General features: G+C 31.8%; 55 protein-coding genes (2 of these 55 cut by a window edge). 49 read left to right on the top strand and 6 right to left on the bottom strand.

The window, feature by feature from the left end; all coding sequences use genetic code 11:
• The 40 genes from OEA66_RS04010 to OEA66_RS03815 all read left to right on the top strand — a co-directional run.
• Positions 1–1,058: the 3' portion of a polysaccharide biosynthesis C-terminal domain-containing protein gene (locus OEA66_RS04010; RefSeq protein ID WP_267280170.1), read on the top strand. It extends 61 nt beyond the left edge of the window; 1,058 of the gene's 1,119 nt are visible here — the last part of the coding sequence; its start codon lies off the left edge, out of view; its stop codon occupies positions 1,056–1,058.
• 64 nt (positions 1,059–1,122) lie between these two features.
• Positions 1,123–2,262, top strand: coding sequence for a non-hydrolyzing UDP-N-acetylglucosamine 2-epimerase (gene wecB, locus OEA66_RS04005; RefSeq protein ID WP_267280169.1), 1,140 nt, complete (start codon positions 1,123–1,125; stop codon positions 2,260–2,262).
• Between the two features lie 4 nt (positions 2,263–2,266).
• The gene (locus OEA66_RS04000) at positions 2,267–3,478 is read left to right on the top strand and encodes a glycosyltransferase (RefSeq protein WP_267280168.1); all 1,212 of its coding nucleotides are present in this window, start codon (positions 2,267–2,269) and stop codon (positions 3,476–3,478) included.
• Entirely contained in the window at positions 3,468–4,577 is a 1,110-nt protein-coding gene (locus tag OEA66_RS03995; RefSeq protein ID WP_267280167.1) for an EpsG family protein, read from the top strand. Before OEA66_RS04000 ends, OEA66_RS03995 begins: the two co-directional genes overlap by 11 nt.
• 3 nt (positions 4,578–4,580) lie before the next feature.
• Positions 4,581–5,726 (top strand): glycosyltransferase family protein, encoded by a 1,146-nt coding sequence (locus OEA66_RS03990; RefSeq protein WP_267280166.1) that lies wholly within the window; start codon positions 4,581–4,583, stop codon positions 5,724–5,726.
• 164 nt (positions 5,727–5,890) lie between these two features.
• Positions 5,891–7,432: an oligosaccharide flippase family protein gene (locus OEA66_RS03985; RefSeq protein WP_267280165.1), complete on the top strand. Its 1,542-nt coding sequence runs from the start codon at positions 5,891–5,893 to the stop codon at positions 7,430–7,432.
• Positions 7,433–7,439: 7 nt separating this feature from the next.
• A complete protein-coding gene (locus OEA66_RS03980; RefSeq protein ID WP_267280164.1) occupies positions 7,440–8,432 on the top strand; it encodes a hypothetical protein in 993 nt (330 codons plus the stop codon).
• An 80-nt stretch (positions 8,433–8,512) separates the two neighbouring features.
• Positions 8,513–9,514, top strand: coding sequence for a glycosyltransferase family 2 protein (locus OEA66_RS03975; RefSeq protein WP_267280163.1), 1,002 nt, complete (start codon positions 8,513–8,515; stop codon positions 9,512–9,514).
• 95 nt (positions 9,515–9,609) lie between these two features.
• Positions 9,610–10,608, top strand: coding sequence for a glycosyltransferase family 2 protein (locus OEA66_RS03970; protein ID WP_267280162.1), 999 nt, complete (start codon positions 9,610–9,612; stop codon positions 10,606–10,608).
• Positions 10,605–11,906: a glycosyltransferase family protein gene (locus OEA66_RS03965; RefSeq protein ID WP_267280161.1), complete on the top strand. Its 1,302-nt coding sequence runs from the start codon at positions 10,605–10,607 to the stop codon at positions 11,904–11,906. The genes OEA66_RS03970 and OEA66_RS03965 overlap by 4 nt, the downstream gene beginning before the upstream one ends.
• A gap of 24 nt (positions 11,907–11,930) precedes the next feature.
• Positions 11,931–13,091, top strand: coding sequence for a glycosyltransferase family 4 protein (locus OEA66_RS03960; RefSeq protein WP_267280160.1), 1,161 nt, complete (start codon positions 11,931–11,933; stop codon positions 13,089–13,091).
• Positions 13,084–13,695 carry a sugar transferase gene (locus tag OEA66_RS03955; protein ID WP_267280159.1) on the top strand — a complete coding sequence of 204 codons (612 nt, stop codon included), beginning with the start codon at positions 13,084–13,086 and terminating at the stop codon, positions 13,693–13,695. The genes OEA66_RS03960 and OEA66_RS03955 overlap by 8 nt, the downstream gene beginning before the upstream one ends.
• A gap of 16 nt (positions 13,696–13,711) precedes the next feature.
• A complete protein-coding gene (locus OEA66_RS03950; RefSeq protein WP_267280158.1) occupies positions 13,712–14,761 on the top strand; it encodes an ATP-grasp domain-containing protein in 1,050 nt (349 codons plus the stop codon).
• 2 nt (positions 14,762–14,763) lie between these two features.
• Positions 14,764–15,648 (top strand): NAD-dependent epimerase/dehydratase family protein, encoded by an 885-nt coding sequence (locus OEA66_RS03945; RefSeq protein WP_267280157.1) that lies wholly within the window; start codon positions 14,764–14,766, stop codon positions 15,646–15,648.
• Positions 15,645–16,304 (top strand): metallophosphoesterase family protein, encoded by a 660-nt coding sequence (locus tag OEA66_RS03940; RefSeq protein WP_267280156.1) that lies wholly within the window; start codon positions 15,645–15,647, stop codon positions 16,302–16,304. Before OEA66_RS03945 ends, OEA66_RS03940 begins: the two co-directional genes overlap by 4 nt.
• A 411-nt stretch (positions 16,305–16,715) precedes the next feature.
• Entirely contained in the window at positions 16,716–17,327 is a 612-nt protein-coding gene (locus OEA66_RS03935) for a hypothetical protein (protein ID WP_267280155.1), read from the top strand.
• A 210-nt stretch (positions 17,328–17,537) separates the two neighbouring features.
• A complete protein-coding gene (locus OEA66_RS03930) occupies positions 17,538–17,675 on the top strand; it encodes a hypothetical protein (RefSeq protein ID WP_267280154.1) in 138 nt (45 codons plus the stop codon).
• Between the two features lie 373 nt (positions 17,676–18,048).
• On the top strand, positions 18,049–19,185 hold the full coding sequence (locus OEA66_RS03925) for an aminotransferase class I/II-fold pyridoxal phosphate-dependent enzyme (protein ID WP_267280153.1): 1,137 nt from the start codon (positions 18,049–18,051) through the stop codon (positions 19,183–19,185).
• Between the two features lie 396 nt (positions 19,186–19,581).
• A complete protein-coding gene (locus OEA66_RS03920) occupies positions 19,582–20,574 on the top strand; it encodes a mannose-1-phosphate guanylyltransferase (RefSeq protein ID WP_267280152.1) in 993 nt (330 codons plus the stop codon).
• 14 nt (positions 20,575–20,588) lie between these two features.
• A complete protein-coding gene (locus tag OEA66_RS03915; RefSeq protein ID WP_375379291.1) occupies positions 20,589–21,545 on the top strand; it encodes a GDP-L-fucose synthase family protein in 957 nt (318 codons plus the stop codon).
• Positions 21,546–21,597: 52 nt separating this feature from the next.
• Positions 21,598–22,671 carry a GDP-mannose 4,6-dehydratase gene (gene gmd, locus OEA66_RS03910; protein ID WP_267280151.1) on the top strand — a complete coding sequence of 358 codons (1,074 nt, stop codon included), beginning with the start codon at positions 21,598–21,600 and terminating at the stop codon, positions 22,669–22,671.
• A gap of 149 nt (positions 22,672–22,820) precedes the next feature.
• Positions 22,821–23,435, top strand: coding sequence for a sugar transferase (locus OEA66_RS03905; protein ID WP_267280150.1), 615 nt, complete (start codon positions 22,821–22,823; stop codon positions 23,433–23,435).
• Between the two features lie 18 nt (positions 23,436–23,453).
• Positions 23,454–24,092: a DUF3575 domain-containing protein gene (locus tag OEA66_RS03900; RefSeq protein ID WP_267280149.1), complete on the top strand. Its 639-nt coding sequence runs from the start codon at positions 23,454–23,456 to the stop codon at positions 24,090–24,092.
• Positions 24,093–24,323: 231 nt separating this feature from the next.
• Positions 24,324–26,672: a GumC family protein gene (locus OEA66_RS03895; RefSeq protein ID WP_267280148.1), complete on the top strand. Its 2,349-nt coding sequence runs from the start codon at positions 24,324–24,326 to the stop codon at positions 26,670–26,672.
• Between the two features lie 58 nt (positions 26,673–26,730).
• Complete coding sequence (locus OEA66_RS03890; RefSeq protein WP_267280147.1) at positions 26,731–28,227, top strand: lipopolysaccharide biosynthesis protein; 1,497 nt, start codon at positions 26,731–26,733, stop codon at positions 28,225–28,227.
• 223 nt (positions 28,228–28,450) lie between these two features.
• Positions 28,451–28,894: a CatB-related O-acetyltransferase gene (locus tag OEA66_RS03885; RefSeq protein WP_267280146.1), complete on the top strand. Its 444-nt coding sequence runs from the start codon at positions 28,451–28,453 to the stop codon at positions 28,892–28,894.
• A 4-nt stretch (positions 28,895–28,898) separates the two neighbouring features.
• On the top strand, positions 28,899–29,495 hold the full coding sequence (locus OEA66_RS03880; protein WP_267280145.1) for an acyltransferase: 597 nt from the start codon (positions 28,899–28,901) through the stop codon (positions 29,493–29,495).
• Between the two features lie 207 nt (positions 29,496–29,702).
• Positions 29,703–30,635: a methyltransferase domain-containing protein gene (locus OEA66_RS03875; protein WP_267280144.1), complete on the top strand. Its 933-nt coding sequence runs from the start codon at positions 29,703–29,705 to the stop codon at positions 30,633–30,635.
• A complete protein-coding gene (locus OEA66_RS03870; RefSeq protein WP_267280143.1) occupies positions 30,632–31,768 on the top strand; it encodes an NAD-dependent epimerase/dehydratase family protein in 1,137 nt (378 codons plus the stop codon). Before OEA66_RS03875 ends, OEA66_RS03870 begins: the two co-directional genes overlap by 4 nt.
• Positions 31,765–32,667 (top strand): glycosyltransferase family 2 protein, encoded by a 903-nt coding sequence (locus OEA66_RS03865; protein WP_267280142.1) that lies wholly within the window; start codon positions 31,765–31,767, stop codon positions 32,665–32,667. Before OEA66_RS03870 ends, OEA66_RS03865 begins: the two co-directional genes overlap by 4 nt.
• A 96-nt stretch (positions 32,668–32,763) precedes the next feature.
• Entirely contained in the window at positions 32,764–33,987 is a 1,224-nt protein-coding gene (locus OEA66_RS03860; protein WP_267280141.1) for an EpsG family protein, read from the top strand.
• A 5-nt stretch (positions 33,988–33,992) separates the two neighbouring features.
• Positions 33,993–35,135 (top strand): glycosyltransferase family 4 protein, encoded by a 1,143-nt coding sequence (locus OEA66_RS03855; protein ID WP_267280140.1) that lies wholly within the window; start codon positions 33,993–33,995, stop codon positions 35,133–35,135.
• 23 nt (positions 35,136–35,158) lie between these two features.
• Positions 35,159–36,115, top strand: coding sequence for a glycosyltransferase family 2 protein (locus OEA66_RS03850; protein ID WP_267280139.1), 957 nt, complete (start codon positions 35,159–35,161; stop codon positions 36,113–36,115).
• A gap of 2 nt (positions 36,116–36,117) precedes the next feature.
• Positions 36,118–36,615, top strand: a complete 498-nt coding sequence (locus tag OEA66_RS03845; RefSeq protein WP_267280138.1) for an acyltransferase — start codon at positions 36,118–36,120, stop codon at positions 36,613–36,615.
• Positions 36,616–36,638: 23 nt separating this feature from the next.
• A complete protein-coding gene (locus OEA66_RS03840; protein WP_267280137.1) occupies positions 36,639–37,961 on the top strand; it encodes a GH39 family glycosyl hydrolase in 1,323 nt (440 codons plus the stop codon).
• Positions 37,962–37,971: 10 nt separating this feature from the next.
• Positions 37,972–39,093 (top strand): glycosyltransferase, encoded by a 1,122-nt coding sequence (locus tag OEA66_RS03835; RefSeq protein ID WP_267280136.1) that lies wholly within the window; start codon positions 37,972–37,974, stop codon positions 39,091–39,093.
• 204 nt (positions 39,094–39,297) lie between these two features.
• Positions 39,298–39,843 carry a dTDP-4-dehydrorhamnose 3,5-epimerase gene (rfbC, locus tag OEA66_RS03830; RefSeq protein WP_267280135.1) on the top strand — a complete coding sequence of 182 codons (546 nt, stop codon included), beginning with the start codon at positions 39,298–39,300 and terminating at the stop codon, positions 39,841–39,843.
• Between the two features lie 41 nt (positions 39,844–39,884).
• A complete protein-coding gene (locus tag OEA66_RS03825; RefSeq protein ID WP_267280134.1) occupies positions 39,885–41,273 on the top strand; it encodes an exopolysaccharide biosynthesis polyprenyl glycosylphosphotransferase in 1,389 nt (462 codons plus the stop codon).
• A 130-nt stretch (positions 41,274–41,403) separates the two neighbouring features.
• Positions 41,404–42,705, top strand: a complete 1,302-nt coding sequence (gene rimO / locus OEA66_RS03820; RefSeq protein WP_267280133.1) for a 30S ribosomal protein S12 methylthiotransferase RimO — start codon at positions 41,404–41,406, stop codon at positions 42,703–42,705.
• Between the two features lie 514 nt (positions 42,706–43,219).
• Positions 43,220–43,591 (top strand): septal ring lytic transglycosylase RlpA family protein, encoded by a 372-nt coding sequence (locus OEA66_RS03815; protein ID WP_267280132.1) that lies wholly within the window; start codon positions 43,220–43,222, stop codon positions 43,589–43,591.
• A gap of 60 nt (positions 43,592–43,651) precedes the next feature.
• On the opposite strand, the gene OEA66_RS03810 is transcribed toward OEA66_RS03815, so the two are convergent.
• Both OEA66_RS03810 and porX read right to left on the bottom strand, forming a co-directional pair.
• Positions 43,652–44,416 carry an exodeoxyribonuclease III gene (locus OEA66_RS03810; RefSeq protein ID WP_267280131.1) on the bottom strand — a complete coding sequence of 255 codons (765 nt, stop codon included), beginning with the start codon at positions 44,414–44,416 and terminating at the stop codon, positions 43,652–43,654.
• A gap of 81 nt (positions 44,417–44,497) precedes the next feature.
• Positions 44,498–46,042 carry a T9SS response regulator signal transducer PorX gene (porX, locus tag OEA66_RS03805; RefSeq protein WP_267280130.1) on the bottom strand — a complete coding sequence of 515 codons (1,545 nt, stop codon included), beginning with the start codon at positions 46,040–46,042 and terminating at the stop codon, positions 44,498–44,500.
• A 258-nt stretch (positions 46,043–46,300) separates the two neighbouring features.
• Between porX and OEA66_RS03800 the strand changes: the two genes are divergently transcribed.
• The 9 genes from OEA66_RS03800 (at position 46,301) to OEA66_RS03760 (ending at position 54,567) form a co-directional block, all read left to right on the top strand.
• The gene (locus tag OEA66_RS03800; RefSeq protein ID WP_267280129.1) at positions 46,301–47,506 is read left to right on the top strand and encodes an HD domain-containing protein; all 1,206 of its coding nucleotides are present in this window, start codon (positions 46,301–46,303) and stop codon (positions 47,504–47,506) included.
• Between the two features lie 88 nt (positions 47,507–47,594).
• Positions 47,595–48,626: a UDP-3-O-(3-hydroxymyristoyl)glucosamine N-acyltransferase gene (gene lpxD, locus OEA66_RS03795; RefSeq protein WP_267280128.1), complete on the top strand. Its 1,032-nt coding sequence runs from the start codon at positions 47,595–47,597 to the stop codon at positions 48,624–48,626.
• Positions 48,619–50,016: a bifunctional UDP-3-O-[3-hydroxymyristoyl] N-acetylglucosamine deacetylase/3-hydroxyacyl-ACP dehydratase gene (locus OEA66_RS03790; protein WP_267280127.1), complete on the top strand. Its 1,398-nt coding sequence runs from the start codon at positions 48,619–48,621 to the stop codon at positions 50,014–50,016. The genes lpxD and OEA66_RS03790 overlap by 8 nt, the downstream gene beginning before the upstream one ends.
• The gene (lpxA, locus tag OEA66_RS03785; RefSeq protein ID WP_267280126.1) at positions 50,017–50,805 is read left to right on the top strand and encodes an acyl-ACP--UDP-N-acetylglucosamine O-acyltransferase; all 789 of its coding nucleotides are present in this window, start codon (positions 50,017–50,019) and stop codon (positions 50,803–50,805) included.
• A 16-nt stretch (positions 50,806–50,821) separates the two neighbouring features.
• Positions 50,822–51,169, top strand: a complete 348-nt coding sequence (locus OEA66_RS03780) for a hypothetical protein (RefSeq protein ID WP_267280125.1) — start codon at positions 50,822–50,824, stop codon at positions 51,167–51,169.
• A gap of 23 nt (positions 51,170–51,192) precedes the next feature.
• On the top strand, positions 51,193–51,759 hold the full coding sequence (gene efp, locus OEA66_RS03775; RefSeq protein ID WP_267280124.1) for an elongation factor P: 567 nt from the start codon (positions 51,193–51,195) through the stop codon (positions 51,757–51,759).
• 278 nt (positions 51,760–52,037) lie between these two features.
• A complete protein-coding gene (locus tag OEA66_RS03770; RefSeq protein ID WP_267280123.1) occupies positions 52,038–52,940 on the top strand; it encodes a UDP-3-O-(3-hydroxymyristoyl)glucosamine N-acyltransferase in 903 nt (300 codons plus the stop codon).
• A 91-nt stretch (positions 52,941–53,031) separates the two neighbouring features.
• Positions 53,032–53,904 carry a succinate--CoA ligase subunit alpha gene (gene sucD / locus OEA66_RS03765; RefSeq protein WP_267264892.1) on the top strand — a complete coding sequence of 291 codons (873 nt, stop codon included), beginning with the start codon at positions 53,032–53,034 and terminating at the stop codon, positions 53,902–53,904.
• A gap of 18 nt (positions 53,905–53,922) precedes the next feature.
• Entirely contained in the window at positions 53,923–54,567 is a 645-nt protein-coding gene (locus OEA66_RS03760) for a porin family protein (RefSeq protein WP_267280122.1), read from the top strand.
• A 72-nt stretch (positions 54,568–54,639) separates the two neighbouring features.
• On the opposite strand, the gene OEA66_RS03755 is transcribed toward OEA66_RS03760, so the two are convergent.
• The 4 genes from OEA66_RS03755 to OEA66_RS03740 form a co-directional block, all read right to left on the bottom strand.
• Positions 54,640–55,263: a hypothetical protein gene (locus OEA66_RS03755; RefSeq protein WP_267280121.1), complete on the bottom strand. Its 624-nt coding sequence runs from the start codon at positions 55,261–55,263 to the stop codon at positions 54,640–54,642.
• 61 nt (positions 55,264–55,324) lie between these two features.
• Complete coding sequence (locus tag OEA66_RS03750; protein ID WP_267280120.1) at positions 55,325–56,635, bottom strand: ABC transporter permease; 1,311 nt, start codon at positions 56,633–56,635, stop codon at positions 55,325–55,327.
• Between the two features lie 4 nt (positions 56,636–56,639).
• Positions 56,640–57,551 carry an ABC transporter ATP-binding protein gene (locus OEA66_RS03745; protein WP_267280119.1) on the bottom strand — a complete coding sequence of 304 codons (912 nt, stop codon included), beginning with the start codon at positions 57,549–57,551 and terminating at the stop codon, positions 56,640–56,642.
• 101 nt (positions 57,552–57,652) lie between these two features.
• On the bottom strand, positions 57,653–57,671 hold the end of the coding sequence (locus tag OEA66_RS03740) for a T9SS type A sorting domain-containing protein (protein ID WP_267280118.1). It continues 332 nt past the right edge of the window; only the last 19 of its 351 coding nucleotides appear in the window; the start codon falls outside the window, past its right edge — the gene reads right to left on this strand; its stop codon occupies positions 57,653–57,655.

Here is a 57,671-nt window from a genome sequence, read left to right as displayed (position 1 = left end):
TGGGATTATCTCCCGAAGATTTTCAAAGAATTGATTTTCAGAAAGAATATTTTGAAAATGATAGCAAATTAGATGAATTTGTCGCTCAATGTGATGTTATTGTTCATCTTGCTGCAATGAATCGTCACGAAAGTGAACAATTTATTTATGAAACTAATGTAGGTTTAGCCCAAAAATTAGTTGATTCATTAAAAAGAACAGGTTCAAAAGCTCACGTTATGATTTCTTCTTCTACTCAGGAAGAAAGAGATAATTTATACGGGAAATCGAAAAGAGAAGGTAGAGAAGCTTTAGCAAACTGGGCTCAGGAAAATGATGGAAAAATTACAGGTTTAATTATTCCTAATGTTTTTGGAGCTTTCGGAAAGCCTTTCTATAATTCATTTGTTTCTACATTCTGTTATCAGTTAACGCATGGTGAAACTCCGACTATTGCAACAGATGGAGAAGTTAAACTGATTTATGTTCAGGAATTGGTTGAAATCATTATCAATGAAATTAAAGATGGTAACATCAAAGCTGAATATTTTGTTGAACCCACTGCAACTAAAAAAGTATCTGAAGTTTTAGCATTATTAAATGACTATAAAACAAAGTATTTTGACAGTGGAGAAATTCCTGCAATCAATGATTCATTTGAGCATAATTTATTCAACACGTATCGTTCATATATTGATTATAAAACGCATTATCCGGTGAAATTTACACAACATACAGATCCTCGTGGAGCTTTTGTTGAAGTAATTCGTTTGGGAGTTGGGGGACAATGTTCTTTCTCAACAACAGTTCCAGGAATTACAAGAGGAAACCATTATCACACAAGAAAAATTGAAAGATTTGCCGTGATTAAAGGAAAAGCATTGATTCAGTTAAGAAAAATCGATACCGAAGAAGTATTAGATTTTTATCTGGATGGAAATGAGCCTGCGTATGTTGATATGCCAATTTGGTACACCCACAATATCAAGAATATTGGAGAAGAAGAATTATATACGATCTTTTGGATTAATGAAGCATTTAATTCTGAAAATGCAGATACCTATTTTGTAGAAGTTTAATATTAATTTATAAATTATACTGACGGATTTAGCCAAAAGTTAAAAGCTATCAGCCAAAAGCTATATGAAAAAATTAAAAGTAATGACGGTCGTTGGAACAAGACCGGAAATTATAAGACTATCAAGAGTATTAGATGCTTTAGACTCTTCGGAAGCAGTAGAGCATATCATCGTTCATACAGGGCAAAATTACGATTACGAACTAAACCAAATCTTTTTTAAAGATTTGGGACTTCGTAAGCCGGATTATTTTCTTGAGGCAGCAGGAAAAACAGCCACTCAAACGGTAGGGAATATTTTAATAAAAATAGATCCTTTACTGGAAGAGCTTAAGCCGGATGCATTTTTAGTACTGGGAGATACCAATTCTTGTTTATGTGCAATTCCGGCAAAGAAAAGACATATTCCGATTTTCCACATGGAAGCAGGAAACAGATGTTTCGATCAAAGAGTTCCGGAAGAAACTAATCGTAAAATTGTAGATCATACCTCGGATATTAATCTTACATATTCTGATATTGCAAGAGAATATCTTCTAAGAGAAGGTCTTCCTGCTGAAAGAATCATTAAAACAGGTTCACCGATGTTTGAGGTTTTAAGTCACTATTTACCTCAAATTCATGCTTCAAACATTTTAGGAAAATTAAATTTAGAAGAAGGGAAATTTTTTGTTGTTTCTTCTCACCGTGAAGAAAATATCAATTCTGAAAAGAATTTCAGAGGATTAATGACTTCTTTAAATGCGATTGCAGAAAAATATCAGTTTCCAATTATTGTTTCAACCCATCCGCGCACTCAAAATATGATTGATAAAATGCAGATCGAAATGAGACCTGAAATCCAATTCTTAAAACCCTTAGGTTTCCATGATTATAATGCGTTGCAGAAAAGAGCGTATGCGGTACTTTCAGATTCAGGAACAATTTCCGAAGAATCATCAATACTCAATTTCAGAGCATTAAATATTCGCCAGGCGCATGAAAGACCTGAAGCAATGGAAGAAGCTAGCGTGATGTTGGTGGGCTTATCACCTGAGCGCATTTTACAGGGCTTAACACAGGTTTTGCAGCAAAAAGTCGGGACAGAAAGAAACTTCAGACCGGTTTCAGATTATTCGATGCCGAATGTTTCTGAAAAAGTGGTGAGAATTATAATTTCGTACACAGATTACGTCAAAAGGACTGTTTGGTCTGAAGAGATATAAGAAGATGAAAGTTTTAATGATTAATTCCGTTTCTGGATATGGTAGTACAGGTTCTATCTGTGTCGACATTGCTTTGGAATTGGAGCGCCAGAGACACGAATGTTATATTGCCTACGGGCAAGTTTCTAGAGGCTATGGTAAAGAATTTAAAATAGGAAATTGGTTAGAAAATCATTTGCACAATATCGGTTCCAGATTACTAGGTAAGCAAGGATATTTTACTCATCGTGGAACCAAAAAGTTAGTTCAGTTTATAGAGAATTATAATCCAGACGTTATACATCTGCACAATCTACACGGCAATTATTTAAATTTAGAAATTATTTTCAAGTATTTAAAAGAAATACAAAAACCTATCGTTTGGACCTTACATGATTGCTGGGCATTTACTGGAAACTGTGCATATTATTCTACCGTGAATTGTGAAAAATGGCAAACTGCCTGTAATAACTGTCCACAGATACATGCCTATCCACCAAGTTTATTTTTAGATCAGACAAATATCATGTTTAATGATAAAATAGAATTGTATAGATATATAAAAAATATGACTATTGTGGCAGTATCAAATTGGCTTAAAGGTGAAGTTGAAAAATCAATTTTAAAAGATAAAAAAATCATGTCGATTTATAATTGGATTGACCATGATGTTTTTAAAGAAAGTATCTTGCAAGGTAATTTATATGGAATTAATAAAAATAAGCACGTTATTTTAGGAGTTAGCGCAGGATGGAATGCATCATCTATTAAGTTTCAAGACTTTATTAAATTGTCTCAAATGTTAAGTGATGATATGCAACTTGTTTTAGTAGGAAAATTAGATAGAGGAACTTCAATACCTTCAAATATTATACATATTCCTTACGTTGAAAGTAAGAGTGAACTAGCAAAACTTTATACCATTGCTGATACTTATGTTCATTTATCTATGGAGGATACATTTGGATTAGTAATTGCAGAAGCAATGAGTTGTGGTACACCAGTTGTTGTTTATGATTCGACAGCTTGTCCAGAAATTGTAGGAGAGAATTGTGGCTATACCGCAAATCCAAGAGATGTAGAAGATGTTTATAATAAAATAAAACTTATAAAAAAAGCTGGTAAAGATTTTTATAGAAATAGTTGTAGGCAGCATGTGATCGAAAATTATGATAAAAATAGTAACATCAACTCGATTATCAATGTTTATAAAAGTGTAATGAATTATGACTATTAATTTAATTGTCATTTTAATCATATTAGTACTAGGCTTTTATTATTCTCAAAAAGATAAATGTAATTCCGCATTTAATAGAAAGAAATATATTAAAACTATCACTTTTATTCTCATCATTCACGCAGGCTTAAGAAATGTCGCAGTAGGTAGCGACACTTACGTGTATTTTCAATATTTTGAAGATGTCAAAAATGTTAGTTGGAGTACTATTTATGAGGATATTATTACATATTATCATCTAGGAATTGGAAAGGATGTTGGGTATTTACTATTTGAAAAAGCAGTCCAGATATTTACCGATGAATTTCAAGTATTTCTATTAGTTGTAGCCTTTATTTTTTTTAGCTTTCTGGGATACTTTATTTTTAAAAATTCATCTAGCTTAATCAGTATAGCACTTTCATATGTAATATACTTCGCAATGTTTTATAATGTCTTTTCAATTTCTGCTATAAGACAATCTTTAGCAACAGCAGCAGCGCTTTACGGATATGAGTTAATAAAAAAAAGGAAACTATTTCGTTTTTTAATATTGATGCTTGTAGCGTCATTAATGCATAAAACAGTTCTTATATTTTTACCATTTTACTTTATAGCACATTTGAAAAAAGAAAGGATTTTTCTTGTCATAAGTTTTCTCGCATTTCCAATAGTGTTTGTTTTTAGAAATACATTAGCAGATTACATTAAAGTTTTATCTGGATACAACGAATATGAACAGTTTGAAGGAGCTGGAACCTATTATTTTACTGCTTTTTTCATATTAATATCAATTATTGCCCTTTTAAGACGTAAAATAGTAATTCAAAATAATATGAATGCGAGAGCAAGTTATTTTGCATTTGGCCTTGTTTTAATTTTGTTGCCAATGTCTTGGATTCATCCGGCAGCTTTACGTATTACCATGTATTTTTCGATTTTTATGTTGCTCCTAATACCCCAAATCTTAAATTCTTTTAAATCATTTTCTCTGAGAAACAATTTATATGCGTATACGATTTTACTTTTTATACTTTTATTTATACAGGCAAATTGGAATAATCCAATCCCTTACGGATTCTTCTGGGAAAAAATGGCTTTAGGTGAAAATTACGATTAATATATGCAAAGAGAAATCAAATATATTGGATTCTACGAAAGCCCATTTGGCAAAAGCAAAAGGAATCAAGCTTTATCTGCAACTAACAAGATGGATTATATTGCTAGTTCATTAAATGCTTCGGGTATGGCAGTTCATTTAATATCACCTTCGTGGATGATAGATCATTCTGGAACATGTTTTTTAGAAAAAACTAAAACAGATCATTTATCTTCCTGGAAAAAAATTACTGTTGTTTCTAGTTGGAGAACCAATACCAAGATTGGCGACTATTTAAAGATTTTTTGGAGCTTAATTTGGTTGTTTTTTTTTCTAATCAAAAATGTAAAAAAAGACGAAAAGATCTTAGTCTATCATTCGCCATGGTTATCATTGCCAATAATTCTAGCAAAAAAAATTAAACGTTTTCAACTAATCTTAGAAGTTGAAGAGATTTATGGAAATGTATGGCAGATTAAAAAGATTCTCCAAAAATGTGAGCAGGTCATTATTAAAGAATCTGATTATTTTATAGCTGTTTCAGATATATTAGCTGAAATATTAGGAAGTAGGGTTAGGGCAGTTTTATATGGGAATTACTTCTTGCCGAAAGCTGAAAATATTCAAAAAGATAACAGTAAAATAAATGTTGTTTTTGCTGGGGCAATAGAAAATACAAGAGGTGGCGCATACAAAGCTCTTGAATGTGCGGCGCTACTGCCCGAAAATTATGTTGTTCACATTTTAGGTTCAGGTGATAAAAATGATGTTGATTCATTGATAAAGCATGCCGATTTGATCAACAGTCGTCTCAATAGAAAAGCTTGTTACTATCATGGAGTATTAATTGGAAAGGAGTACGATGATTTTCTATTCAAATGCCATATAGCAATTAATCCACAGAACGAGGGCGCTTACATGAATACAGCATTTCCTTCAAAAGTTATTTCTTACCTTTGTCATGATCTGAAAGTAGTAAGCACTAAAATACTAAGTATAGAAAAATCAAAACTATCCCATTTTATAACTTTCTCAAAAGATGATAGTTCTTACAACATTGTTCAAGCTATTCTTTCTATAGATAATTCTAAAATTTATGACTTCAAGTCTTCAATTGAAAAATTAAATGAAGATTTTATTTTTGAATTAAAAAACATGTTTTCCGACTAAAAAGATAAAAACAACTATGCGATAGTTTCATAAAAATGGCACTTCGAAATGGCTGATTGCCTTAACAATATTATTTACAAAGGTGATTCATATTGATAAATAATTTTAAATCATAAATGATCCATTAACATTTAAGGTAACACGATCTACTAAATAAAAATCTTTTGAAAAAAACAATTTCTTCTTCTGCGTCCCCAACAAGTAACAAGCGAATTGCTAAGAATACATTGGTGCTATATTTCAGAATGATCATTAGTATGACAATATCACTATATACTTCGAGAGTCATACTTAATACATTGGGTGTTGAAGACTTTGGAATTTATAATGTCACTGGTGGTGTAGTACTAATGTTTGGATTTTTTAATGGAGCTATGACTTCAGCTACACAGAGGTTTCTTTCCTATGAAATAGGAAAAAATAATTTTGTAGGACTAAAAAAGGTTTTTAATGCCACACAAATCATTCATATTGGAATTGCTGTCATAATCTTTGTTCTGGCTGAAACACTGGGATTTTGGTTCGTGAAAACGTATCTTGTCATTCCTGTAGAAAGATTGACTGCAGCAATTTGGGTATATCATTTTTCGGTTTTGGCATTTATCATATCAATTTTGCAGGTTCCTTATGATGCGCTAATTATCGCCCATGAAAGGATGAAGGTTTATGCGTACGTAAGTATAATAGAGGTAATCTTAAAATTGATTATAGTCTTTATCCTAACTTGGATAGCTTTTGACAAATTAAAATTATATGGAATACTTGTTTTTTGCGTCATTTTATTCATAACATGTATATATATTATTTATACACGAAAAAACTTTAAAGAATCTAAGTTTGAAGTTGTTAAAGATGATAAACTTTACAAAACGTTGATTAAGTACTCGAGCTGGAGTCTGTTTGGTAATTTAGCGTTTGTCGCTAAAGGACAGGGGATTAATATAATTCTTAATATTTTTTTCGGCCCAATGGTAAATGCAGCACAGGCAATTGCAAATCAAGTTCAGGCCACAGTTCAAGGTTTTGTAACTAATTTCCAGTTGGCAGTTAATCCGCAGATTGTAAAATCTTATGCAAGTGAGGAAAAAGATTATCTTACTACATTATTATTTCGAAGTGCCAAACTTTCTTTCTTTCTCATGTACTTATTATCTTTGCCAATTATACTCGAAATTGAACAGATATTGCGATTATGGTTAAAAATTGTTCCAGAGCAGGCTTTTATTTTTACCATCCTTACACTTGTCGTGATATTAATCACTTGCATTACCGGACCATTAACAGCTTCGATACAAGCTACTGGAAAAATAGCTGTTTATCAGTCTGTTGGTGGAACATTGCAGATGCTGATATTGCCAATATCATACATTTTGTTGAAATATTTTCTCAATCCAATTATACCTTTATGTGTTACCATTTTTATTGAAACAATCGCATTATTTATATGCGTGTTTTTTTCGAGTAAATCGGTAGGATTCTCTGTTCGTCACTTTCTAAAAGAAATTATTTTCAAGAACTTTTTAATAGTAATTTTGACTTATCCATTTCTTTTGCTAATAAGAAATATGATAGATGAAAGTTTTGTGAGATTAATGATTATCGGAATACTTTCAATTGTTTGGACCGTACCAATTATTTATATTTCAGGTCTAACAAAAAATGAAAAATTGTTTGTAGGAAATATTATAAAAAAAATAAAAAAATAAAGATAATATGGAAGCATTTGATATACCCATCGTGATTTTTTTCTTTAAAAGAACAGAAAAAACGGTTCAGATTGTGAGGGAAATCGCTAAGGTCAAACCCCAAAAAATATACCTAATCAGTGACGGTGCAAGGAATGAGGAAGAAGCGAAAATAGTAAATGAATGCAGACATTTAGTTGAGAAAGAAATTTTTTGGGATTGTGAGATTATAAAGAACTATGCCGAAACAAATCAGGGAGTATATAATAGAATTGCTGAAGGTTCATTGTGGGTTTTCTCGCAAGAAGATCTTGCTATTTTTTTAGAAGATGACAATTTGCCAGAAATAAGTTTCTTTCCTTTTTGTAAAGAATTATTAGAAAAATACAAGCATGACTCTCGTGTTTTATGGATCTGTGGCACAAATTATTTAAAGCAATATCATCCCTTAGATGGTGCTAGTTATGTTTTTACGCAACATATGTTACCATGTGGTTGGGCATCTTGGGCAGATAAATTTACTAAGTTTTATGATGGGAAACTTGAGTTGTGGAAAAATAATGACGTTAAGAAAAAAATTGATTTTTCATATTCTGACAAAAAGTTAATGAGGCAAGACATGATAAGTTGGGATATGGAATCTGAAAGAATAGAAAAATCTTTGAAACCAATTTCTTGGGATTATCAGATGAGTTTTTCAATTAGAGCTCATGGCTTATATGGCATTGTTCCAAAATATAACCAAATCAGAAACATTGGAGTTGATGCGTTTTCAACCCATGGGGGTTCGTCATTATCTTTTGAAATGACTAAAAGATTCTGTGAATTGGAAACTAAAAAAATGAAGTTTCCATTAGTACATCCAAAAGTAATACTTTGTGATCCTGAATTTGAAACAAGGACGGGTAAGATTATCTTATATCCTCTTAAAGTAAGACTTAGGCGAGATTTTTCAATTCTGATAAAGAAAATTTTTCGTTTAGATAAAAGCTTTGAACTAAAAAAAATATTTAGTAAATAATAACTCAATTTTATCTCTAGTTTAGTTATGTAGCTGAATTATTTTATTCTTACTACTTTTTAAAATTAATAACTTACATTATGAAACTCAGCATTGTTATCCCTGTTTATAATAGTTCAAGATATTTAGATGATTGTTTGAATTCATTACTGGCTCAAAATATGAACGCTGCAGAATACGAGCTTATTTGTGTCAATGATGGTTCAACTGACGATAGTTTAAAAATTCTAAATGAATATTCAAATTTGCATACTAACATAAAGGTTATAAGTCAAGAAAATAAAGGCCATTCCGCTGCACGTAACACTGGATTAAGAGCTGCCACCGGAAAATACGTATGGTTTGTCGATTCAGATGATTTTATTGAAGAAAATTCGATTTCGACAATTATAAACTGTATGGATGAGCAAGAAATTGATTTCTTAACAATCGGTTTGTGTAATGTCTCAAATGAATCTCATTTTATCCCAACTAACAAGCAAAATTCAATTGTTTTTGAAAAACAGCCTCATAATATTTCTTGTAGTGGAAATAGAATATTTTTAAGAGAAATTTTAAGTGAAAATAACATTAGTTGGAGTACCGATGTACATTCTCTTGATGATGTGCTATTCTTATTTTATGTACAGCTTCATTCAAAAAAGAGTTTTTATACTCCTTCTGTTAACTATTTTTACAGAGAAAGTCCAAATTCGATAAGCAGAACTAAAAGTAGCGAAAGCACTATAAAACATATTAATGGATTAAGAAATTTGATAAATTATTATCATGGTGAATTAGCTATTCAGAAAGAAAAGAAGGGGAATGACTCTGTAATTAAAAATATAGATGCAAGAGTAAATTTGGCAGTTAAAAGCATGTTGCTTGATGCGATTTTTGTCTATGATTTTAAAGAAAGAAAGATGTTACTTGAAGATTTAAAATCTAAAAATCAATATCCTTACAAATTGATAAGATATGATTTAAAGCCTAAGATTTCAGTAAAACGTACTATAATGGATTGGTCGATGTTACTTTTTCCAATTGAATTTTATTACCAAGTTTATGGTTTAATATTAAGGAAGTTTGTGAAATTAAAGTGATTTACCTTTTAAATTACACCTTAATAATAAAACCAAGCTTTGTTTTGAAAGAATTACAATATTCATTGTAAAAAATAAAGATAATTTACTCAAAAATGGATAAATATTATTCTATGTTATCGATTATTGTCCCAGTGTACAATGTAGAAAAATACATTGACCAATGTGTCAATAGTGTTCTACAGCAGTCCTATGAAAATTTTGAAATTATATTAGTAAATGATGGATCTCCGGATAACTGCCCAGCCATTTGCGACCAATATGCTCTAAAAGACAGCAGAATAAAAGTCATTCATAAAAAAAATGGAGGATTATCTGATGCAAGGAATTTTGGAATAAGAGAAGCAAAAGGAGCTTATATATTATTTTTAGATAGTGATGATTATTATAATGATACGGATTTTTTACTTAATGTTTCTAATGTAATCAGCAGTTTTAAAAATGTAGATGTCATAAATTTTGGTTTTTTAAAATATTATGAGCTTTCAAACCGATACGTACCGGATGGAAGAGATTATTCAATTGTTAAGAGCGAGTCTGAAAGTAATAGGGAATATATAAAAAAAATGCTCAAAAATGATCTTTTCATAGCATCAGCTTGGAATAAGTGTGTAAAAAAAGATTTTATTTTAGAGCATGATCTTTTTTTTGAAAAAGGCATTAAAAGTGAAGACATGTCCTGGTGTGGGAATATTTTATTTCTGATGCCAAGTATGACTTCACTCGACACGCAACCTTATGTGTATAGACAAGATCGGGTTGATTCAATTACGAGTACAGTAAATGGTATACATTTAAATGACATCATAAATATGCTTAAAATGGCATTAGTGAAGTCACAAAAATTAAATTTAGAAGATAAATATAAGTATTTAAGTTTTTTTGCGGTGCAATATTTAACACTTCTATATAATTTTAGTATATCAAAAGAAAAAAGCGTTAAAAAATTACACAAAGATGTTTATGAATTGAAAAGTATTTTAAAAAATGACTTAAACCCTAAAGTTAAAAAAGCAAATCTCTTTATCAAGCTGGTTGGTTTTAGACTAACGTCTTTATTGCTTCGAATGTATGTTTTAAAAACAAGAAAATGAAAATTTTAATTATATCACATGAGCTATGGTCTGAAAATAATAATGGAGGGAATGTGCTTTCCAACATTTTTTCTGATTTTGATGCTGAATTTGCCCAAATATACTGCAGTCCTGGTACTCCCAACAATAAGCTTTGTAAAAAATATTTTCAGATTACAGACAAAATGATAATTAATGGTTTGCTTAAAAAAAAGCAAATTGGAAAAGAAATAAATTTTGAAGAATTTCCGTATGAAGCAAAATTTGCTACAAAGCTAGACATAGAAACAAAGAAATGGTATTTCAATATTTTCAAGAAATATAGATTTTCTATTTTTAGCACTATCAGAGAACTGTTGTGGAAAATTTCGCCTTGGAAAACTAAAGAATTGGAACGATTTATTTTAGAATTTAATCCAGATGTTATTTTTGCGCCTTGTTATAGTCATCTCTTTATGCTAAGACTGGATAGGTATGTTAAAAAAATTACCAATATTAATATGATATCCTATATTTCAGATGATAACTATTCGCTAAGACAGTTTAATCTTTCGCCTTTCTATTGGTTTAATCGAATATTGTCAAGAACATATATAAAAAAAACGTTTAAAGACTATAATTTGGTTTACACAATGACCGAGGAACAATCTGATGAATTAGAACAATCTTTGGCAGCAAATATGAAAATATTGAGAAAGGGAGCAGAATTTTCTGGCGAGTGTAAAAAGGTAGACGTTAATGATCCAATTAAAATAGTTTATGCAGGTGGAATTTATATAAACAGATGGAAAATATTGGCTAAAATTGGTGAAGTTTTACGAAATATTAATAAAGAAGGTGTAAAAATAATTTTGAACATTTATACCCAAAATGCTGTAACCGAAAAACAACAACATTTATTACACGATGATAAAAATATTTTTCTTAATCCTGCAGTAAGTCAGGCTGAATTGATAGAAATATATAAATCTAGCGATATTGCGCTTCATGTTGAGTCTTTTGAACTAAAATATAGATTGATGACACGGTTGTCATTTTCAACAAAAATTGTTGATTGTTTGGCAAGTACTTGCGCAGTTATGGCAATTAGCTGGAAAGAACATGCAGGATTAAAGTATTTAAGAAAAAATAATGCGGCAATCTGCATTGACGATTTTTCAGATTTAGATGATGAATTAAAAAAAATCGCAGAAAACCCAGAACTTGTAATCGATTATGCAAATAAAGCTTGGTTATGTGGACAGAAAAACCATCAAATCAAAATGATACATCAAGATATATATAATGATTTTAAACACTTAATGTTTAAATACACTTAAAAACATAAATTTAAATAACTATAATTGGCAATCAGACAGAAATTAATAAGAACCTCGACAGTTCCTATTTCCTTAGACATACTGCTTAAAGGTCAACTTTCCTATCTCAACAATCACTATGAAGTTATTGCTGTTTCAGGAAAAGATGATCATATGAAAAACGTTGAAAAAAGAGAAGGAGTAAAAATAATTGATGTTAAAATGAGCAGAAGTATTTCTCCGATCAAAGATTTTGTTTCTCTCGTAAAATTATATCGTGTCTTTAAAGAAGAAAATCCCAAAATTGTTCATTCAATAACTCCAAAAGCCGGTCTATTGTGTATGGTTGCTGCTTTTTTTGCGCGAGTTCCTATCAGAATTCATACATTCACAGGTTTAATTTTTCCTTACAAAAAAGGTTTTTTTAGATTGTTATTGCTCAATATGGATAGAGTCACTTGCAAATTTGCTACACACATTATACCGGAAGGTCAGGGAGTAAAAAATGATTTAATAGTTAATAAAGTAACATCGAAGTCTTTACAGATAATAGCAAACGGAAATGTAAATGGTATTGATATAGATTATTTCAACGCAGATTTACAAACCGAAGGTGATAAAAAGCATCTAAAATCTCAACTAAATATAAATGAACATGACTTTATTTATATTTATATAGGAAGATTAGTTGCTGATAAAGGTATAAATGAATTAGTCTACGCTTTTACAGAGATTTCTAAACAATTTACGAAGTGTAAATTACTACTTGTAGGTTCATATGAGAATGACCTAAATCCTTTAAAACCAGATGTTTTAAAGATTATTGAAACGCATAAAAACATCATTGCTACCGGTTTTGTTTCAGATATAAGAACTTATCTTTCAATTTCCGACGTGTTTGTTTTTCCAAGTCATCGTGAAGGATTTCCTAATGTAGTTTTACAGGCTTGTGCAATGAATTTGCCTTGTATTGTAACTGACATAAGTGGATCAAACGAAATTATATCTGATGAGATAAACGGATTTATTGTTGAGGTAAATAATAAAAGTCAACTTAAGAGTAGAATGTTAATACTGTATAAAGATAATTCTTTGCTTAGTAAGTTAAAATCTGACACGAGGAAAGACGTTATCACAAAATACAATCAACAGTTAGTGTGGAATTCCTTATTAGAATATTATAAAAAAGCAGCTCAAGATGTATAAAAATTTTGTGAAACCTCTTTTGGATTTTTTTTTAGCATTAATGGCTTTTATGTTACTAAGTCCTATTTTTATTTTGGTAACTATCGGGCTTTTTTTTGCTAATAGCGGCAAACCATTTTTTTTCCAGGTACGACCGGGGAAAAATGAAAGATTATTTAAAATTATCAAATTCAAAACCATGAGCGATAAAAAAGATAAAGATGGCAATTTATTACCAGATTCCAAGAGACTGACTAAAATAGGTAGTTTTGTTCGTAAAACATCTTTAGACGAACTTCCACAATTAATAAATGTTTTAAAAGGAGATATGTCGCTCATAGGACCAAGACCTCTATTACCCGATTATCTTGCTTTTTATTCTGAATTTCAAAAACAAAGACATATTGTAAAACCTGGAATTACAGGTTGGGCGCAAATTAACGGAAGAAATGCGATAAGTTGGGAACAGAAGTTTGAATATGATGTTTGGTATGTGGAGCATATCTCTTTTATACTTGATCTAAAAATTATTTTTTTAACAATAAAAAAAATAATATATCCTGACGGAATTACTGCCGACGGCCATGCAACAATGCCTCGATTTGATAAACTTGATCAAAAATAATAATATAATAATCAACATGAAAAAAAATATTTTAGTAACAGGAGCTGGAGCACTTTTAGGACAAGGAATATTAAGGCTTCTGCAGGTTTCTGATTTTGATAAAAAAATTTTCACTGCAGATCCTGACCCTCGTTCAACAGGACATTGGTTGGGTGATTTTGCGATCACAATTCCCAAGGTAAGCGACGCTAATTATATTGATGCAATAATTAAAATAATAGAAGATCATAAAATAGATGCAGTACTTGTAGGTACGGATGTAGAATTACCAATTCTCGCAAAATATAAAAAAGAATTTTTAGAGAATTACAACTGTAAAATAATTGTAAGTGATGAAGAGGTAATTAATATAGCGAATGATAAATTTCTTACTGCTGAGTTTTTGCAGAAGAATGAGTTCCCTTTTCCTCTGTCAGTAATGGCAAATGATAAGAATAAATTAGAAGGAATTGCAGAAAAATTAGGTTTCCCTTTATTTGCAAAACCATTTGATGGAGCTCGATCATTAGGAATAAAGAAAATAGAAAACCATGATGAGCTAATGGAGATTTACGATCCAAATTCAAACTTGGTTGTACAACAATTTTTACCTGAAAATGAAGGTGAGTTTACTTGTGGTTGTGTAGTTGTAGATGGTAAATGTGTTGCTATTGTAACTTTAAAAAGAGATTTGCGTGATGGAAATACTTACAGAGCATACAGAGATGATAAAACATCTGAGTATGATCAATTCATTATTCCGATAGCAGAGAAGCTCAATCCTGACGGTCCGGTTAATTTTCAATTCAGAATTTCTGATGGCAAACCTGTTATTTTCGAAATCAATGGGCGATTCAGTGGCACAACTCCGCTACGTCACTTCTTTGGGTTTAATGAGGTAGAAGCATTACTAAAATATTATCTTTTTAATGAAAAAATTCAGACACCAAAACTGAAAAATGGCGTAGTTTTAAGAGCCTGGTCAGATTTATTTATTAATGAACAAGAATTTATCCAGTTAAGCGAAAAGAATTATTTAGATCATCCTACAGCAGTTTTTCATAATTTCACCCTTTTAAACGATTAGTGATGAAGGTTTTAATATTTGGAGGTAATGGTTTTTTAGGTAATTCGCTTTGTGCATTATTAGAAAAAAAAGAGGTTGAATACTATACTGTTTCTCGTTCAGATCAAAGATCTAGTTACAATTTAGATATTAGTGATATCAATCAATTTGCGCAACTGCCACTTGATTTTTTCGATACAGTTATCAATTGTGCCACTATCTTACCGGGAGGAAATTTTCTGGATAACGAATACTTAGAAAAAATATATAAAACAAATATTTTAGGAACTCAGAATATTTGCAAATGGATCAATACACAGGATTCGATTAAGAAGATAATAAACTGTTCTACATTAGTGGTCGTCAATAAGCCATGGCCTGTAAATCTATCTGAGGAAAGTGCTACTTATCCATCAGGAAATCACGTTTTGTATTCTAGTTCAAAATTAACCCAAGAACTTTTGTTTAAAACTTTTGCAGATTCTAAAAATATCAGCTTGTCTCAGATCCGTTTTTCGGCTCTTTATGGAGAAACCATGAGTTGGAGTGGTGTCATTTGTAATCTTATTGATCAGGCAAGGAGAGATAAAAAAATCAGTTTAAAAAATGCATCCAAAGTAACTGCTGATTTTTTGCATGTTGATGATGCCTCTGCCATTATCTTTTCTTTGTTACATAGTAATTTGGAAGGAATTGTAAACGGTGCAGCAGGAACCGAAACTTCAATTTTAGACTTAGCCAATATTGTAAGAGATTGTCTTGACGAAAATATTGAAATAGAAAATCACGTAGATCCTGACTTTGAGGAAAATAGATCTCAAATTGATGTCAGCAAGCTTGAAAAGATTATTAGTACTAAAACTTTTATCGATCTGAAAAATGGTATAAAAAAAATAATTAATGTATGAGAATTCTTATTTTTGGTGATGTGCACGGAAATCTTATTTCGTTAGAAGAGCTTTTCAAAATCGAAAAAGATAATTACGACCAATTTGTGTGTCATGGTGATACCGTTAATTACGGACCATGGACGAATGAATGCTTAGAATTTTTATCTCAACAGCCGAATGGAACTTTTTTGAAAGGCAATCACGAAGAATACTTTCTTGAGAAATTCTATCCGGGTTCTAATGAAATTGCTAAATCTTTTTTCGAGTTTTGCTATCCTCAATTCGATGAAAAATATCTACCTCTTATTTCTAAATTTCAAGATAGATATTCCATTGGTGATTTTAAAGTAACACATTCTATTGAAGGTTTATATATTTTTAAGGACACAAATGTTGAAAAGTTAAATTTTGAAGATAATACAGTAGTTGGTCATTCTCACCAACAATTTCATAGGGTAATAAATGATAAAAATTTATATAATACAGGTAGTTTGGGACAAAATAGAGGGTTGCTGGACGTTGCTAACTATCTTGTGATAGATACCCGAACAAATACGGTAGAGTTGAAAGGATTTGTTTTTGATATCCAAAAAGTGATTTCAAAAATGGAAGATTTAGCCTATCCATCAATCTGTTTAAATTATTACAAATCTAAAAATACGCTTAATAAATAAAACGTATAGTTCAGTGTATGGCACGTGGACAGATACGAACTAAAATTTGTAAACGAATCTTATTGGAATGTTAGGTTTCTACGAAAAAAAATGCAGAATAATCTAAATATTTGTTATGTTCCAAGTCAACTTCATTGAATTCCTCTCCTCCCCGATATGATCAAGTACATTTTTCTTCGGTTGATTGTTTGACAAAGATCATAAAAGACATCGTGGGAGCTAGTCTGGATTTTTGCGAACTCATAATCAGCAATTTTTCATAAATGTTATTTCAAATGTAAATTACAACGAAGGAACACAGATATTCTTCTGTGTTTTCCTATTGCAATATAAATTGTTTGTAAATTTTTGGTTTTACCGTTGCAAATGTTTAAAATCTTTATATATTTTATAAAGTTAAATAAAGACACAATGACGACAAAACAAACCAACAGGCTGGAGATGGCCAAAACACTAAAAGAGCTTTTTTCAACAGAGCAGACCGCATTTTCACAGAATAATCCTCTTATCGCCAGAATTGCCGAACTGAATACTTGCATTGAAAGTATCGACAGCATGGCAGGAATTCAAACCATTGATACTACAGCAAATACCGCCATTAAGTCGAACGCCAAAACACTGATGATAAATCTTACCGTAGCGTATGCCAATACGGCAGCAGATTTTTTTGACGGGAAAAACAGTCCGCTGAGTAAACAGCTTACCAACAGTAAGTCTAAAATACAGCGACTGAGTGGAGTGGAAGCCAAGATCTATTGTGATAAGCTCTACAATATAGTGGCTGAAAATACGGTACAACTTGATCCAGACTATGTAACCGCAGCAGAGATGCAGGAATGGATGAACGCAATTACAAACTTTGATGCCAAAGCTTACGATGCAGGTTTAAGCATCGATACCGCTCAAAATGCAACGAAAGAATTAGACGAAGGTTTTAAGAAGCTGAGACAGTGCATTACAAAAATTGATAGGCTGATGAAAAAATATGATGTGCTGGAATCCTTCCTTCTACGGAAAATTTAAGATATCAAGAAAGATTTCAGATTTGGGTACTCGGCACGAAACACAGCTCCCTCCTGACTAGGTATAGATAGGTAATTATTTATTGCGAGTACATAGCACAAACCCCGGCTTAAACCGGGGTTTTTATTATTAAAAAGTAAGTAAAATACGGAATATTCAGGTTTTTTTGTATTAAATAGATCTGCGAGATGTTCAGATCACTTTGTGAGCATGACAGATGAAGTTTTGTGGCAACAAGATGATGTTGCGAGATCTAGAGATAAGCTTCTAAGCAAACCGGACGAATTTGTAAAGCAGAAAGAATGCTATGTGAGGTATGCAGATCAGTTTGCGTTTATGGTAATATAAGCTGTACATCTGAAAAAGTTTATTGTATGAAATCAAGATGGCCTTGCGAAAGGTACCGGAAATTTTGAAAAGATGAAATATCATCTTGCACTTCAATACGATGTATTTTCAAGACAGCAAGTGCGCTGCCTCTCGAAACGGATGATTAGAAACTCATTGTGAAGTAAAGGTGAGATATTTTTGAGCATATAATCAGAAAATATAACCTTTAGTCTTATGTCTTAATTGGTTTTGAATTAAAAATACAGCATGAAAATGCTTTCCCTACAAACTACTCATGGAATATTTCAATGAATTGAATGGATTCCAAAAATAAAATGTCCGTTATTTCTACAATTAAGGTTAAATTTGGGGTCAATAAAAATGGAACGTAATGCAAAATAAAATATGGCTTTCTTCACCACACATGGGAGGTAACGAACAAAAATATGTAAACGAAGCATTTGCTGAAAACTGGGTAGCTCCTTTAGGACCAAATGTAGATGGTTTTGAAAAAGACTTAGAAACATTTTTAAATGCAGATGTAAAAGTGGGAGCCCTTTCTTCGGGCACAGCGGCTTTGCATTTAGCTCTGATTCAATGTGCAGTAGTATATGGTGACGAAGTAATCTGTCAATCCATGACATTTTCTGCTTCAGCCAATCCAATCGCTTACTGTGGCGCAACTCCCATTTTCATAGACTCCGAAAAAGAAACCTGGAACATGTGTCCGGTTGCTTTGGAGGAAGCAATTCAGGATAGAATTTCAAACGGGAAAAAACCAAAAGCAATCATTGTCGTTCATTTATACGGAATGCCTGCAAAGATGGATGAAATTCTTAAAATTGCAGGTAAATACGAAATTCCTGTAATTGAAGATGCCGCCGAAGCTTTAGGTTCAACTTATAAAGGGAAAGCTTGTGGAACGTTCGGGCGTTTTGGTATTTTATCATTTAACGGAAATAAAATTATCACAACTTCAGGCGGTGGTGCTCTGGTTTGTCATAATCAGGAAGATAAAGATAAAGCCGTTTTTCTTTCGACTCAGGCAAGAGATAATGCGCCTCATTATCAGCATTCGCACATTGGTTACAATTACCGTATGAGTAATATTGTAGCTGGAATCGGGCGTGGACAAATGGAAGTTTTAAACGATAGAGTGGAAGCACGCAGAAAAATGCATGATTTCTACGTTGAACTTTTCAAAGATATTGATGGGGTGGAGGTGTTTTCAGAACCTACAGACGATTATTATTCAAATCACTGGTTATCGGCAATAGTAATTGATAAGAACATAACGGGTAAAAATCGCGAAGATTTAAGATTGGCTTTTTTAGAAGACAATATAGAATCCAGACCTTTGTGGAAGCCAATGCATTTACAGCCTGTATTTTCAGAAGCACCCTACTACGGAACAAATGTTGCTGAAAAATTATTTGATGACGGCTTGTGTTTACCTTCTGGATCTAATCTTTCGGACGACGACAGATTAAGAATTGAAAAAATAATTAAGGAATTTTTCATTAGTTAAAAAGAGGATCACCACTCTACAATTTATAGATCTACTTACGGTTCCATACTGCAATAACAAAAAAAATGACTCTCATGAGAGTCATTTTTTTGTTAGATTTAATAATTGTAAGACTATAATTATTTAAAATCTTTAAGAGAATTATACGGTTTAATAGCTTTCAGCTTCAAATATTTGTTATAAAAAATACCACTCCCTTCCCCCTGTTCAAAGATAGCATATAATACATCTAATGCATCGGGTTTTATTTTTTAATAATAGATAATACGCAAACATTAAATAATTGTCTTAAAATAGAAATACTCGTATATTTACAGGCTAATAAAAAGCTGATTGAATTGACAGGCATCATTTCAGCAGTTGATGATTTTTATAAATTGATGATTAAAATAGAGCATGAAGATATACAACGTAATCTTATCAGGAGGTGTAGGAAGCAGACTTTGGCCTCTTTCACGTAAGCAACATCCAAAACAGTTTCTGAAATTATTTTCCGGTAAAGCATTGTTTGAATTAACAGCAGAGCGTAATCAGAAAGTTGTTGATCAGATTATGGTGGTGGGAAATACAGATCATATTGAATGGAGCAAACAGCTTCTAAGTGATATTTCTCTTCCTAAAACTTTTATTACAGAAACTGCGGCTCGAAATACAGCTGCTGCAATAGCATTTGCTGCTTTGGCAGTAGATCCTGATGATATATTGATTATCACCCCTTCAGATCATTTAATTCAAAACCAGGATGCTTATGAAAAAGCGATAAAAGAGGCGGTGGAATTAGCAAAAAAAGATTTTCTTGTAACTTTCGGGGTTGTTCCTTCTAAACCGGAAACCGGATATGGCTATATTGAATATGAAGGTAAAGATGTACTTTCGTTCAGAGAAAAACCAAATACGGAAACAGCTCAGGAATTTTTAGAAAGAGGAACTTTCCTATGGAATTCTGGAATGTTCTGTTTTAAAGCAGGGGTACTTTTAGAGGAATTGAAAAATTATCAGTCTGAAGTATTCGATAAATGCAGTGAAGCTTGGCAAACATCAGAAAATCAATGTTTGAATATGGAGGCTTCACTTCAGATTCCTTCCATCAGTATTGATTATGCAGTGATGGAAAGATCAAAAAAAATTAAAGTCGTTCCGGCTCATTTCAGATGGAATGATTTGGGATCTTTCGAATCTTTATATGACTATTTACGTTCTACAGGTCATCCTGTTGATGAAAACGGCAATATGGTCATCGGAACGGAAATTTTCACAGCTTTTGTAGGGCTTAAAGATTCTATTTTGGTTCATACTCCTGATGCACTGTTGATTCTCCACAAAGAAAAATCGCAGGATGTAAAGAAAGTATATAATCAACTTGAAAAATATAAATCTACTTTAAGATAATTAAATCGATAAAAATGATTTCAAAAGAGTCAGTAATATATATAGCAGGTCACCGCGGTATGGTAGGTTCTGCAATTTGGAGACAGTTATCAGAAAAAGGATATACTAATTTGATTGGTTTAACCAGCAGTGAACTTGATCTAAAAGATCAAAAAGCGGTAGCTGAGTTTTTTGAAACCAAAAAACCGGATGTGGTGATTGATGCAGCAGCAAAAGTGGGAGGGATTTTAGCTAACAACTCTTATCCTTATCAATTTTTGATGGAAAATATGCAGATTCAGAATAATTTAATTGATGCTTCATTGAAAAATGATGTCGAAAAGTTTATTTTTCTGGGCTCATCTTGTATTTATCCTAAATTAGCGCCACAACCGTTAAAAGAAGAATACTTATTAACAGATTCTTTGGAACCGACTAACGAATGGTATGCTGTTGCCAAAATTACAGGGATTAAAACTTGTGAAGCAATCAGAAAACAGTTTGATAAAGATTATGTTTCTTTGATGCCTACAAATTTGTATGGTACACATGATAATTTTGATTTGAATACGTCTCATGTTTTGCCGGCAATGATTAGAAAATTCCATGAAGCAAAAGAAAATGATCATGCACCCGTAACACTATGGGGATCAGGAACTCCTATGAGAGAATTTCTATTTGTAGATGATATGGCTGCTTCTGTAATTTTTGCTTTAGAAAACAGGCTTCCTGAGCATTTATACAATGTAGGAACCGGAGTTGATTTAACGATCAGAGATTTAGCAGAATTAATTCAGAAAGTGACAGGACATACCGGAGAAATTCTTTGGGATGCAGAAAAACCGGATGGAACTCCAAGAAAACTGATGGATGTATCAAAAATGCATGAATTAGGCTGGAAACATAAGGTGGATCTTGAGGCAGGAATCACAAAAACATACCATTGGTTCTTAGAAAATCTAAATAATTTTAAAGAAGTTAAAATGTCATAGATGAATTTTTGATTCATCATTTTACATATTATAAAACGAATACATCACAAAGATGAAAACAGCATTAATAACAGGAGTTACCGGGCAGGACGGTTCATATTTAGCAGAGCTTTTATTAGAAAAAGGATATAATGTTCATGGCATTAAAAGAAGAGCATCTTCATTCAATACTCAGAGAATTGATCATTTATATCAGGATCAGCATGAGCAGAATGTACATTTTACATTGCATTATGGTGATTTAACAGACTCTATGAATATTATAAGAATTATTCAGGAAGTTCAACCGGATGAGATTTATAATTTGGGAGCAATGTCTCACGTAAAAGTATCATTTGATTCTCCAGAGTATGTTGCTAATGTTGACGGAATCGGAACTTTAAGAATTCTTGAAGCGGTTCGTATTCTTGGTTTAGAAAAGAAAACTAGAATTTACCAGGCTTCCACCTCAGAATTATATGGTGGTTTGCCTGAAAATAAAAATGCAGCAGGTTTTTATGATGAAAACTCTCCATTTTATCCTCGTTCACCTTATGGTGCTGCAAAAATTTATGGTTTTTGGATAACTAAAAACTATCGTGAAGCTTACGGAATGTTTGCCTGTAACGGTATTTTATTTAATCATGAATCTCCGAGAAGGGGAGAAACTTTTGTTACCCGTAAAATTACAATGGCTACTGCAGCCATTGCAAAGGGAAAACAGGAATGTTTGTATTTAGGAAATCTAAATGCTCTTCGTGACTGGGGACATGCTAAAGATTATGTTGAAGCCATGTGGAGAATTTTGCAGCAGGATAAACCTGAAGATTTTGTAATTGCAACAGGAGTTACGACTTCGGTAAGAGATTTTGTACGTATGGCATTTAATGAAATTGGGGTAGAACTATCTTTTGAAGGCGAAAATGAATCTGAAGTAGCGAAAGTTGCAGCATGTAATAATCCTTTATATCAATTGGAAATAGGCAAAAAGGTTGTTTCTGTAGACCCGGAATATTATAGACCTACAGAAGTAGATCTTTTGATTGGTGATCCTACGAAATCTAAAACCCAATTAGGGTGGGAACCGAAATATGATCTTCAGGCTTTGGTCAAAGAGATGGTGGAAGGTGATTTGAAGTTAGAATAAAATATTATTAAAGTTTTTTGCTTTACTTAGAACACAGAGCAATAAAATAATTTTGTTTTAATTAAATTTAATATACATTACAACAGTTTGCTTTTCAAAAAGTAAGCTGTTTTTTATTTTTAATATTACCTTTTAAATAGTTTCCTTAAATGGAGAGTCCACATCTTTCCTTATCTTTACAGACCAATTTTGTGGAAGTGAAAAAATATCCTTGGTGGAAAGCAATGATGGATTATGGAATAGGTTTCTTGGCAACCGTCATTTTACTCCCTGTTTTTTTTATTCTTTTTTTTATCGCGTCTTTTGATACGGGGTTTCCCGGTATTTTCCAACAGGAAAGAATCGGCAGATTTGGGAAAGTTTTTGTAATCTATAAATTTAGAACTTATCATTCCATCACTCATACAAAATCTGAGGTAGGAAAATGGATGAGAAAAACGAAACTGGATGAATTACCACAGTTATTTAATATTCTTAAAGGTGACATGTCTTTAGTGGGACCTCGACCGGATATTTCGGGATATTATGATGCATTAAAAGGAAATGACAGAGTAATTCTTGGCTTGAAACCGGGATTAACGAGTGAAGCAGGAATTAAATACAGAAATGAAGAAGAAATATTAAACCAACAAGAAAATCCCTTACAATATAATGATGAAGTTCTTTTTCCCGAGAAAATAAAAATGAACTTAGATTATTACAATCACCTTTCATTTAAAAATGATTTAAAAATATTACTTAAAACTTTTTCTGTTTTGAGATAATGATATTGAAATATAATTATGAAGTACACAATCAAAATCTTTTCAAAAATAGTGTTTATTCTCCTGTCCTTACATTTTTTGAAGATTAACGCACAAAAAGTTGAATTGAAAGTTAATACCCTGTTTTTACCTTTAGCGATGATTAATTTAGCTGTAGAAAAACCTTTGAATAAAAAGTTTTCTATTCAGGCGGAAGGTTTTATTTCTCCATGGAAATCAATACATGGGAAAAATTTGCAGTTTTATATGGGAACTTTAGAAGGCCGATACTATTTTGATGAGGTAATGAAGAAATGGTACGTCGGTGCATACGGATCAATCACGGCTTTTAATATTCAGAAATGGAATTACCTGAGTGCATCTCCGGTTTATGATTCTAATGGTAATCCTGAAGTTTTGCCGGATGGAAGTGTCAGAATAACAGAACGGTATCAAAAAGGTCTCGCCTTAATTTTTGGAGTAAGCGGTGGCTATCATTTTGTAATAAACGAAAAACTAGGACTAGATATTTATGCAGGAATTGGAGCAACTCAATCTATTTATAAAGGATATCTGAAAGATAACAATGAACGTTACGATGGCGCAAATGACTGGAATAAAAGCGGGGAAATTATTCCTACAAGAGGCGGGGTGATGCTGACGTATAAATTTCAGTAAAATATTATCTTTACATGTTTTCTTATATTATATATTTTTTGTAGTATTATAAAATTGTTTGTAAATTTTTTAAATGATAACAATTAAAGGTCTTAAGATAACTGAAAAATAGTAATAAAGTCTATTATAATGAAATATCAATGCCTTCAATTTATAAAATATAGATATATTTGCAGCGTTTAAAATAGAATAATTAAAAATAAATCTTAATTCTCAATATAATCCAACAGAATGGATAACAAAAACAACAAAGAAATTAATATTAAAGAGCTTATTAGCCCATATGTGAAAAATTGGAAATATTTCGTAGGAATGGTTTTTCTGATGGGAGTATTGGCAATTTTTTATCTTAAATCTAAAGTTCCTATTTATAAAGCTCAAACTTCTGTTTTCATTAAAGATGCTAAAAAAATGTCTGCAGCTGGTGATATGAGTATGTTACAAGGTTTAGGAGGTCTTACAGGAATGGGGACAAATAGTATTGAAAATGAAGTTGGTGTTTTTGAGTCTAAAACTATTATAGAAGATGCTTTAAAAGAACATAATTTTCAAATATCTTTATATTCGAAGCAAGCTCTTAATGATGTTGAGCTTTATGGGATTACAAGTCCGTATATTTTTAATGTAATTCAGGAAAAGAAAGATGAGGAACTTCCCAAAAAGCCTATTTACATCAAAACAAATGGTAGTCAAATAACTTTATCTTCAAAAGAATGGAAAAAAGATATCGTTACAACTTTTAATAAAACCATTAGTTTACCCTATGCAATCATAATGATTAGCAAAAATCCTTCTTTTAAGGCACCTAAGAAAGTAGAGATGTCTGACCTTTATTTCTATTACAGTGATTTTGAAAATACGGTTGATAACTTTCAGGAAAGTCTTGCAGTTGATTTGTTAGATAAAGACGGAACAATTATTACTCTTTCTGCCGATTTTGAAAATAAAAATAAAGCAAAAGATTTCCTAAATGCTATTGTAAGACAGTATAATATCTATTCTATTAACGATAAAAATATAGAATCTAAAAGAACAAAAGATTTTATAGATAGGAGAATAACGATCATTTCAAAAGAGTTAGGAGATGTAGAAACTCAGAAAGAGGGATTTAAATCTAATAATAATATTGTAGATCTTCCGTCTGAAGCAAGAATTAATCTTCAGATGAAAGAGCAAAGTAAAGCAAGTGTACTAGAGATTGGAACTCAGGTGGAGCTTAACAGAATTCTTCAAAATACTCTTAATAAAAAAGGAACAGGAGATGTTTTACCTCTTAATATTGGTTTAGGCAATGAAGCTGCTGTGAAATCTATTCAGGAATATAATACAATGGTATTACAGAGAAACAAATATTTAGTAGAAGCTACTCCAGATAATCCTTTAGTAAAGGATATTAACAGACAAATAGAAGAAATGAAGTCTTCTTTATCTGAAACATTACAGAAGAATATAATTACTTTAGAATTAGCAAGAAGAAAAGTGGAAACCCAATTGGGAGGTTCGGAAGGTAGTATAAGTAAGATACCAACTCAGGAAAAACTTTTTAGAAGCATTGAAAGACAGCAGCAAATTAAAGAGAGTCTTTACTTGTTACTTTTGCAAAAAAGAGAAGAAGCAGCAATAAGTATGGAGATTACTGCAGAAAAAGCGAGAGTAATTGATAAAGCTTTTGTATTCAGAAAGCCGGTTGCTCCAAAGAAGATGTTTATTTTAGGAGTATTTATTTTGGCGGGTTTACTAATTCCATTTGCAATTATTTATTTAAGACAGCTTCTCCAAAGCACAATTATAACAAGATCTGATCTTGTAAAGCTTACAAATTTGCCTGTTATTGCTGAAATTCCAAAACTTAAAAATAAAGAGAATCCTTTGGTTTCATTTAACGATGTGTCATCTATGGCAGAAGGATTTAGAATATTTGTAACTAACTTAAAATTCTTGTTACCTGCAAAAGATGATCCGCATATTATCTTAGTTACATCATCTGTAAAAGGAGAAGGGAAAACTTTTGTATCTACAAATTTGTCTATAATATTGGCTTCACCACGAAGTAAAGTTTTGGTAATAGGTGCGGATGTAAGAAATCCTCAATTACAGCGCTATAATCCATCTATGAAGTCAGCTAAAGGTTTATCTGAATTTTTGGGAGGCGATGAATTACCACTTAATGAGATAATTCATCCAAGTGGCTATAATGAAAACTGTGATTTTATCTATTCAGGCTCAATACCACCAAATCCCACAGATTTATTGCAGAATGGTAAACTAGATGATCTTTTAAAGATGGTGAAGAATTTAAATAAGTATAAATATATTGTTTTAGATACAGCACCTTTATTGCTTGTAACAGATTCTTTCCTTATAGCAGATAAAAGTGATGCCATTGTTTATGTAACAAGATCTGAAGTTACAGAAAAGAGCTATATAGATTTCTTAAATAGTTCTGTTGATGACAATAAACTGAAAAATGTAGGAATTGTTTTAAATAGTATAAAAGATTCAAATTTTGGATATGGTAATAAGTATGGATATGGTTATAATGCAGAAGAAAAAAAATGGTGGCAAAAATATTTTAACTAATATAAATTTCATTCTATTTAATTAACCCAAAATTTACAAATCTTTAACAAATGATGTCATGAATTTTTCATCGAAAAAACTTACAATTAATGCAGTTTCGGCAGTCGTTCAGGTTGTCTTTACTGCTTTACTGTATTTTTTTCTGTATAAATATTTATTAAAATCAGTTGGTGTAGAACAATTAGGTGTTTGGTCGCTAATATTATCATTTTCTTCGATTGCTAACTTGGCTAATATGGGGCTAACTTCAGGATTAGTAAAATTTGTTGCGGAATATATACTAGAAGATGATAAAAGTAAACTAGGCAAACTCATTTTCACTTCTATTTTATCGATGTCCATTTTATTTATATTTCTTAGTTTAGTTATCCTTTCCGGAGCACAATTTTTCTTAGGATATGTAATTGATAAAAAATTTTTGGATATTGCACTAGTAATACTCCCATATTCATTAGGCTCTTTGTGTATTAATGCAATAGGAGGCGTGTTTACGTCTGTATTAGAAGGCCATCAGAAAAATTACATCAGAAACTTTATATATATTATTTCTGGTATTGTAATGTATGTAGGGTCTATTTTATTAACGCCGTTATACCAGCTAAAAGGTGTTGCTATTGCACAACTTTTACAATCGGGTTTTATTTTTTTAGCAGCCATGATCTTTACTATAAAAATTAATCCAAATAATAAAATCCGTCATTGGAAATGGAGTACACAATCTTTCAAAGAACTATTCAATTATGGCTATAAATTCCAATTGGTTTCCGTATGCCAAATGCTCTATGAACCTGCAACAAAGTTGCTACTAGGTAAATATGGAGGGCTCGCATTTCTTGGACATTATGAGATGGCAAACAAAGTCGTGAGCCAGTTCAGAGCTTTGTTAACAAATGCAAATCAGGTTGTAGTTCCTGTTGTTGCAGAAAAAGCAAAATTAGAAGAAGCTTCTTTCATGCAAGCTTTTTATATAAAAATGAATCGTGTTTTGCTTTTATTTAATTTACCATTATCAACATCATTAATTATAGCCGCACCTTTAATTTCTTTATTATGGCTTGGTAATTTTAATTTTGATTTTATTTTTTCTGTATTAATTCTCTCCGTAGCAACTTTTTTTAATGTGATGTGTGGTCCGGCTTATTTCAGTTCGATGGGGCAAGGTAGATTAAATATATTAGTATTAGTACATATAGGAATGGCGTTTGCAAATATTGTCATTGGGATAATTTTAGGACCTTATGCAGGTGGATATGGAATTATTATTGCATGGGCTATTGCTCTTGCAGGCGGTTCTTTGGTTCTGATTTTCAATTATAATAAAACACTGAAAATTAGTATACTCGACGTGTTTCAAAAAGAAGACTTTAAGTTAATATTAGTTGGTTTGGGAATTATTATTTTTAATATTTTATTTTATCAATTCGTACCTATTGACAATAAAATTATTAAAATAGCCATTAGCTTATCTACACTTTTTCTATATTTACCTTTCATTTTAAAGAATGAAAACGTTAAAGAAACAATTTCATCCGTAAAAAGTAAAAAATATGTTTGATAGATCATATTTACAAAGTCCATTGCGAGAATATCTTAATTGGATAGTGACTAAAATAAAATACCAGTCTAAGTATAAATATCTTCGGGTTGGGTATATGACAAAATTATTCAATACTACTTTCGGGAAATATAATTGGACTGGGAGTAATGTACTAATGATAAATTCTTCTATAGGCGATTTTTCATATATATCTGATGGTTCAGTTATTAATGAAACAATTATGGGCAAGTTTTGTTCAATAGGTCCCAATGTCAGAACAGCACCAGGAAAACATCCAACACATACTTTTGTTAGTACTCATCCTGCAATATTTTCTAATCCAGACTGTTGTCTCAAAAACTTTCAAACCAAAGATCAGCATAATCCAACAAGAAATGTTGTGATAGGTAACGATGTTTGGCTTTGTGCCAATGTAGTGATTGCGGATGGAGTGAAAATTGGAGATGGAGCTATTATAGCTGCAAATGCAGTTGTAACAACAGATGTTGAGCCTTATTCGATAATGGGTGGTATTCCTGCAAAATTCATCAGAAAAAGATTTAAAGACGAACAGATAGATGTCTTGAATGAATCCAAATGGTGGGATAAAAATATTGATTGGATTGATGAAAATGCTCAATTATTTTTGAATATAGAAGATTATTGTCATTTTCATAAAAAGTAAAAATATGACATTAATATATAATTTGATGTTGATTTTTAACCGTAAGTGGCATAGACTTAAGGCTGTTTTTTGGTATCGGTTTTTATTTAAAAAAATTGGAAAATATTGTGTTATAATAAACCCGTTAAAGATTACTCCAGAATCAATTATTTTGGGTGACAGAGTTTCTATAGGAAATAATGCAAGAATAGAAGGCATACAAAACTATGAAGCTGAAAAATTTGATCCGAAAATTATTATTAATGATGGTGTAACTATTCAACAAAATATACATTTGACTTGTGCAGAATCTATAGAAATTGGTAAAAATACTGCAATTGCAGCCAATGTAACCATAACTGATATTCATCATCCTTATGATGATATTCATTTGCCAATAGAACAACAAAACATAACAACAAAACCTGTATATATAGGAGAAGGGTGTAAAATTTATAATAATGTTGTTATTATGCAAGGAACAAAAATAGGAAAACATTGTACAATAGGGGCTAATAGTATAGTTTCTGGATATTTTGACGATTATTGTGTCATCGTTGGTGCGCCAGCGAAAATTGTTAAAAAGTACAATTCAGACACTGAAATTTGGGAGAAAATATAAATAATGAATTTGTTTAAAGTAAATTTATAAGCACAAAAGCCATAAAAGATTTAAGAAAATAAATGATATTTTAAAGTTTAAAAAAGGCAATTTCTTTTTAAACTTTAAAGAGAAATCTATAAAAACTCAAATAACTTTTGTGCCTTTTGTGGTTAAAAAAATGAATTGTATTTTACCATAAACAAGTTCTATAAAGAATTAACTAACATGAAAGAAATCAGAAAAAACTGCCCTGTATGCGGCGACAATAATATTGCTTTTTACACAAATACATATGATAAACATTATGGGCACACAGAAAAAAATTATGATGTTTATTCTTGCACAAAATGTAAATTGCTTTTTCTGAATCCGATGATTGAAGACAGCGAATTATTTGCGCTATATCCAGAAGATTATTATGATACCAGTATGCAAACAGCTAATGATATTATAAAAAAAAGTCAACCAAATTTTATCAAGGATTTTTTAATAGGAGCAAAAGCAAAAGATTTGAAATTATCTTTTGCTGGGAAGAAAGTGCTTGATTTGGGTGTGGGAGATTGTGAACAACTTTATGTCCTACACAAGCAAGGTGCCGAAGCGTATGGAACGGAAATTCGAGAATCAGCCTGTCTAATCGGTGAAAAGCTGGGTCTAAATGTGTCGAAAGGCACCTTGTTTGAGGCAAATTACCAATCGGATTTTTTTGATTATATAAGAAGTAATCATTCTTTTGAACACATTACCGAACCTCGTGAACTGTTAGAAGAAATCAATAGAATTTTAAAAGAAAAAGGGAGGCTTTTTATTGGCGTACCAAACACAAAAAGTTGGACATTTCGTTTGTTTGGGAAAAATTGGTATTACTTGGGTGTTCCTTTCCATCCATTTTCATATAATCCTGACAATCTTATCCAATTATGCGAACAATATGGATTCAAAATGGAAAAAATCAACTACAATGCTAATTATTCCAGTTTTGTTAGCGGTATTCAGATTTTGCTTAATTTAAAAAACAAGAAAAAAAGCGATGATGGATGGTTTCATAGCAAATATAATAGAATCATCTTCCATCAATTAGCTCGGTTAAGCAATTTATTCAAACGAGGTGACTGTATGGAAATTACTTTTGTCAAAACAAAGGCAGTGTCTAGATGAAAAATGTATTAATTACGGGAGGAGCCGGTTTTATAGGTTCTAATATAACCCTTAAACTTATAGATAAAGGATACAAGGTAACAGTTTTAGATAATTTATCACCACAGATTCATGGAGACAATCCAGAAATCACTTCACCACTTTATAGAAGTATCATCAATAAAGTTAATTTTATTAGTGGCTCTGTAACATCCAAAGAAAAATGGGCTGAAGCTATAGATGAACAAGACGCAATTATACATCTAGCCGCTGAAACAGGAACCGGTCAGTCAATGTATGAAATCCAAAAATATATTGATGTAAATATTGGAGGAACGGCAATAATGCTGGATTTTTTAACAAATAATACCCATCAGATAAAAAAAGTCATTATTGCATCATCCAGAGCTATTTACGGTGAAGGAAAGTATAAATGTGAGGAACATGGCATTGTTTATCCTACAGAAAGGGAAGATAAAGATATGAAAATTGGAGATTTTTCGTGCAAATGTCCTTTCTGCAAAAATAATGTAAAATTGCTTCCTACATCAGAAGACAGTAAAATTCATCCAACTTCAGTGTATGGTATTACCAAGCAAAATCAAGAACAGTTAATTTTAACAGTTTGTAAATCTTTAAATATTGCTGCTGTAAGTTACAGATATCAAAATGTTTATGGTCCTGGACAATCTTTGTCCAACCCTTACACGGGAATTCTATCCATTTTTTCTACCAGAATCAAAAACGGAAATTCTATTAATATCTTTGAAGATGGGAAAGAAACAAGAGATTTTGTTTACATAGAAGATGTCGCAGATGCTACAATTTTAGGATTGGAAAAAGAGAAAGCAAATGGTCAGGTATATAATGTGGGAACGGGCGTTGCAACAGACGTAATCACAGTTGCCAATACTTTGTCAAAATTCTATAAAAGAGAAACACCAATCCAAATCTCGGGAAATTACAGGCTTGGAGATATCAGACATAACTTTGCAGATATTTCTAAAATAAAATCAGAGTTAGGTTTCAAGCCGAAATGGAGTTTCGAACAAGGAATTGAAACTTTTACAAACTGGGTCAATGAGCAAGAGATTCCTGAGGATAAGTATGAAGCATCTATCCAGGAAATGAAAAATAAAGGACTGTACAAATGAGTAGAAAAATTGGTATAGTCACCGTTTTATACAATAGTGAAACTGTTCTCGAAGAATTTTTCAGAACTTTGAATAATCAGACATACAAGAACTTTACATTGTATGTCGTGGATAATTTGTCGCCTGATAATTCTTTGGAATTAAGCCAAAAATTAGCTTCGGAATATCAGTTTGAAACCGTAATTATTGCAAATGATGCCAATTATGGTGTTGCAAAAGGTAATAATATTGGGATTAGAAAAGCAATAATGGATCAATGTGATTTGGTTTTGTTGTCCAATAATGATATCGCTTTGGAAGATGACTCTATCGAAAAGCTTTTGATAGGTTTGGATCAACATAACGCAGATATGGTGGTTCCCAAAATCTATTTTTATGGGACCAACAAAATATGGTGTGCAGGTGGCGGTTATAAAAAACGCAACGGTCTCACGATACATTATGGACAGGAAGAAGAGGACAAAGGGCAGTATGATAAAGACCAGAATGTGACCTATTCTCCCACTTGTTTTATGCTGATCAAAAAAGAAATTTTTGACAGTGTAGGATTGATGGATGAGAACTATTTTGTCTATTATGATGACACAGACTTTGTTCACAGAGCTATCCAAAAAAATAAAAAACTCTGGTATATTTATGAGTCGCTCATCCATCATAACGAATCTAATTCTACTGAGAAAATGAGTGATTTTTATGTTAAATTTTTGTGGCGGAATTTGGTCTATTTTTCATTGAAGAATTATAGCTTTTTCTACGCACGATATGTTGTGTTGTATAATTTTTTGTATATTTTAATCATATTATATTTTAAATATCCAAGTAATCAGTGGCGCCTTGCTTTGAAATCTTATAAAGAGGGATTGGATTTGTATATGAACAGTAAGCCCGCGTACGGATAATTTATAAACGAATCTATTGGATACTCAAAATCAATTTGAAAGAAAGATTTTTTAGTTGATTTTATTAAAAAAATAAATCAATAATATACAATATTTATGCAGCCTACTTTTAGTACAACGTATTCTTATCCATATATTATCCTTTTCTTGATATTTTTTGTTCTTTTTCTTTGGGAAAATAAAATAAGAAAGAAAGAAGGGGATATCAAGACGGTTAGATACTTATGTATGTTAGTCTTTTTTGTTTTCTTTGGGTTTAGAGGCTATTTGGATACAGATTTTACAGTATATTATCCACTTTATGAAATGGCTCCAACCATCGATGATACCAAAGGAATTGCAAAATTTTTCTCTGGCATCCATGAAGATGTTTTATTGAAAATTGAACCAGGTTTCAAAGTCATTTTAATTTTGTTAAAAAGTATCAATGAGGATTATTTAACACTCCAGATTTTCTCTTCTTTTATAGATATTCTTTTTCTGAATTATTTTTTCAAGAAATATTCTCCTCAGTATGTTTTAGGTTTTATTATGTACTTAATTTTTTCTGGATTAATTATAGAAATCAATTTATTACGAAACTCCAAATCCATATTTCTTTTTATCTATTCTCTTCAATTTATAAAAGAAAGAAATGCTGCAAAATTTTTTATATGTAATGGAATTGGGATTTTATTTCATTCATCAGCAATTTTCTTTTTTCCAGTGTATTTCTTTTTGCATAAAAAAATTCCAATGCCTTTTGTTTGGGGCACATTTGTATTAGGGAATATTCTTTTTTTGGGACAGATCAAATACATAACCCCCGTTGTAATCGCTGTAGGAGATTTTTTTGGTGGGGCATACTCTTTATTGGCAGAAGGCTATTCTAACAATAAGTTATACAACAGTAGTTATAGTATTTCTGTTGGTTATCTAGAAAAGGTATTCACTTTTATCATTTTATATCAATTCTATAAAAAAATTGGTGAAAAGATAAAGGACGAAAATACACTTAATATCTTTTATAATTCATTTTTTCTTTATGCCGTCAGTTATTTCTTTTTGTCAGAATATTCTGTTTTTATAGACAGGATTACAACCTTGTTTGTTTTCTCCTATTGGATATTATATCCTTATCTATATGAAACGCTAAAACAGGAGCTAAAGGTTGTTTTTACGGTAGTGTTATTGCTTTTTGGGATTTACAAAATGGTTTATTCTAACAATAATATACTAAGGAATTATGAAAATATCTTATGGGATAAACCAACCATTACTAAAGCGTATTTCATTTTTAATAAGCATTTAGACAAAGTACTTGACCCTAAAAAGAAATAATAAACATGAAAATTGCCTTCCTATCTACATTTGCTTTGGATGCGAATGTGTCTCTTGTAAATGCACTGAAACAAAGTAATGATGTTTATTTTTTTACGGAAGCACTATACGAAGTGTTTAATTTTCTTGATAAAAAAAAATTGACGAAGACCATCTCAAAAGGAACAGAAGTGGATCAGCTAGAACGTTTTCGTGATTTGATTGATCTTGACAAAACTTTTGTGATCAGAGGAACTCGTAACTCCAATGTTATCAAAAAACTCTTTATATCTTATCAAATTCATCAGTATCTAAAAGAAATAAATCCTGATGTTATCATCATCGATAACAATATGCTCACTTATTTTGTTTCCACATTAGCTTTCAGAAAAAAAATGCTTTTGGTAGTACATGATCCTTTTTTGCATTCTGGAGAAAATTTGATAATAGACAGACTTTTGAGAAAAATACATTTTAGCTTGATTAAACAAAAAATGCTTTTAAATGAAAATCAAAAAAATGAATTTATAGCGCATTATAATTATAATCCAAAAGACATCCATACGTCTTTTCTGAGTGTGTACGATTTTCTGAATTATTTCAAAACGAAAGAATTTGTTGTTTCTGATAATTTTAGCATCTTGTTTTTTGGTCGTATATCCCCTTATAAAGGAATCAAATTTCTGCTAGAAGCCTTTGTAGATATTCTGTCAACCAAAAAATATACTGATATTACTCTGACAATCGCAGGTAGTGGTGATTTTGATTTTGATATAGAACAGTATAAAAAGTATCCTGAAATTAAAATTATTAATGAATTTATAATTCCGGAAAATCTCGCCAATCTTATTTTCAATTCTTCTGTAGTTGTTTGCCCGTATATCGATGCGACACAAAGTGGGGTGGTGATGTCTGCATATGCTTTCAAAAAACCCGTCATTGCAACCAATGTCGGTGGTTTGCCAGAAATGGTTAAAGATAAATTGACTGGGATTATCATTGATCCCAAAAACCCAGAAGCAATCAAAAATGCCATACTGGAACTGTATAACAACAGTGATTTATTAGAAAAAATGTCTCAGAATATTGAAAAATTGTATTTTTCAGGAGAGAAAAGTTGGGCAAGCTCTGCTGATCGATTTGTAGAAGCACTTGAAAACATAAAATAATTTCCTAAAAGCATTTTAGATTTATGAAAAATCCTTTAATAACTATAATTATACCTATTTATAAAGTAGAGCAATATTTGGAAAAATGTGTAGATAGTGTAATCAATCAAGAGTATCGAGATTTGGAAATTTTTTTAGTAGATGATGGTTCTCCAGATAAATGTGGTGATATATGTGAATCTTATGCAAAAAAAGATTCTAGAATCAAAGTAATTCATAAAAAAAATGGAGGTCTTTCTGATGCTAGAAACGTAGCAATAGATGTGGCATTAGGAGAATATATTACATTTGTTGACAGTGATGATTATGTTAGTGATGATTATGTTTCTACTTTGTATGGATTAATAAAAAAGAATGACTGTAAATTATCTGTATCTGGTTATATAAGATTTGGAGAAGATGATGAATTAAAAGATGATAATAAGGTCATAAAAGAATATGTTTTTTCTCCGGAAAATGCTATCAAAGAAATGTTTTATCAACAAAAATTTGATACCAGTGCCTGGGCAAAATTGTATCATAGATCTTTATTTTCAGATGGATTACGTTATCCTGTAGGACTATTATTTGAAGATTTACCAACCACATATAAGCTTTTTCAAAAAAGTGATAAAGTTGCTTTTTCCACTAAAGAAACTTATTTTTATTTAAGAAGATCCACTAGCATAGAAGGGTCTCCATTTAGTCAAAAAAAAATCGATAGCACTATTAAAATAATAAATCAACTAGAATCTGATTTTAGTAACGCTCCTCAATTTAAGAAAGCTCTAAGTTCAAGAATTTTAAATTTTAGTTTTCATATTTTACTTTCAATGCCATTTGATAATGAAAATCGGTTATTTTTAATTAATAAAATAAATTCTTACAGGTCAACTGTTATAAAGGACAAAGAAGCAAAAATGAGATCAAGAATTACTTGTCTACTTTCGTATTTCGGAATTAATAATATAACTAGGATATTAAAAAAAATAAATTATTAATTATGGTCTTACTTAAATTATATTTTCATTTGAATGCCTATTTTTATTTATTTTTATACAAAATAATATATGGTAAATCATTTCAATTTGGAAAAAAAGTTACTTTTAGAAAGGGATTTACACTCATGATAGGAGATAGAGAAGGGAAAGTTATTATTTCTGATGGTGTATTTTTTAATAACTATTGTTCTGTTTGCTCTATCAATAAAATAGAAATAGGAAAGAATACAATTTTTGGAGAAAATGTAAAAATTTATGATCACAATCATAATTATAAAAGTCCTGCTGTTCTCATTAAAAACCAAGGTTATAACTCAAAACCAATTATAATTGGAGAAAACTGTTGGGTAGGATCCAATGTTATGATTTTAAAAGGTGTCAAAATCGGAGATAATTCTGTTATCGGAGCTGGATGTGTAGTTTTTAAAGATGTGAAGCCAGGTTCTGTCATTGTTAATCAGCAAAGCCTCATAAATATAAAAATTTTGAATAATATATAAATCAATCAAATTTTTTTAAAACAATGATTTTAAGACTTTCAAACAAAAAACTTTTTGTTTTTATTATCTTTTTTTTGATGTTTTTTTCTGTCAAAAGTCAGATAATCAAAGACTCATTAAAAGTCGAAGTTGATTTTAACAAAAAACTTGGAAATGTAAAGTCTATGTCTGGGTTTTTACATTACGATAATATCAGACTTCTTGAAAAAAATATAAAAGAACTCAGGCCAAAATATTGGCGTACAGGTATTCGCTGGTCTGAAAAATCTCCGGATGACATAGCATACCTCCAGAGTTTTGGTATAACTCCAATCTTGGTAATCTCGGATTTGTACGGCTATCCCGGAATAAAAAATAATAAAAATTGGCCGCATCCGCTACGAACAGATAATTTGAAAAATATAATTACAGAAGTATATAATAAATTTAAAAATACTGTTATCTATGATATTTGGAACGAACCTTTTCATCAGGCAGGATTCGGAGATTTTGATCCAGATGAGTATTACCAGATATTTAAGAAGGCTCATGATATTATAAGAGCACTTCCTGGAGGAGATAAAGCTTTGATTACAGGTCCATCATTTGATAAATATGATGAAAAAGAGATGGAAGATTTCTTGAGATTCTGCAATGATAATAAAATAAGAGTTGATATTCTTAGTTGGCACGAGTTAAGAGATGGCGAATATTCGCAAAGCTTTACAGACGATGTACAGAAACTTAAGCATAATATTATTCCTAAATATCCGAATGTCAAAATAAAAAGTATAATATTGAATGAAATTATCAATCAATATGCACAGTTTTCTCCTTCAAAAGTACTGAGTGTCCTAAATATGTTAGAATATAATAATATTGACGGGGCGTGTAAAGCTTGTTGGGTAGAAAGTGACGGTGTCTTCAATTGTAACAATTCTATAAATGGTCTGCTAACAAATAAGCAAGAAAAGAGGTCTGTCTGGTGGGCTTATTACTTATATAATAAAAGTACAAATAACAGAGTTGGGAGTATAAGTAATTCATCTAGTATATCATCCTTTGCTTATTATGATAAAAATGGAGAATACCTTATTATTAATAATAATAGCGGACAAAAAATACAAAATGTCAAAATTGTCTTAAAAAATTTGATCAAGATTTATAAAAATAAAAAAAGATTGAGATTTGATGTTTTTGTTTTACCTGATACTGGGGAAAAGCCATTAGAAAATTTAGTTTTTGAAAAAAATGGTAATATAATTGTTAATGAAAAAAAATCCATTATTGAACTGAATAATTTGAATCCCCAAACAGTATATTACATCTCTATAACAAATGGTATAAAAACTCAGGTTGAAAAATAATAAAGGATAAATGAAAATTGCTGTAATACACGATTGGCTCGATAAATATGGAGGAGCAGAAAGAGTTGTAAACTCATTGGATAGCTGTATAAAGTTCGATTATTATTTTGCATATGCAGATATTATGACAGATGGAGATAAGATTAAAATGTTTAATGGTAAAATTCCGAATGTTTTTTCGAGTCGCTTATTGAAAATTTTAGGAAAGAATTTTCGTTATGCATTACCTTTTTTTCCAATAATTAGTAAACTATTTAATAAGCAGCAAAGTAAGTTTAATTCAATTGATTTGGTTATCAGTTCTTCCTGGTGCTTAGCAAAGGGTTTTAGAATTAATAATGAAAAGCATATTTGCTATATGCAGGCAAGAAATTTCAAATATGTTTGGGACGAATATGATAATTATTTTAAGGGATCTCTTGGAATATTATGTAGACCTCTTCGAAAATATCTTCAATCTTTTGATAAGCGTATGGCACAGAATCCAGAATATATAATAGCAAATTCTGAATATGTTCAAAATTGGATAGAAAAAAATTATAATAGAAAGTCAGTTGTCATATATCCGCCTGTTTCTATAGATAAATTTAGTTTACGTACAACAAGAATACAAGATGCAGATTATTATGTTACCGTTGGTAGATTAGTTCAATATAAAAGATTTGATTTACTAATAAAAGCTTTTATTAATTTAAATAAAAAATTAATTATTATTGGAGATGGTTCTGAAAAAATAAAATTGGAAAAACTGGCAAAAAATCACAGTAATATTATTTTTAAAGGTTTTTTAAACTCTTATGAAATTAATAAATATATAAAAGAAGCAAAAGCTTTTGTTTTTTCATCTCTAGAAGATTTTGGAATAGCGCCAGTAGAGGCACAAGCTTGTGGTACGCCTGTAATAGCATATGGAAAAGGTGGCGTTCTGGAAACCGTTGTAGATGGAGAAACAGGCATTTTTTTCCATAACCAAAATGTTAAAGATATAGAAGATGCTGTGATTACTTTTGAAAAAAAAATCTTGCATTTCAATCCGGTAATAATTCGGGAAAATTCCAAGAAATTTAGTCAGGATGTTTTTAAAATTAATTTTAGATCTTTTTTAGAAAAAGAAAATATTGCGTTCTTGTAAATTAAATAAAAAAGCGAACATCCACAGTCTGTCATAATTTGTAATTTTAGTTTTCCGATATTAAGTGATATTGAACATTTTAAAGCAAACACCTTTACAAAACTTTAAAACGCTCATTAGTTTAGAAAATCAGAACTTATAAGGTATAAACAAATGTTGTGACCAATAGCGGATTATTTAAAAAAAAAATTGAAACTTATATTTATGAAAATAAAGCAAACACCACTTAAAGATTGTTACGTCATAGAACCCACTATCTTTGAAGACGATAGAGGCTATTTTTACGAAAAATTTAATGAGCAGAAATTTCAAGAATTGACAGGAATGAATGGGCATTTTGTTCAGGATAATATTTCTACATCTAGTTATGGTGTTCTTAGAGGATTACATTTACAAAAAGGAGACAAAGCCCAAGCAAAATTAGTATCTTGTTTGGAAGGAAAAGTTTTGGATGTGGTAGTTGATCTTAGGGAAGATTCTCCTACTTTTGGTCAATGGTTTTCTCTTCAGCTTACAGGTGAAAATAAATTACAATTATATGTTCCTAGAGGTTTTGGTCATGGTTTTTCGGTATTAAGCGAAACTGCCGTTTTTTTTTACAAATGCGACAATTTTTATGATAAAGTATCTGAAGGCGGAGTACTTTGGAATGATAAAGAACTCAATATAGATTGGCAGCTTCCTCATGGTGATATTATTCTTTCTGATAAAGACAAAATTTTGCCATCATTTTCTTTGAGAAATTTTTAATATATTAGAAGCCTATAAAGCAGAAGTTAGGATTGTAAAATATGTCAGTTTATTTTTTTAAACATTTACAGAGAATTTTTTTGATAGTAGATTATATTATTATCAACATGCTTTTCATTTTTGGAAAATTATATTTTTTTGAATTTACCGAAAGCGATTTTGAGCAAAATTTTCGTACACAGTTTATTCTTCTCAATTTATCTTGGCTTGTAATCACAATTATTACAAAACCGTACAAAATTTTAAAAATCAGAGAATCGTCATTAAATTTTAATGCACTAGCAAAATCTTTCATTTTGCTTGTTCTCTCAACAGCAGTTTACCTAAGTCTTATATTTTCTGTGAAAATTAATTACAGAAATATTATTCTATATTTTCTTTTAATCGGGTTTTTTATGACCCTTACAAGATTTATTTTATTCTTGTATAGGAAAAAAAACAGAGTAAAACTTGGCAGGAAGTTTTATTCATTCAATACTGTACTTGTAGGCGAAAATAAGCTCTCAACATCACTTTTGGCAAATAAGTATTTACGAAGATCTTTAGGCATCAGAGGTACGTATAATGAGGAAAATAAGGAAACAAAAAACCAATATTTGGGAGATGTCAATAAACTGTTACAAGACATTGAGAATACTAAAATAAGCAGTATAATATTCTGTGACGATAATATTGAAGTTGATATTTATAAAGAGATTGTAGAGGTTGCGGAACATAAAATGATAAGAATTTATATGGTTCCAGATTTCAAATATGCAAATCTAGGCCCTAATTATTTTGATGTAATTCACGAAATCCCTTTTCTTAAACTAATACGAGAGCCACTTTCAAATTCCAAAAAACAGCTCTTAAAAAGAATGTTTGATATAGGATTTTCACTCTTCGTTATAATATTTTTGTTATCATGGTTAATTCCTATTGTTGCATTGATTGTAAAATTAGAAAGTAACGAATCACCATTTTTTCTTCAAAAAAGATCGGGTCTTAATAATGAGCCGTTCAATTGTATTAAGTTTAGAAGTATGAAGAGCAATAAAAATGCTGATCTTCAGACTGCAATAAAAAATGACTCCAGAATTACCAAGTTTGGTGCTTTTATACGAAAAACGAGTATAGATGAACTTCCTCAGTTTATTAATGTGTTTCTTGGTGAGATGTCGGTTGTTGGTCCAAGACCACATATGTTATCTCAGACAGAAATGTATTCCAAGATCACAAAAAAGTATATGACAAGACATATTGTGAAGCCGGGAATTACAGGTTGGGCACAAGTAACGGGTTCCAGAGGAGAGATATTTTCTCATAGAGATATGGAGAAAAGAATTGAAAAAGATGTTTGGTATATTCAGAACTGGTCTTTCTTTTTAGATATGAAAATTATCTTTTTAACGTTATATAATATTGTGAAAGGTGACGATCAAGCTTATTAAATGGAATTTTACATAAATTATTGTTTATAATAAGTCTAAATAGAGAGCCGAATCTTTCGGTTCTTTTTTTATGCGTAAATTTGCACCCACAAAAATTACTGATTACTAATTACTTATTATTCAATATAAAATGCGCACAAAATCTGTAGGTAAAAAGAAGATAAACATTGTAACGTTGGGTTGCTCCAAAAACGTTTACGATTCTGAAGTGTTGATGAGCCAGCTGAAAGCCAACGGAAAAGAAGTTGTGCACGAAGACAGAGGTGATATCGTAGTGATAAATACTTGCGGTTTTATCGACAACGCAAAAGAAGAGTCAATCAATACTATTCTGGATTATGTTGAGGCAAAAAATAGAGGAGAAGTAGAGAAGGTTTTCGTTACAGGTTGTCTTTCCGAAAGATATAAACCAGATTTAATAAAAGAAATTCCTGATGTTGATCAATATTTCGGAACGAGAGATCTTCCTATATTGTTGAAACATTTAGGTGCAGATTATAAGCATGAATTGGTTGGTGAAAGATTAACCACCACTCCAAAGCATTACGCTTACCTTAAAATTTCTGAAGGTTGCGACAGACCTTGTTCGTTTTGTGCTATTCCTTTAATGAGAGGAGGTCACGTTTCTACGCCGATTGAAAAATTGGTAAAAGAAGCTCAGAAATTAGCAAAGGTAGGAGTTAAGGAATTAATTCTAATTGCTCAGGATTTAACATATTACGGTTTAGATATATATAAGAAGAGAGCTTTAGGTGAACTATTAAAAGAATTGGTAAAAGTAGAAGGAATTGAATGGATTCGTCTTCATTATGCATTTCCAAGTGGTTTTCCGGAAGATGTGTTAGATATTATCCGTGAAGAGCCGAAAGTTTGTAATTATATAGATATTCCTCTTCAGCACATTAATTCTGATTTGTTGAAATCAATGAAAAGAGGAACAACTCACGAAAAAACAAATGCACTTTTAGATAAATTTAGAGAGAAAGTTCCGGATATGGCAATCAGAACAACTTTAATTGTTGGCTATCCTGGAGAAACTGAAGAAAGATTCCAAGAACTAAAAGAATGGGTAAGAGAGCAGAAATTCGATCGATTGGGATGTTTTACTTATTCTCACGAAGAAAATACGGGAGCTTATGTTTTAGAAGACGATATTCCGCAGGAAGTGAAAGAGGCTAGAGTAGAAGAGATCATGGAATTGCAGTCTCAAATTTCTTGGGATAAAAATCAAGCAAGAATTGGAGAGGTTTATAAATGTGTTTTCGACAGAAAAGAAGGAAACTATTTCGTAGGTCGTACAGAATACGATTCTCCGGATGTTGATAACACTGTATTAGTCTCTGCGGAGAATACTTATATTTCGATTGGAGACTTTGCCAATGTAAAAATTACTTCCGCAGAAGAATTTGATTTGTACGGAGAGCTTGTTTAAGCAAAATATAAAAGTAAAAACCAATGATTTTTCATTGGTTTTTTTATTTTCGTTAAAGTTCCTTTTTATTTTTTAGTTAAATCTCTGATAAAGATATTGACCAAATTCTTTTCCCACCGAAAAAATCGAAATGAAAAGGACCACCAAAACAAGGATAAGAAGCATTTTGTTGCTTTTTAATTTTCTTTTAATAACTTTTGTTTTGTTAATAAGTATTCATTGTTTTAAAGAAATTACATGGAATTTTACAAATATTTTATTTTATTTAAAATATTGATTATCAATCAATTATTATTTTATGAAATTCAATTTTCGACTTATTTAGTTAATTATGTTAACTTTTAGGGTGTTTTTTTAACGTTTTTTAACACCATGCTTTAAAATCCCTATTTATAGGCAGTTACATGATTAATTAAGTTTTATTTAAGTTTTATTTAACGTTTGTTAACATTTAAAATAGGTAGCTAAAAAGTTTCAATATACTTTTGCCTCGTCAAACAAGTAAAAGTTCAACATGATGAAAAGATTCATTCTCGTAATCATAATGATGATTTCAACACTAGGTATTTATTCTTTCAAGAACAGTGCCGAAGATGCGAAGAAAACAAGTTATGCGTCGTACTACCACGACAAATTTAATGGTAGAAAAACAGCAAGCGGAGAAGTTTTTAATAACTCAAAATTAACCGCAGCGCACAGAACGCTTCCTTTTGGAACCGAAATTAAGGTAACCAATCTGAACAATGGAGAAGAGGTAATTGTAACGATTAATGATAGAGGGCCTTTCCATTCATCAAGAGCATTAGATATGTCTAAAGCTGCGTTCGATGAAATTGGGGGAACACAAAAAGGTATTATCCCAGTAGAGTACGAAATTGTCGATTAAATTTAATACGATTCTTAGAAAATTAACAAAGCCAGCTAAATTTAGCTGGCTTTTATGTTTTTAGAGGTTAAATTCAATTAAAGCAGGGCAATGATCAGAATGTACGGCTTCCTTTAAAATAACGGCTCTTGAGAGTTTATCCTTTAAAGAATATGAAGCAAAATTATAATCCAGTCTCCATCCTTTATTATTAGCTCTTGAATTTTGTCTGTAACTCCACCAAGTATAATTGTCCGGTTCATTATTAAAGAACCTGAAACTGTCAATCAATTCGCATTCTTCGATGAAATTGGTCATCCATTCTCTTTCCATCGGTAAAAAGCCTGAAGTATTTTTTAAACCAACCGGATTATGAATATCAATCGCCTGATGACAGATATTGAAATCTCCGGAAATAATCAGATTCGGAATTTCTTTCTTTAAATTTTTAATATAATCTAAAAAGTCATGGCAAAACTGCATTTTAAATTCCAGTCTTTCAATATTTGAAGCAGACGGAACATAAACTGAAATCACAGAAAATTCATCATAATCAGCTCGAATAATTCTTCCTTCATTATCATAACTTTCAATTCCGCAACCATATTCTATATGATTGGGCTTTGTTTTAGATGCGATACCGACTCCACTGTAGCCTTTTCTCACCGCAGAATGCCAATAACTATGATAACCTGCTTTTTCAAGGCTTTCGATGTCAATCTGATCATTTCCGGCTTTGCTTTCTTGAATGCAAATAATATCGGGGTCAGCGGTTTTTAACCAGCCTAAAAAATCTTTCGTAAAAGCGGCTCTGATTCCGTTGACGTTGTATGTAATTAATTTCATAAATCAAAAATAAAGAATTCGGGCGGAAAAAATCTTAGATTTTTTCCGCCCGAATTAAAAGTATTCAATGTATATTAAAACTTATTTTGGCTCAAGAACGCTAATCGGAATAATACATTCTTCCAAAGAAATTCCACCGTGCTGATACGTTTCTTTGTAATAATTGACGAAGTGATTGTAATTTTTAGGATAAGCTAAAAACGTATTATTCTTTGCAAAAATATATTTCGAACTTAAATTTCCTTTCGGTAAAAATAATTTCTCAGGATTACTCACTGCCCAAACATCTTTATCATCATACGTCAAGCTTTTTCCTGTTTTATAACGGATGTTGGTTGACGTTTCTCTGTCTCCAACAACACGACTTGGCTTTTTCACATAAACCGTTCCATGGTCGGTTGTAATCACTAATTTGAAACCGCTTTCTGCAGCAAGTTTAATAATCTTAATTAAAGATGAGTTTTCAAACCAGTTTGAAGTCAAAGATCTGAAAGTTTTATCATCTCTGATCAATTGATCAACAATATGATTATCTGTTTTTGCGTGTGAAAGAATGTCAATAAAGTTGTATACAATAACCAAAAGATCATTATTTTTATGTTGATTAAAGTCATCGTATATCTTTCTTTCAAAATCGGCATTTAAAACTTTAAGATATTTCATCGATTTTGAACTTAAGCCAACTCTTTTCATTTGATCTTCCAGGAAGTCACGCTCAAATTCATTTTTATTTCCATCTTCATTGTCATTAAACCATTTATCAGGAAAACGTTTTTCAATTTCCGAAGGTAAAAGTCCGGCAAAGAAAGAGTTTCTCGCATATTGAGTCGCAGTTGGAAGGATACTGTAATAATAATCTTCAGAAACTTTATTGTAATATTTTGTGAAAAGAGGTTCAATCACTTTCCATTGATCGTAACGCAGGTTATCAACCATCAAAAGAAGTACTTTATCTTTTTCAACTTCCGGTTTCACTTTATCTTTAAATAAGGTATGACTCATCATAGGCTTATCTGAACCATTCAACCAGTCTTCGTAATTGTTTTCAATAAATTTAGCAAACTGAATATTGGCTTCTTCTTTTTGTGATTGTAAAAGATCTGCAAACTCGTTATCGGCAACTTTGTCAAATTTCAATTCCCAATTCACAATTTTTTTATAATATTCTGCCCAATCTTGGTAGGTTCTCAAATAAGAAAGCTCCATGGAAAGACTTCTGAATTCCTGTTGATATTGAAGAATCGTTTTTTGCTCAACCAAATTGTCTTCCTGAAGATTTTTCTTTAACGAAAGTAAAATCTGATTAGGATTAACTGGCTTTAAAATATAATCGGCAATCTGGGAACCGATTGCTTCTTCCATGATGTGTTCTTCTTCACTTTTGGTGACCATCACGATTTTCAGAGAATTATCTTTCTCTTTGATCATCGGGATAGCTTCCAAACCTGAAATTCCCGGCATATTTTCGTCGATTAATGTTAAATCAAATTTTTCTGAATCCATCAATTCCAAAGCCTCATTTACATTGTTCACGGGAGTTACGTGATAACCTTTCTTTTCAAGGAAAACAATATGTGGTTTTAGTAAATCTATTTCATCATCAATCCATAATATTTTGTCTGACATACAAGTTTATTTTTTATGCGGATTAAACTATCAAAACTGTAACCAAAATTTGGTAAAAACTGCCAAATAAAAAGGCATAAAAGTTAAATCTTAGTTAAAGATTTCAGATGTAAATTCAATCCTGAATTATCGCATGAAGATAAGATAAATAAGGCAATTTGTAAACAAATTTTAATGTTTATATTCTAAATAATAATTGTCAGTTTTCTTCGAATTGACTTTAAAAACCTAATTTTGCAATAGTCTCAGAACATTTCTATGCAGAATAAGCTTAAAATCATCAACGATCCCGTTCACGGTTTCATAAAAATTCCTCACGAAATCTTATTTGATGTCATTGAACATCCGTATTTTCAAAGACTAAGAAGAATATCGCAGACCGGACTTTTAAATTTAATTTTTCCTGGAGCAACCCACACAAGATTTCATCATGCAATTGGTGCGATGCATTTGATGTTTACTGCTTTGGAAACTTTAAAGCAAAAAGGTATTGACATTTCACTTGAAGAAGAAAAAGGTGCAATGTTGGCGATTTTGATGCACGATATTGGTCATGGTCCGTTTTCTCATGCTTTGGAAAGTATGTTGATGGATGATTGGCATCACGAAAATCTATCTTTATTATTAATGAATAGATTGAATGATGAATTTGACGGGCAATTATCAACTGCAATTGAAATGTTTCAGGGAAAATATCACAGAAAGTTTTTCAATCAGTTAATCAGTTCACAATTGGATGTTGATCGATTGGATTATTTAAACAGAGACAGCTTTTTCACAGGAGTTTCGGAAGGAAATATCAATACACAAAGGATTATTTCGATGATGAACGTTTGCAAAGAGGAATTGGTGATTGATGCGAAAGGAGTTTATTCGATTGAAAATTTCCTGACGGCCAGAATGTTTATGTATTGGCAGGTTTATTACCATAAAACTTCAGCTTTGGCGGAATTTATTTTGGTGAAAATCTTGGAAAGAGCAAAATATTTAGTTTCAAAAGGTGTTGATTTGCCTGCAACCGAAAATTTAAAATATTTTTTAAACCGAGGAAAAAGTGTAGCAACTGATGAAGATGTAGAGCGTTTTACACAGTTGGATGATAACGATGTGATTCAGGCAATGAAAATTTGGCAGAAATCAGACGATTTTATTCTTTCTTATTGGTGTAAATGTGTAATTCAGCGAAATCTTCCGAAGACAATTATTTCGTCACACCCTTTTGACGAGAAATTTATTGAAGAAAAGATAAAAAACACCAATGATTTTTTTGGAATTGACAACGGGAATGAACTTGTACATCAGATAAACAGAAGTTTACTTCCTTATGATACTGAAAAACAGCCGATTTATCTTCTTCAAAAAAGTGGTGAAGTCTTAAAATTAGACGAGTCCGAAGATCAGCTTTTATCGGGTTTAATTGTTCATAAAACTCGAAGATACATCCTTGCTTTTCCGAGACTGTAACGGTGAATTTTCTTAAATAATATTAAAATCGATATTCCATAAACTAAAAAATGTTTGCGAATAAGAGAATTTCTTATCTTTGCAGAATATGGAATTTACAGCTTCGCAAATTGCAAGTTTTATTGACGGAAAAATTATAGGTGACAAAAACGCACTTATTACCGGAGTTTCACCGATCGAGAGCGGAGAATCCGGCCATCTTTCTTTTGTTGCGCAAGATCGTTTTGCGCATCATTTAGAGACTTCGCAATGTTCGGTACTTATTGTTACCGAGACACTTATCAATAAAGATCAATACAATCCTACAATTATTGCTGTAAAAGATGCTTATCTTTCTTTTCAGGTTTTAATGAATCTGTATCAGGAAATGCAAGGTAGAAAAGAAGGTGTTGAAGATGGTTCTTCAATCCACGAAACTGCTGTAATTGGAGAAAAAGTGTATATCGGAGCATTTACTTATGTTTCTGAAAAAGCGAAAATTGGTGAGGGTACACAGATTTATCCGCAGGTTTATATTGGTAAAGGTGTAAAAATCGGTAAAAATTGCAAAATCGATAGCGGTGCAAGAATCTATGATTACTGTATTATTGGTGATAATTGTGTGATTCATTCGAATACCGTAATTGGAGGTGACGGATTTGGTTTTCAGCCGACTCCGGAAGGTTTCCAAAAAATTCCTCAGTTAGGAAACGTTATTATTGAAGATAACGTGGAAATAGGTTCAAACTGTAGTATTGACAGGGCAACAATAGGTTCTACAACAATCGGAAAAGGTACTAAAATCGATAATTTAATCCAAATTGCACACAATGTAAAAATTGGGCAGAATAATGTAATCGCTTCACAAACAGGGATTGCTGGTTCTACAATTGTTGGGGACTGGAATCAAATTGGAGGTCAGGTCGGAATCGTAGGTCATATAAAAATTGGAAATCAGGTGAAAATTCAGGCGCAAAGTGGAGTAAATTCCAGCGTTTATGATAAAGAAACTGTTTACGGTTCACCCGCAATTAGCTACAATGACTATCTTAGAAGCTACGTGCATTTCAGGAATCTTCCTGAGCTTGCGAAAAAAATAAATAATCTTGAGAATAACTCAAAAGATCAAACTAATGAGTGATATGCAAAAAACCCTTCAGGAAGAGGTTACTCTTTCTGGGATAGGTCTTCATACTGGTAAAGAAGTAAAATTGACCATTAAACCTGCAAAAGAAAATACAGGTTTTGTTTTCGTGAGAACAGATCTTGAGGGACGTCCTCATGTAGAAGCAGACGTAAACTATGTAGTTGCTACAGAAAGAGGAACTACTTTGGAGAAATTAGGCGTAAAAATCAATACTTGTGAGCATCTTTTAGCTGCTTTAGTAGGTTGCGATGTTGATAACGCTATTTTGGAAATGGATGCTTCAGAACCTCCGATTTTAGATGGTTCTTCTAAGTTTTTTGTTGAAGCTATTGAAAGTGTTGGTGTTATAGAACAAGCTGTCGTAAGAGAATATCTTGTTATAAAAGAAGTTTTGAGCTACAGTGATCCTGCAACTGGTTCAGAAATTACAATCATTCCTTCAGATACTTATGAAGTAACAACAATGGTAGATTTTGGAACTAAAGTTTTAGGAACTCAAAATGCTACGTTAAAAAATATTTCAGAGTTTAAAGAAGAAATTTCTTCTGCAAGAACATTCAGCTTTTTGCATGAATTAGAAATGCTTCTTGACCATGGTTTGATTAAAGGAGGAGATATTTCAAATGCAATTGTTTATGTTGATAAAGATTTAACGCCGGAAACAACAGAGAAACTAAAAACTGCTTTTGGTAAAGATCATGTATCCATCAGACCAAACGGAATTTTAGATAATTTAACTTTAAATTATCCCAATGAAGCTGCAAGACACAAATTGCTTGATGTAATCGGTGATTTAGCTTTATGTGGGGTTAAAATTAAAGGGAAAATTATTGCCAATAAGCCAGGACATTTTGTAAACACTCAGTTTGCAAAGAAACTGAACCGTCAGTGGAAATTACAAAAGAAAAAAAACGTTCCAGATATCGACTTAACAAAAGAGCCGGTTTTCGACATCAATGGTATTATGCGATTAATGCCTCACCGTTATCCTTTTCTGTTAATTGATAAAGTACTTGAGCTTTCTGATAAGCACGTTGTAGGATTGAAAAATGTAACATTCAACGAACCATATTTTGTAGGGCATTTTCCCAAAGAACCGGTTATGCCTGGAGTTTTACAGGTTGAAGCTTTAGCACAAACTGGTGGAATTTTGGTCTTAGCGAGCGTACCGGATCCTGAAAATTATTCAACTTATTTTATTAAAATTGATAAGGTGAAATTCAAAAGAAAAGTAATTCCAGGTGATACTTTGGTTTTTAAAATTGAATTGATAACACCTATTAGAAGAGGTATTGTTCATATGCAAGGTTACGGATATGTAGGAGATACAATCGCTGTAGAAGCTGAACTAATGGCTCAAGTTGCAAAAAATAAAATTGATTAAATGATTCATCAATTAGCGGCCGTTGACAAGCGTGCAAAAATCAGCAAAAATGTTGTAGTAGAACCGTTTACTACCATTGCAGGTGATGTGGAAATAGGAGAGGGAACATGGATTGGTTCTAACGTAACCATTATGGATGGCGCAAGAATCGGTAAAAACTGTAGAATTTTCCCCGGAACTGTAATTTCTGCGATTCCTCAGGATCTTAAGTTTGATGGTGAAGATACACAAACCATCATCGGTGACGAGACTACAATCAGAGAATGTGTAACGGTAAACAGAGGTACAAAAGCTTTAGGTTATACAAAAATCGGAACCAACTGTCTGATTATGGCAACTTCTCATATTGCGCACGACTGTTTAATAGGTGATCACGTTATCATTGTAAACGGTTGCGGAATTGCCGGTCACGTAGAAATTGGTGATTATACGGTAATGGGAGGCTTATCTGCTGTTCATCAGTTTGGTAAAATCGGGAAACATGTGATGATTTCCGGGGGTACTTTGGTGAGAAAAGACATTCCGCCTTACGTAAAAGTAGCAAGAGAGCCGATGTCTTATGCGGGAATTAATTCTGTAGGTTTAAGAAGAAGAGGTTTCACCAATGAAAAAATCTTCGAAATTCAGAAAATTTACAGAGCGATTTTTCAAATGAAGATGAATGTTTCTCAGGCTGTGTCACACATCGAAAAAGAAATGCTTCCAACTGCTGAAAGAGATGAAATTCTTCAGTTTATTCAAAACTCACCAAGAGGTATTGTAAAAGGATACGGAACGGGTAAAGAATAATTTAAATTTAATTAAAATGAAAAATTTAGTATTGATTTTTACAGTATTTTCTTCTTTTATTTTTGCTCAGAAGAAAAAAGATGCTTCAGTGAATCTTAAAGATTCTTTGGCAGTTAAAAATGTAAATTCAATTTTGGATTATTCTAAAAAATCTTTTTCAAATTTAAATTCAGACTTAAAAAGTTCATCAGAAGTGAACAAAAATTTAGACCAACTTTTAATTAATACCATCAATTTCAATACCGTAATTAACAATCGTGCTGTAACTCCTACAGATGCAGGAACGTTTTACAGACCAAGAGTTGACGCAATGGATATGCTTGGAAGAAAAGTTTTAAGTCTTCAGGTCTACAAATCAAAATAAAGAAAAAATAATATAAAAAATTAATGGCAACAAGTAACGATATCAGAAAAGGTCTTTGCATCGAATTCAGCAATGATATTTTCAAAATTATTGAGTTTCTTCACGTAAAACCAGGTAAAGGTCCTGCTTTCGTAAGAACAAAAATGAAATCAGTAACCAACGGAAAAGTACTTGATAACACTTTTTCTGCAGGGCACAAAATCGACGAAGTAAAAGTAATCACAAGAAAATTCCAGTATCTTTATGATGATGAGAATGGTTTTCACTTCATGAACAACGAAGATTTTTCTCAGTTATATTTAAACAAAGAAATGATTGAAAACTCAAACTTGATGAAAGCAGGTGAAGAAGTTACAATCATCTTGAAAGAAGCAGACGAAACTCCACTTTCTGCAGAATTGCCGCAGTCTGTTTACTTGGAGGTTATCGAAGCAGATCCGGGTGTAAAGGGAAATACAGCAACTAATGCTCTGAAAAACGCTATCGTTGAAACCGGAGCAAGAGTAATGGTGCCTTTGTTCATCGAAGCTGGAGACAAAATCAAAGTAAGCACAGAAGATGGTTCTTACTTAGAAAGAGTAAAAGAGTAGTAATACTAAACAATATTAGGAAGCTGGAAGATAATCACTTTCAGCTTTCATTTTTTTATGGCAGCTTTTTCCGTCTTCCACTCCCGCTTTTTTGCTACACTTCGTTTCGCAAAAAGAGCTCCGTTCAAGCCGGGCTGCAATCTATGCAAAAAAACAAAACTTGTCATCATTTCAAACTTTGACAAAGCTGATTTAAAATTAAAAAACTATTACAAGAACCTTATCAGGGTTTAAAATCTTGACAAGGTTGATTTAAAACAAAACATCATTTAAAAAGTATGACGTTTCATCAGCCACAAAAACTAAAAACTATTGCAGACCTCATCGGGGCAAAATTTATTGGTTCCGAAGATTTTCAGGTTTTGGGTACCAACGAAATTCACAGAGTAAAATCGGGTGAAATAGTTTTCGTTAATCATCCAAAATATTATGATAAAGCTTTAAATTCTGCTGCGACAATTATCCTGATTGATAAGGAAGTGGAATGTCCGGAAGGAAAAGCACTTTTGGTTTCTGACGATCCTTTCAGAGATTTCAATAAAATCAATACCCATTTTACCAAAATCTATAATTTCACAGAGACACTTCATGATGTGGAAATAGGGGAAGGTACAAAAATACATCCTTCTGCAGTTTTGGGAAACAACATCACAATCGGGAAAAACACAATTATTTTTCCAAATGTTGTTATTGGAGATCGTACGGTAATTGGTGATAATGTGATTATTCAATCCAACACTGTTTTAGGAGGAGACGCTTTTTATTACAGAAAATTAGATGGAAATTTTGACCGCCTGATTTCTGTGGGAAATGTCATCATCGAAAACAACGTAGAAATCGGGAACGGTTGTACAATCGACAGAGGCGTTACAGATTCTACAATTATTGGTGAAGGTTCAGTTTTAGATAATCAGATTCAAATTGGTCACGATACTGTAATCGGTAAAAAATGTCTTATTGCTTCTCAAGTTGGCGTTGCAGGATGCTGTATTATAGGCGATGAGGTGACTTTATGGGGCCAGGTTGGTATTGCTTCAGGAAATCATATTGAAAGTGGCTCAGTTATTTTAGGTAAAACCGGAGTCAATAGAGATCTGAAAAAAGGAACCTACATCGGAATGTTTGCCGAAGATTACAAAACTTACCTTAAAAAAGAGGTGAAATTGAGAAATCTTGAGTAAACAAATGCCTCTAATTTATTTAAAATTAAAGAAAAATAAGTAAATTTGTGAGCATTAATAAATTAAGAAAATAAATTTAAAAAACAATAAAATGTCAATTTTAGTAAACAAAGATTCTAAAGTAATTGTACAAGGATTTACTGGTAACGAAGGTACTTTCCACGCAGGTCAGATGATTGAATACGGAACAAACGTAGTAGGTGGTGTTACTCCAGGAAAAGGAGGAAGCGAGCACTTAGGTAAGCCTGTTTTCAACACTGTGGCTGATGCTGTTGCAAAAGCTGGAGCAAATGTAAGTATCATTTTCGTACCACCTGCATTTGCTGCAGATGCTATCATGGAAGCTGCTGAAGCAGGTATTAAAGTAATCGTTTGTATTACAGAAGGTATTCCTGTTGCAGATATGGTGAAAGTAAAATCTTATATCGCTGACAAAGACTGCAGATTGATCGGGCCAAACTGTCCTGGAATCATCACTTCTGATGAAGCTAAAATTGGTATTATGCCAGGTTTCGTTTTCAAAGCAGGTAAAGTAGGTATCGTTTCAAAATCTGGAACTTTAACTTATGAAGCAGCTGACCAAGTTGTAAGAGCTGGTTACGGAATTTCTACTGCAATTGGAATTGGTGGAGACCCAATCATTGGAACTACAACTAAAGAAGCTTTAGAATTATTCATCAACGATCCTGAAACTGAAGCGGTTGTAATGATCGGAGAAATCGGTGGAGGTCTTGAAGCTGAAGCTGCAAGATGGTACAAAGCTAGTGGTTCTACAAAACCTGTTGTAGGTTTCATCGCTGGACAAACTGCTCCTAAAGGAAGAACAATGGGTCACGCTGGTGCAATCGTTGGAGGTGATGAAGATACAGCTCAGGCTAAAATGGAAATCATGAGAGAAAACGGTATCACTGTAGTAGATTCCCCTGCTGATATTGGTGCTACTGTAGCGAAAATCTTAGGATAATATAAATACAAATACGATATGAAAAAAATTTTATTAACATCTGCACTGGCTTTTTCTGTTTTATCATTCGCCCAGATTGATTTACGCAACACAAGATTTGGTCTTACTGCAGGTGGAAACTATTCCAGAGTTAAAAATGCTCACAATCCTTCGGGAGCAAGGTTTGCTTTTCAAGGGGGTGTTTTGGCACTAATTCCTTTAGGAAATGCAGATCAGTTTTATTTACAGCCGGAGGTTGTTTATTACGGAGCCGGAGAATCCGGTAAAGCTAAAGACGCTAAAGGTATGAAAGGGTATGACGCAGTTTATGCTAACAATTACATCAGTGTACCTGTTTCTTTCAAAGGATATTTTTCTGAAGCAGAATCAGAATTCTTTGGATTGATTGGTCCGAGATTCAACTTTTTAATTGATCAAAAAGTGAAAAACGAATCCCGTGAAATCTACAGAACAGATCAACTGGGTAAAGCAAAATCTTTTAACTTTGCCATTGGTGCAGGAATAGGATATAGCTATAAAAGACAGCTTGAATTAGCCTTGAAATATGATTTTGGATTGTCAAATACTTATCCAATTTTGGATGAGACTAAGATTGATGCAAACTCAGCGAAAAAGAAATCTGAGCAGGTTATAAGCTTGAGCTTAAGCTATATTTTTGAATAAAATTTTTTCAAATCAAAACATAAAAACTCCCGAAGCTACTAAGTTTCGGGAGTTTTGTTATATTAGTCAATTTTAAATAAGTTGAATTGAACTGATGAACTTTTGAAATTCAACTTCTGCAGTTTGATTTTGCGTTTTAGACTGATGGAAATTAAAATCATAATAGTATCCATTATGCTCGGTTTTAAGAATTTTAAGCTCCACTAAAAGTGGTTTATCTATTTCAATATGCTCAAAGAGATATTCCGCATCAAATTCATGAAATTTAATATTGTTAATAGTATAAGGAATATATTCTCTTATTATTTTGAAATCTTTCAGAAGTGATGAAGTTCCTATTGCAGACATTTCAATTATTTCTTCAAAAGTTACACATCCTAAATATTCAAGTTCAGATTTTGGAGTTACGTTTAAAGTTATTGTTGGCGAAAAAATTCCATAATATTCAGGAGCATTTTCATAGAATTTAGTGATCATACAGATTGGGTCCCCAAGTTCTTTCCATATTTCATCGCTATCTTCTTCAAGTCCCGATCCTATTAACTGTTTGTTTTTCAGCGTGCCGAAATCTTTTACTGCAATAAAACCCCAATTTTCGGGTTTTACAAAATAAATTCCAAGTTTTTTATTGACGTAAATATTATTATTAGTTAGTACAGCTTTCAAAGGATCAATTGCAACTCCTAAAAAGCTCATGCTCACTAATTTTATAAATTCTCGTCTTCCGATTCCCATTTCAAATTGATCTGTATTTCAATTAGCTTCTAATCCACTTCCAGATTTCCTTCAAAGTTGCTTTATTTCCATACATCAAAATTCCGACTCTGTATATTTTCCCAGCTAAGAAAATCATAAAAATTGTTGTTCCTAAAAGCAATCCTATAGACAAAGCAATCTGCCAAGCCGGAACTCCAAACGGAATTCTCGCCACCATCGCAACAGGCGAAGTAAATGGAATGATAGACATCCAGAATCCAACCGGTCCATCAGGATTATTAATCACAGAAATACTTCCATACATCCCTAAAGTTAGCGGAAGAATGGCAAATAAAGTGAATTGCTGAGTTTCTGTTTCATTATCAACTGCAGAACCAATTGCAGCGTAAACTGAGCTGTAGAACATATATCCTAAAAGGAAAAATATGATGAATACAAAAATAATCAGCGGGAAATTCATTTCCAATAAACTGTGGGAAGCTTGTGTAGCAATTTGAGCAATATCGAGCTTACTCATCATTTCCTCGTTTCCTCCAGGAATCGTCTTTTGAAGCGAGGCGAAGCCTGTGTTTAATACCAATGCACCAATAACAGACATTGTAATCCAAACGATAAATTGAGTTAAAGCAACCAAAGTTACCCCCAAAATTTTCCCCATCATCAACTCAAATGGTTTTACAGATGAAATGATAATTTCAACAACTCGATTGTTTTTTTCCTCTAAAACGCTTCGCATTACTCGAACGCCATAGATTAAGATAAACATGAACGTCACATACATCAAAACCATACTCAGAACACTTTTTACCCCAAATGCCAAATCAGAATCTTCCTTATTATCCTCAGAAACATTAATGGTTTTTAAAGTAAAGCTTTTATCTAAATTTTCAAGTTGTGACTCCTGAATTCCGAGTTGCTTTATTTTTTCTTTCTTGATGACATTCGTAATGTCAGAAATAATTTGCTGTTTCGTATCAAGGCCAATTTTGGTATTTACAACCAATCTTGTGCTTTTTTCAATATCATCAAGATTTTTTCCAGATAAAGCTGGAAGGATCAAAATTCCGTCAAGGTGTTCGTTGCCTTTTAAATTTTTAACTTTAGCCTGTTCTTCAGCAGAAGGAATAAAAACATAGTTGATTTTTTCATCAGACTTCAATTGTCCTTTAAATAGTCCGCTGTTGTCAACGACTTCAATCACGTTGTGAGATTCATTGGCTTTAAACATAAACCCAATCACTGCTCCAAAAGCAATGATCATTAACGGAGCCAATAAAGTAAGAATGATGAAAGATTTTTTCTTAACCTGAGTAAGAAATTCTCTTTTTGTAATTAAAAAAATATTGTTCATAAAATTAAGAGTGATTGCTTACCGCATTAATAAATACTTCATTCATGCTCGGAATCCTTTCGTCAAAAGACCTTACTTTTCCTACGTTAACCAAATCTAAAAGAATACTGTTTTGGTCTGCTTCGTTTTTCAGATCAAAAGAAATAAGATTATTTTCATTGGTCATATTGAAAATTCCATACTTGTCTTTAAACTGATCAAATTGGGTGTCATTTACTTCTGATAAGGTAACGCCAAAAATATTTTTCTTGAATTTCTCACGAACATCAAAAACTTTTCCATCAATAATTTTTTTGGAATTATTAATCAAAGCCACATAATCACACATTTCCTCAACACTTTCCATTCTGTGTGTGGAAAGGATAATGGTGGTTCCGTTGTTTTTAAGTTCGATGATTTGATCTTTAATTAAATTGGCATTCACAGGATCAAAACCAGAAAACGGTTCGTCTAAAATCAAAAGATGAGGTCTGTGAAGAACGGTTACAACGAATTGTATTTTCTGAGCCATTCCTTTGGAAAGTTCAGACAGTTTTTTCTTCCACCATTGATCGATATTCAGTTTATCAAACCACTTTTTTGCTTCATTTAAAGCGTCACTTTTTTTCATCCCTTTCAGTTCCCCGAAATAAAGAATTTGATCACCCACGCTCATATTTTTATAAAGACCACGTTCTTCCGGCATGTAACCGATGTCTTTAATATGGTTAGGATTAAGTTTTTCGCCATTAATTAAAACTTCTCCCGAATCGGCTTGTGTAATCTGATTGATAATTCTGATGAATGATGTTTTTCCCGCTCCGTTTGGTCCTAGAAGACCATAAATACTTCCTGTCGGGACGTTTATGCTAAAATCATCCAATGCTATTTTTTTTCCTGCATTGTAGGTCTTAGTAATATGTTCAGCTTTTAGCATTAAATTGTTTTTATAGTTAGTATAAAAATATCCCGAAAGTTACGGAATTAAAGAGAATCTTGCTAAAAGAAAAAATCCTGATGTTGATCAGGATTTCAGTATTATTGTTTTACTATTTGA

Origin of the sequence: Chryseobacterium luquanense, from assembly GCF_026460945.1 — a bacterium.
GTDB lineage: Bacteria > Bacteroidota > Bacteroidia > Flavobacteriales > Weeksellaceae > Chryseobacterium > Chryseobacterium luquanense.
Note: the sequence above shows the minus strand (reverse complement) of the source record. Positions and strands in the feature narration are given on the sequence as shown.

What these genes read in the sequence shown, in the direction of transcription:
- wecB (WP_267280169.1), top strand. Translation starts at nt 1,123, where the DNA reads ATGAAAAAATTAAAAGTAATGACGGTCGTTGGAACAAGACCGGAAATT.
- OEA66_RS04000 (WP_267280168.1), top strand. Translation starts at nt 2,267, where the DNA reads ATGAAAGTTTTAATGATTAATTCCGTTTCTGGATATGGTAGTACAGGT.
- OEA66_RS03995 (WP_267280167.1), top strand. Translation starts at nt 3,468, where the DNA reads ATGACTATTAATTTAATTGTCATTTTAATCATATTAGTACTAGGCTTT.
- OEA66_RS03990 (WP_267280166.1), top strand. Translation starts at nt 4,581, where the DNA reads ATGCAAAGAGAAATCAAATATATTGGATTCTACGAAAGCCCATTTGGC.
- OEA66_RS03980 (WP_267280164.1), top strand. Translation starts at nt 7,440, where the DNA reads ATGGAAGCATTTGATATACCCATCGTGATTTTTTTCTTTAAAAGAACA.
- OEA66_RS03975 (WP_267280163.1), top strand. Translation starts at nt 8,513, where the DNA reads ATGAAACTCAGCATTGTTATCCCTGTTTATAATAGTTCAAGATATTTA.
- OEA66_RS03970 (WP_267280162.1), top strand. Translation starts at nt 9,610, where the DNA reads ATGGATAAATATTATTCTATGTTATCGATTATTGTCCCAGTGTACAAT.
- OEA66_RS03965 (WP_267280161.1), top strand. Translation starts at nt 10,605, where the DNA reads ATGAAAATTTTAATTATATCACATGAGCTATGGTCTGAAAATAATAAT.
- OEA66_RS03955 (WP_267280159.1), top strand. Translation starts at nt 13,084, where the DNA reads ATGTATAAAAATTTTGTGAAACCTCTTTTGGATTTTTTTTTAGCATTA.
- OEA66_RS03950 (WP_267280158.1), top strand. Translation starts at nt 13,712, where the DNA reads ATGAAAAAAAATATTTTAGTAACAGGAGCTGGAGCACTTTTAGGACAA.
- OEA66_RS03945 (WP_267280157.1), top strand. Translation starts at nt 14,764, where the DNA reads ATGAAGGTTTTAATATTTGGAGGTAATGGTTTTTTAGGTAATTCGCTT.
- OEA66_RS03940 (WP_267280156.1), top strand. Translation starts at nt 15,645, where the DNA reads ATGAGAATTCTTATTTTTGGTGATGTGCACGGAAATCTTATTTCGTTA.
- OEA66_RS03935 (WP_267280155.1), top strand. Translation starts at nt 16,716, where the DNA reads ATGACGACAAAACAAACCAACAGGCTGGAGATGGCCAAAACACTAAAA.
- OEA66_RS03930 (WP_267280154.1), top strand. Translation starts at nt 17,538, where the DNA reads ATGACAGATGAAGTTTTGTGGCAACAAGATGATGTTGCGAGATCTAGA.
- OEA66_RS03925 (WP_267280153.1), top strand. Translation starts at nt 18,049, where the DNA reads ATGCAAAATAAAATATGGCTTTCTTCACCACACATGGGAGGTAACGAA.
- OEA66_RS03920 (WP_267280152.1), top strand. Translation starts at nt 19,582, where the DNA reads ATGAAGATATACAACGTAATCTTATCAGGAGGTGTAGGAAGCAGACTT.
- OEA66_RS03915 (WP_375379291.1), top strand. Translation starts at nt 20,589, where the DNA reads ATGATTTCAAAAGAGTCAGTAATATATATAGCAGGTCACCGCGGTATG.
- gmd (WP_267280151.1), top strand. Translation starts at nt 21,598, where the DNA reads ATGAAAACAGCATTAATAACAGGAGTTACCGGGCAGGACGGTTCATAT.
- OEA66_RS03905 (WP_267280150.1), top strand. Translation starts at nt 22,821, where the DNA reads ATGGAGAGTCCACATCTTTCCTTATCTTTACAGACCAATTTTGTGGAA.
- OEA66_RS03900 (WP_267280149.1), top strand. Translation starts at nt 23,454, where the DNA reads ATGAAGTACACAATCAAAATCTTTTCAAAAATAGTGTTTATTCTCCTG.
- OEA66_RS03895 (WP_267280148.1), top strand. Translation starts at nt 24,324, where the DNA reads ATGGATAACAAAAACAACAAAGAAATTAATATTAAAGAGCTTATTAGC.
- OEA66_RS03890 (WP_267280147.1), top strand. Translation starts at nt 26,731, where the DNA reads ATGAATTTTTCATCGAAAAAACTTACAATTAATGCAGTTTCGGCAGTC.
- OEA66_RS03885 (WP_267280146.1), top strand. Translation starts at nt 28,451, where the DNA reads ATGGGCAAGTTTTGTTCAATAGGTCCCAATGTCAGAACAGCACCAGGA.
- OEA66_RS03880 (WP_267280145.1), top strand. Translation starts at nt 28,899, where the DNA reads ATGACATTAATATATAATTTGATGTTGATTTTTAACCGTAAGTGGCAT.
- OEA66_RS03875 (WP_267280144.1), top strand. Translation starts at nt 29,703, where the DNA reads ATGAAAGAAATCAGAAAAAACTGCCCTGTATGCGGCGACAATAATATT.
- OEA66_RS03870 (WP_267280143.1), top strand. Translation starts at nt 30,632, where the DNA reads ATGAAAAATGTATTAATTACGGGAGGAGCCGGTTTTATAGGTTCTAAT.
- OEA66_RS03865 (WP_267280142.1), top strand. Translation starts at nt 31,765, where the DNA reads ATGAGTAGAAAAATTGGTATAGTCACCGTTTTATACAATAGTGAAACT.
- OEA66_RS03860 (WP_267280141.1), top strand. Translation starts at nt 32,764, where the DNA reads ATGCAGCCTACTTTTAGTACAACGTATTCTTATCCATATATTATCCTT.
- OEA66_RS03855 (WP_267280140.1), top strand. Translation starts at nt 33,993, where the DNA reads ATGAAAATTGCCTTCCTATCTACATTTGCTTTGGATGCGAATGTGTCT.
- OEA66_RS03850 (WP_267280139.1), top strand. Translation starts at nt 35,159, where the DNA reads ATGAAAAATCCTTTAATAACTATAATTATACCTATTTATAAAGTAGAG.
- OEA66_RS03845 (WP_267280138.1), top strand. Translation starts at nt 36,118, where the DNA reads ATGGTCTTACTTAAATTATATTTTCATTTGAATGCCTATTTTTATTTA.
- OEA66_RS03840 (WP_267280137.1), top strand. Translation starts at nt 36,639, where the DNA reads ATGATTTTAAGACTTTCAAACAAAAAACTTTTTGTTTTTATTATCTTT.
- OEA66_RS03835 (WP_267280136.1), top strand. Translation starts at nt 37,972, where the DNA reads ATGAAAATTGCTGTAATACACGATTGGCTCGATAAATATGGAGGAGCA.
- rfbC (WP_267280135.1), top strand. Translation starts at nt 39,298, where the DNA reads ATGAAAATAAAGCAAACACCACTTAAAGATTGTTACGTCATAGAACCC.
- OEA66_RS03825 (WP_267280134.1), top strand. Translation starts at nt 39,885, where the DNA reads ATGTCAGTTTATTTTTTTAAACATTTACAGAGAATTTTTTTGATAGTA.
- rimO (WP_267280133.1), top strand. Translation starts at nt 41,404, where the DNA reads ATGCGCACAAAATCTGTAGGTAAAAAGAAGATAAACATTGTAACGTTG.
- OEA66_RS03815 (WP_267280132.1), top strand. Translation starts at nt 43,220, where the DNA reads ATGATGAAAAGATTCATTCTCGTAATCATAATGATGATTTCAACACTA.
- OEA66_RS03810 (WP_267280131.1), bottom strand. Translation starts at nt 44,416, where the DNA reads ATGAAATTAATTACATACAACGTCAACGGAATCAGAGCCGCTTTTACG.
- porX (WP_267280130.1), bottom strand. Translation starts at nt 46,042, where the DNA reads ATGTCAGACAAAATATTATGGATTGATGATGAAATAGATTTACTAAAA.
- OEA66_RS03800 (WP_267280129.1), top strand. Translation starts at nt 46,301, where the DNA reads ATGCAGAATAAGCTTAAAATCATCAACGATCCCGTTCACGGTTTCATA.
- lpxD (WP_267280128.1), top strand. Translation starts at nt 47,595, where the DNA reads ATGGAATTTACAGCTTCGCAAATTGCAAGTTTTATTGACGGAAAAATT.
- OEA66_RS03790 (WP_267280127.1), top strand. Translation starts at nt 48,619, where the DNA reads ATGAGTGATATGCAAAAAACCCTTCAGGAAGAGGTTACTCTTTCTGGG.
- lpxA (WP_267280126.1), top strand. Translation starts at nt 50,017, where the DNA reads ATGATTCATCAATTAGCGGCCGTTGACAAGCGTGCAAAAATCAGCAAA.
- OEA66_RS03780 (WP_267280125.1), top strand. Translation starts at nt 50,822, where the DNA reads ATGAAAAATTTAGTATTGATTTTTACAGTATTTTCTTCTTTTATTTTT.
- efp (WP_267280124.1), top strand. Translation starts at nt 51,193, where the DNA reads ATGGCAACAAGTAACGATATCAGAAAAGGTCTTTGCATCGAATTCAGC.
- OEA66_RS03770 (WP_267280123.1), top strand. Translation starts at nt 52,038, where the DNA reads ATGACGTTTCATCAGCCACAAAAACTAAAAACTATTGCAGACCTCATC.
- sucD (WP_267264892.1), top strand. Translation starts at nt 53,032, where the DNA reads ATGTCAATTTTAGTAAACAAAGATTCTAAAGTAATTGTACAAGGATTT.
- OEA66_RS03760 (WP_267280122.1), top strand. Translation starts at nt 53,923, where the DNA reads ATGAAAAAAATTTTATTAACATCTGCACTGGCTTTTTCTGTTTTATCA.
- OEA66_RS03755 (WP_267280121.1), bottom strand. Translation starts at nt 55,263, where the DNA reads ATGAGCTTTTTAGGAGTTGCAATTGATCCTTTGAAAGCTGTACTAACT.
- OEA66_RS03750 (WP_267280120.1), bottom strand. Translation starts at nt 56,635, where the DNA reads ATGAACAATATTTTTTTAATTACAAAAAGAGAATTTCTTACTCAGGTT.
- OEA66_RS03745 (WP_267280119.1), bottom strand. Translation starts at nt 57,551, where the DNA reads ATGCTAAAAGCTGAACATATTACTAAGACCTACAATGCAGGAAAAAAA.